Annotated in this window: 47 protein-coding genes (2 of these 47 cut by a window edge); 10 read left to right on the forward strand and 37 right to left on the reverse strand. The window is 54.5% G+C overall.

Features of this window, described 5'->3' with window-relative positions; translation table 11 throughout:
* The 3 genes from secF to NST84_RS23575 all read right to left on the reverse strand — a co-directional run.
* Positions 1-567 carry the 5' portion of a protein translocase subunit SecF gene (gene secF, locus NST84_RS23565; RefSeq protein ID WP_342562547.1) on the reverse strand. The gene continues 333 nt to the left of window position 1, outside the view, so 567 of the gene's 900 nt are visible here — the first part of the coding sequence; the start codon lies at positions 565-567; its stop codon lies beyond the left edge, outside the window.
* A complete protein-coding gene (gene secD / locus NST84_RS23570; protein ID WP_342562548.1) occupies positions 557-1,807 on the reverse strand; it encodes a protein translocase subunit SecD in 1,251 nt (416 codons plus the stop codon). Before secD ends, secF begins: the two co-directional genes overlap by 11 nt.
* 218 nt (positions 1,808-2,025) lie before the next feature.
* Positions 2,026-2,277, reverse strand: coding sequence for a post-transcriptional regulator (locus NST84_RS23575; RefSeq protein ID WP_342562549.1), 252 nt, complete (start codon positions 2,275-2,277; stop codon positions 2,026-2,028).
* Positions 2,278-2,500: 223 nt separating this feature from the next.
* On the opposite strand from NST84_RS23575, the gene spoVB reads away from it, so the two are divergent.
* Positions 2,501-4,102 carry a stage V sporulation protein B gene (gene spoVB / locus NST84_RS23580; protein WP_342562550.1) on the forward strand — a complete coding sequence of 534 codons (1,602 nt, stop codon included), beginning with the start codon at positions 2,501-2,503 and terminating at the stop codon, positions 4,100-4,102.
* Between the two features lie 3 nt (positions 4,103-4,105).
* Here spoVB and NST84_RS23585 read toward each other — a convergent pair whose 3' ends face one another.
* On the reverse strand, positions 4,106-4,930 hold the full coding sequence (locus NST84_RS23585) for a DUF421 domain-containing protein (RefSeq protein ID WP_342566506.1): 825 nt from the start codon (positions 4,928-4,930) through the stop codon (positions 4,106-4,108).
* A gap of 342 nt (positions 4,931-5,272) precedes the next feature.
* Between NST84_RS23585 and NST84_RS23590 the strand changes: the two genes are divergently transcribed.
* Both NST84_RS23590 and NST84_RS23595 read left to right on the forward strand, forming a co-directional pair.
* Positions 5,273-5,665 carry a TIGR04086 family membrane protein gene (locus NST84_RS23590; RefSeq protein ID WP_342562551.1) on the forward strand — a complete coding sequence of 131 codons (393 nt, stop codon included), beginning with the start codon at positions 5,273-5,275 and terminating at the stop codon, positions 5,663-5,665.
* Between the two features lie 86 nt (positions 5,666-5,751).
* Positions 5,752-6,597 (forward strand): phosphatase PAP2 family protein, encoded by an 846-nt coding sequence (locus NST84_RS23595; protein ID WP_342562552.1) that lies wholly within the window; start codon positions 5,752-5,754, stop codon positions 6,595-6,597.
* Between the two features lie 69 nt (positions 6,598-6,666).
* On the opposite strand, the gene yajC is transcribed toward NST84_RS23595, so the two are convergent.
* From yajC to NST84_RS23655, 12 genes are all read right to left on the reverse strand, one after another.
* Positions 6,667-6,978, reverse strand: coding sequence for a preprotein translocase subunit YajC (yajC, locus tag NST84_RS23600; RefSeq protein ID WP_342562553.1), 312 nt, complete (start codon positions 6,976-6,978; stop codon positions 6,667-6,669).
* Between the two features lie 118 nt (positions 6,979-7,096).
* The gene (gene tgt, locus NST84_RS23605; RefSeq protein ID WP_068726619.1) at positions 7,097-8,233 is read right to left on the reverse strand and encodes a tRNA guanosine(34) transglycosylase Tgt; all 1,137 of its coding nucleotides are present in this window, start codon (positions 8,231-8,233) and stop codon (positions 7,097-7,099) included.
* 21 nt (positions 8,234-8,254) lie between these two features.
* The gene (gene queA / locus NST84_RS23610) at positions 8,255-9,283 is read right to left on the reverse strand and encodes a tRNA preQ1(34) S-adenosylmethionine ribosyltransferase-isomerase QueA (RefSeq protein ID WP_342562554.1); all 1,029 of its coding nucleotides are present in this window, start codon (positions 9,281-9,283) and stop codon (positions 8,255-8,257) included.
* A 9-nt stretch (positions 9,284-9,292) separates the two neighbouring features.
* Entirely contained in the window at positions 9,293-11,368 is a 2,076-nt protein-coding gene (locus tag NST84_RS23615; protein WP_342562555.1) for a SpoIID/LytB domain-containing protein, read from the reverse strand.
* A 36-nt stretch (positions 11,369-11,404) separates the two neighbouring features.
* Positions 11,405-12,412, reverse strand: a complete 1,008-nt coding sequence (gene ruvB / locus NST84_RS23620; RefSeq protein WP_342562556.1) for a Holliday junction branch migration DNA helicase RuvB — start codon at positions 12,410-12,412, stop codon at positions 11,405-11,407.
* 50 nt (positions 12,413-12,462) lie between these two features.
* Complete coding sequence (gene ruvA, locus NST84_RS23625; RefSeq protein ID WP_342562557.1) at positions 12,463-13,086, reverse strand: Holliday junction branch migration protein RuvA; 624 nt, start codon at positions 13,084-13,086, stop codon at positions 12,463-12,465.
* Positions 13,083-13,586 carry a crossover junction endodeoxyribonuclease RuvC gene (ruvC, locus tag NST84_RS23630; protein WP_342562558.1) on the reverse strand — a complete coding sequence of 168 codons (504 nt, stop codon included), beginning with the start codon at positions 13,584-13,586 and terminating at the stop codon, positions 13,083-13,085. The genes ruvA and ruvC overlap by 4 nt, the downstream gene beginning before the upstream one ends.
* 242 nt (positions 13,587-13,828) lie before the next feature.
* Positions 13,829-14,575 carry a BofC C-terminal domain-containing protein gene (locus NST84_RS23635; protein WP_342562559.1) on the reverse strand — a complete coding sequence of 249 codons (747 nt, stop codon included), beginning with the start codon at positions 14,573-14,575 and terminating at the stop codon, positions 13,829-13,831.
* Between the two features lie 266 nt (positions 14,576-14,841).
* Positions 14,842-16,038 (reverse strand): serpin family protein, encoded by a 1,197-nt coding sequence (locus tag NST84_RS23640; RefSeq protein ID WP_342566507.1) that lies wholly within the window; start codon positions 16,036-16,038, stop codon positions 14,842-14,844.
* A complete protein-coding gene (locus NST84_RS23645; RefSeq protein ID WP_342562560.1) occupies positions 15,978-18,122 on the reverse strand; it encodes a CocE/NonD family hydrolase in 2,145 nt (714 codons plus the stop codon). Before NST84_RS23645 ends, NST84_RS23640 begins: the two co-directional genes overlap by 61 nt.
* A gap of 13 nt (positions 18,123-18,135) precedes the next feature.
* Positions 18,136-19,296, reverse strand: coding sequence for a membrane dipeptidase (locus tag NST84_RS23650; protein WP_342562561.1), 1,161 nt, complete (start codon positions 19,294-19,296; stop codon positions 18,136-18,138).
* Between the two features lie 18 nt (positions 19,297-19,314).
* Complete coding sequence (locus NST84_RS23655) at positions 19,315-20,289, reverse strand: ornithine cyclodeaminase family protein (protein ID WP_342562562.1); 975 nt, start codon at positions 20,287-20,289, stop codon at positions 19,315-19,317.
* A gap of 180 nt (positions 20,290-20,469) precedes the next feature.
* Here NST84_RS23655 and fabV point away from each other — a divergent pair, with 180 nt between their 5' ends.
* Positions 20,470-21,651 carry an enoyl-ACP reductase FabV gene (fabV, locus tag NST84_RS23660; protein WP_342562563.1) on the forward strand — a complete coding sequence of 394 codons (1,182 nt, stop codon included), beginning with the start codon at positions 20,470-20,472 and terminating at the stop codon, positions 21,649-21,651.
* 60 nt (positions 21,652-21,711) lie between these two features.
* On the opposite strand, the gene NST84_RS23665 is transcribed toward fabV, so the two are convergent.
* The 5 genes from NST84_RS23665 to NST84_RS23685 form a co-directional block, all read right to left on the reverse strand.
* Positions 21,712-23,595, reverse strand: a complete 1,884-nt coding sequence (locus tag NST84_RS23665) for an ABC transporter permease (RefSeq protein WP_342562564.1) — start codon at positions 23,593-23,595, stop codon at positions 21,712-21,714.
* Positions 23,567-24,334 carry an ABC transporter ATP-binding protein gene (locus tag NST84_RS23670; protein ID WP_342562565.1) on the reverse strand — a complete coding sequence of 256 codons (768 nt, stop codon included), beginning with the start codon at positions 24,332-24,334 and terminating at the stop codon, positions 23,567-23,569. The genes NST84_RS23665 and NST84_RS23670 overlap by 29 nt, the downstream gene beginning before the upstream one ends.
* A gap of 308 nt (positions 24,335-24,642) precedes the next feature.
* On the reverse strand, positions 24,643-25,647 hold the full coding sequence (locus tag NST84_RS23675; RefSeq protein WP_342562566.1) for a sensor histidine kinase: 1,005 nt from the start codon (positions 25,645-25,647) through the stop codon (positions 24,643-24,645).
* Positions 25,647-26,351: a response regulator transcription factor gene (locus NST84_RS23680; RefSeq protein WP_342562567.1), complete on the reverse strand. Its 705-nt coding sequence runs from the start codon at positions 26,349-26,351 to the stop codon at positions 25,647-25,649. The genes NST84_RS23675 and NST84_RS23680 overlap by 1 nt, the downstream gene beginning before the upstream one ends.
* A gap of 36 nt (positions 26,352-26,387) precedes the next feature.
* Positions 26,388-27,764, reverse strand: a complete 1,377-nt coding sequence (locus NST84_RS23685; protein ID WP_342562568.1) for a hypothetical protein — start codon at positions 27,762-27,764, stop codon at positions 26,388-26,390.
* A 248-nt stretch (positions 27,765-28,012) separates the two neighbouring features.
* On the opposite strand from NST84_RS23685, the gene NST84_RS23690 reads away from it, so the two are divergent.
* Entirely contained in the window at positions 28,013-29,149 is a 1,137-nt protein-coding gene (locus NST84_RS23690) for a glycoside hydrolase family 88 protein (RefSeq protein ID WP_342562569.1), read from the forward strand.
* Between the two features lie 864 nt (positions 29,150-30,013).
* Complete coding sequence (locus NST84_RS23695; RefSeq protein WP_342562570.1) at positions 30,014-30,874, forward strand: AraC family transcriptional regulator; 861 nt, start codon at positions 30,014-30,016, stop codon at positions 30,872-30,874.
* A 186-nt stretch (positions 30,875-31,060) separates the two neighbouring features.
* Here NST84_RS23695 and NST84_RS23700 read toward each other — a convergent pair whose 3' ends face one another.
* The 12 genes from NST84_RS23700 to NST84_RS23755 all read right to left on the reverse strand — a co-directional run bounded on the left by NST84_RS23700 (position 31,061) and on the right by NST84_RS23755 (position 49,356).
* Complete coding sequence (locus NST84_RS23700; protein WP_342562571.1) at positions 31,061-33,454, reverse strand: glycosyl hydrolase family 65 protein; 2,394 nt, start codon at positions 33,452-33,454, stop codon at positions 31,061-31,063.
* Positions 33,455-33,485: 31 nt separating this feature from the next.
* Positions 33,486-33,635, reverse strand: coding sequence for a hypothetical protein (locus NST84_RS23705; RefSeq protein ID WP_342562572.1), 150 nt, complete (start codon positions 33,633-33,635; stop codon positions 33,486-33,488).
* 134 nt (positions 33,636-33,769) lie between these two features.
* A complete protein-coding gene (locus tag NST84_RS23710) occupies positions 33,770-34,207 on the reverse strand; it encodes a hypothetical protein (protein ID WP_342562573.1) in 438 nt (145 codons plus the stop codon).
* Positions 34,159-34,560, reverse strand: a complete 402-nt coding sequence (locus NST84_RS23715; protein WP_342562574.1) for a hypothetical protein — start codon at positions 34,558-34,560, stop codon at positions 34,159-34,161. The genes NST84_RS23710 and NST84_RS23715 overlap by 49 nt, the downstream gene beginning before the upstream one ends.
* A gap of 2 nt (positions 34,561-34,562) precedes the next feature.
* Positions 34,563-37,616, reverse strand: coding sequence for a glycoside hydrolase family 2 TIM barrel-domain containing protein (locus NST84_RS23720; RefSeq protein WP_342562575.1), 3,054 nt, complete (start codon positions 37,614-37,616; stop codon positions 34,563-34,565).
* Positions 37,609-38,292, reverse strand: coding sequence for a hypothetical protein (locus NST84_RS23725; RefSeq protein WP_342562576.1), 684 nt, complete (start codon positions 38,290-38,292; stop codon positions 37,609-37,611). Before NST84_RS23725 ends, NST84_RS23720 begins: the two co-directional genes overlap by 8 nt.
* Positions 38,293-38,567: 275 nt before the next feature.
* Positions 38,568-42,347 (reverse strand): Ig-like domain-containing protein, encoded by a 3,780-nt coding sequence (locus tag NST84_RS23730; protein ID WP_342562577.1) that lies wholly within the window; start codon positions 42,345-42,347, stop codon positions 38,568-38,570.
* Positions 42,348-42,459: 112 nt separating this feature from the next.
* Positions 42,460-44,016 (reverse strand): ABC transporter substrate-binding protein, encoded by a 1,557-nt coding sequence (locus NST84_RS23735; RefSeq protein ID WP_342562578.1) that lies wholly within the window; start codon positions 44,014-44,016, stop codon positions 42,460-42,462.
* A gap of 36 nt (positions 44,017-44,052) precedes the next feature.
* Positions 44,053-44,961, reverse strand: coding sequence for a carbohydrate ABC transporter permease (locus tag NST84_RS23740; protein WP_342562579.1), 909 nt, complete (start codon positions 44,959-44,961; stop codon positions 44,053-44,055).
* Complete coding sequence (locus tag NST84_RS23745) at positions 44,955-45,941, reverse strand: ABC transporter permease subunit (protein WP_342562580.1); 987 nt, start codon at positions 45,939-45,941, stop codon at positions 44,955-44,957. Before NST84_RS23745 ends, NST84_RS23740 begins: the two co-directional genes overlap by 7 nt.
* Before the next feature lie 250 nt (positions 45,942-46,191).
* Positions 46,192-48,528 carry a helix-turn-helix domain-containing protein gene (locus tag NST84_RS23750; RefSeq protein ID WP_342562581.1) on the reverse strand — a complete coding sequence of 779 codons (2,337 nt, stop codon included), beginning with the start codon at positions 48,526-48,528 and terminating at the stop codon, positions 46,192-46,194.
* Between the two features lie 111 nt (positions 48,529-48,639).
* Entirely contained in the window at positions 48,640-49,356 is a 717-nt protein-coding gene (locus NST84_RS23755; RefSeq protein ID WP_342562582.1) for a GDSL-type esterase/lipase family protein, read from the reverse strand.
* Positions 49,357-49,486: 130 nt separating this feature from the next.
* Between NST84_RS23755 and NST84_RS23760 the strand changes: the two genes are divergently transcribed.
* A complete protein-coding gene (locus NST84_RS23760) occupies positions 49,487-50,365 on the forward strand; it encodes an AraC family transcriptional regulator (protein ID WP_342562583.1) in 879 nt (292 codons plus the stop codon).
* Here NST84_RS23760 and NST84_RS23765 read toward each other — a convergent pair whose 3' ends face one another.
* Entirely contained in the window at positions 50,366-51,274 is a 909-nt protein-coding gene (locus NST84_RS23765; protein WP_342562584.1) for an AraC family transcriptional regulator, read from the reverse strand.
* 132 nt (positions 51,275-51,406) lie between these two features.
* Here NST84_RS23765 and NST84_RS23770 point away from each other — a divergent pair, with 132 nt between their 5' ends.
* Entirely contained in the window at positions 51,407-53,392 is a 1,986-nt protein-coding gene (locus NST84_RS23770; protein ID WP_342562585.1) for an alpha-amylase family protein, read from the forward strand.
* Between the two features lie 477 nt (positions 53,393-53,869).
* Here the strand turns inward: NST84_RS23770 and NST84_RS23775 are convergent, their stop codons facing one another.
* Entirely contained in the window at positions 53,870-54,664 is a 795-nt protein-coding gene (locus tag NST84_RS23775) for an SDR family NAD(P)-dependent oxidoreductase (RefSeq protein ID WP_342562586.1), read from the reverse strand.
* Between the two features lie 110 nt (positions 54,665-54,774).
* Positions 54,775-55,806 carry a helix-turn-helix domain-containing protein gene (locus NST84_RS23780; protein ID WP_342562587.1) on the reverse strand — a complete coding sequence of 344 codons (1,032 nt, stop codon included), beginning with the start codon at positions 55,804-55,806 and terminating at the stop codon, positions 54,775-54,777.
* A gap of 222 nt (positions 55,807-56,028) precedes the next feature.
* On the opposite strand from NST84_RS23780, the gene NST84_RS23785 reads away from it, so the two are divergent.
* Entirely contained in the window at positions 56,029-56,448 is a 420-nt protein-coding gene (locus NST84_RS23785) for a MerR family transcriptional regulator (RefSeq protein ID WP_342562588.1), read from the forward strand.
* A 21-nt stretch (positions 56,449-56,469) separates the two neighbouring features.
* Positions 56,470-57,441 carry an aldo/keto reductase gene (locus NST84_RS23790; protein ID WP_342562589.1) on the forward strand — a complete coding sequence of 324 codons (972 nt, stop codon included), beginning with the start codon at positions 56,470-56,472 and terminating at the stop codon, positions 57,439-57,441.
* A gap of 107 nt (positions 57,442-57,548) precedes the next feature.
* On the opposite strand, the gene NST84_RS23795 is transcribed toward NST84_RS23790, so the two are convergent.
* Positions 57,549-57,671 carry the end of a glycoside hydrolase family 35 protein gene (locus tag NST84_RS23795; RefSeq protein ID WP_342562590.1) on the reverse strand. It continues 1,707 nt past the right edge of the window, so the window shows 123 of its 1,830 coding nt (coding positions 1,708-1,830); its start codon lies off the right edge, out of view; it ends in the stop codon at positions 57,549-57,551.

Consider the following 57,671-nt stretch of genomic DNA (forward strand, 5'->3'; position numbering starts at 1 on the left):
AATCGTAAGCACCGCGACAATGAACGTCAGATCCACTTCCAGACGGAAAATGGAGAAGATTGCCACTACCATAAATGCATCATGGAGCAGGGCAATAATGGCCGCCACGGCGAAACGCCATTCAAACCGGATACTTACATAAATGATAATCCCCAAGCTGGACAGAAGCACGGAGTAAATAGCGTTGCGCGCAAGCTCTTTGGCCATCTCCGGGTCAACCGTATTAATTTCATAGGAAGCCTGAGCATCCAGCTTGCTGATTGCCGATTTCAGCGCTTCACTCTGCGTACTATCGAGCTCTTCATCATAACGGATGTTCACACGCTGGTCACCGACCGTAATGCTCGGCTCATGTTCAATCCCCAGACCGTCTAATGCCGGCTGAAGCTCAGCCTGTGTAAGATTCTTGGACAACGATACATCCACGTTAGAACCAGCTCTGAAATCTACACTGTAGTTAAGCCCCAGGAAACCCAGGAAAACTACACCAAGTACAGTAAGTACAATAGAGAAAATAAAGAAGTATTTACTCCAATGCACGTAATCCATATCTTTATTAAAGCGCACGGATGTCACTCTCCTTTACCCCAAATTGCTTAGGTTTCTTCAGGGCGCCGGCTTTGACCAGCACCGAAATCAGCCAATGGGCAAAATAGAGGTTGGTTACGATACTGAGCACAATTTCTACAATCAGTATCAAGGCGAAGCCTTTAACCGCGCCGGTACCGAAGGCGAACATAACAGCCGCTACGATAATGGTTGTTACGTTAGCGTCCATAACGGTCCGGAAGGAGGTTTTGTTACCCGCTTTGACAGAGGACATAATACTCTTGCCGCTGCGCATCTCTTCTCTTATCCGTTCATTGGTAATGATATTGGCATCGACGGCCATCCCTATACCGAGGATAAACGCGGCAATACCCGGAAGTGTCAGGGTAAAGTCGGCAACGACAAATACCAGAATCAGCAGCCAGGTGTGAAGGATCAGCGCGAAGCTGGCCAGAACACCGGGAAGACGGTACATAGCGATCATAAAGATCAAAATAATCAGGGAACCCACAAGGCCTGCTCTGACTGTCTGGTCAAGAGACTGTTTACCAAGGGTTGCGCCAACGCTTTGCGAGTATTTCTCGGTCAGCTTCAGCGGCAGTGCGCCGAGGTTAATGGTATCGGCCAGTTCACGTGCTTCATCTAACGTATAGTTACCCGAGATTGATGCTTTCCCGTCAGTCAGTTCTGCTCTTACAAACGGAGCCGACAGCAGATTCTCATCCAGGTAGATAGCAAGCTCTTTCCCAAGCAGGCGCTTGGTAATTTCAGCGAATTTATCCTTATCTTTAATGCTGATGCTGATCTCCGGCTGGTTCAGATTACTGCGTTGAACCTCTGCCGCACCTTCAACAAAATCACTGCCCACGAGCTCGATCTTGCTGTATACGCCCGCTGCATCGCCCTCGGCGGCACTGCGGAATGTCAAAACAGCAGGTTCTTTCATCTTCTCGCGGACTTCAGCCTCGTCAGTAACGCCGGCAATCTTCAGACGAATGCGGTCTGTTCCCTCCGTGGTTACTTCAGGCTCACTTGTGCCCAGTGCGTTAGCGCGCTTCTCAAGGCTCTTCGCGGTTTGCTGCAGTGAAGCTCTGGTCAGTTCGCCGCCCGTATCCATCGGCGAAGCCTGATACAGAATCTCAAAGCCGCCTTTCAGGTCGAGACCCAGACGGACCTTGTCCAGCAGACCGGGGGTTGTAAACGCCATGACGCCGGTTAAAACGAGCACGGTAATGATAAAGCTCAACAGTCTCTTCATGCTCTTGCTAGTTCCCCTTTCATTACTCAATATTCCTATTATAGCTACGTGCGAAATCACCGTCAATTAAAGGAAAACTGACGGTGTTCTAATCACACAAAGAAACGGCCGGCGTGCACTGATCGGCAAGCCATCCGTTTGGATAGGTGGTGCTTGGTTATCCCCTCTTACTTTACTGCTTCCTCTAGCAGTTTGCAAAAGAAATTCATTCCTGAAGATCAGGTGATTCCCCTGTAAGACGCGAGCATCAGAGAATTCATATAAGTTGTAACTTTGAGTGAATAAATATCATTTACCAGCTTATATAGCGGAGGTTGGCCCTCCTTCTCGTATTTGCGGATCATACATTCCCATATATCTTTACCTGTTACATATTCATAGCCCAGGAGCCGGAATTCTTCCGCTTTACTTGCACACATAGCCTCGATCACATCACTAAGCTCCTCGTACTTCCACGGTTCCGATTCCATCGTGTTACACCTCCCAAGGTTTGCTCGCTGAAGCAGGCTACCGGATATATATTCGACGTTGCCCGCCGACTATCCTTCTTCCTGCAAAAAAGATGTCGCCATTAAAGCTTGTCATGGATTGGTCAGGGTCAAGCATATCAATATACAAGCCCCGCAGCAATCCGCGGACCGGCATGCCCACCTGCGTTTTAATTTATTTCATTTCAGGAAGAAGGAGTGTCCCTTGAATAAACAGAGGAAGCAGACCTTTATACAGGGAACGATGATTTTGCTGGCCGCAGGCATTATTAACCGGATGCTGGGGTTTATACCCAGAATCGCACTGCCGCGGATTATCGGTGCCGAGGGCGTTGGCCTGTACCAGCTCGGATATCCCTTTTTCATCGTGCTGATTACGGTCATTACAGGCGGTATACCGCTTGCCATTGCAAAGATGGTTGCCGAAGCGGAAGGGGCAAACCGTCCCGAGCAGTCACGCCGCATTCTGCGTACGGGACTTACATTAAGCTTATCGCTCGGCTTGCTGTTTACGGTGATAGCGCTGCTGAGCGCTTCATGGGTGACACGCTTTATTTTGACGGACAGCCGTGTATATTATACCTTTGTCAGCATGACGCCGATGATTTCCATCGTGGCCGTGTCCTCCATCTACCGCGGTTATTTCCAGGGCAGGCAGAATATGATCCCTTCCGCACTTTCGTCGGTGCTGGAGTCGGTGATCCGGATTTTTTTCATGCTGTGGTTCTCCTATCTGCTGCTGCCCAAGGGTATGGCCTTTGCGGCCGCGGGAGCGATGCTTGGGGTGACAGTCGGGGAGATTTTCGGGATGCTGGCGCTGCTGGTGCAATACTATTTTATAGTAAAACAAGACAAACAGGACAGCAGCGCGGCAGGTCTGCCATCTGAGCCCATCCTCGATCATCAGCTTCAGGCGGCTGAAAAGACTAACGGTCCGGTGCTCAAACGCTTACTCGGCATTGCCGTTCCTGTCACGGCGGGCAGGCTCGTCGGCTCCTTTTCTTATCTGCTGGAATCGATTATTACTGCCCGCAGCCTGGCGCTTGCCGGAATAGCTGCGGCGGCAGCCACTGCACAGTACGGCTCCCTCCAGGGGATGGTAATTCCGCTGCTGCTGCTGCCGGGGGTGCTAAGTTCTTCATTGGCGGTTTCACTCGTCCCCTCCCTGTCGGAAGCGGCGGCCCGCCGTGACCTGCCGGCAATCCACAAACGGATGCATCAGGCGCTGCGGCTCGCCATGGTTACCGGCGCTCCCTTTGCCGCCATTATGTATGTGCTTGCCGTCCCGCTATGCACAATGATGTACGGCAATGCGGACACCGCTCCGATGCTGCGGATGATGGCGCCGTTTGCGCTGTTCCTGTACGTGCAGGCACCGCTGCAAGCTGCCTTGCAGGCCATGGACCGGCCGGGCCGGGCGCTCATTAACACCCTTGCCGGCGCAGTGGTCAAAATCCTACTCATCCTCATGCTGGCCTCCAGGCCGGAATACGGAATTTACGGCGCTATTATCGCCATCATCGTCAACAGTGTTCTGGTCACACTGCTGCATTATTCAAGTGTAGTGAAGCTTATTCAGCTGTCCCTGAGGATCTCCGATCCGCTCAAAACAATTACAGCCATGATTATCATGGCTGCCGGGACCTCTTATGTGTACACTTCTGTGCCGCTCTCCGGCACCATGTGGCTGCAGTTCCTGTTCGCCGCTTCCAGCGGAATGGCACTGTATCTAGGTATCTGCCTGCTGTCCGGACTGATCTCTGTCCGGGACCTGGACCGGGTTCCCTTCTTCAGGCGGCGGCGTTAGGCATCACCGGCTGCGCAGCCGGTCTACATAAATTTTGCCTGTATGGTCAATGGAGCACAGAAATACATCGCGGAACTCGGATACGCCTTTCTGGCGGATCTGCGTCCGCAGCCAGAACCGGTTTTTGCCGATCATTTCCAGGTTATCATCCTGAACCTTCCCGTCCATGATCAGCGGCACCGGCAGACCTTCATATCTGATTTTGCTCTTAGACAGATTAACGCCTGCAGCTTTTCCGGAGTTCCCTGATTTACCGGAACCGCTAGAGCCGCCGGAGCTGTCACTGCCGCCGTCAGAACCTCCTCCAGAATCCTGCCCCTCGTTCTCGGCAGTATCACTGCTGTTGCCGGACTGGTTCGAAGACGAGACATTTTTATTCTTCTCAATCACTGTCAACTGGCCGCTTGTCTCCAGAATAGCGAATTCCACATCGGCCGGACTGACAATATTCTGCCCGCGCAGCTGAAGCAGCAGATCATCCATATTATAGCGCTGTCTGCGCATTTCACTCCGGTGCAGCTTCCCGTTTGAGATCAGCACACTTGGCCTGCCGTCAATCAGCAGCCGCAGCTTTCTGCTTTTAAGACTGAGCTGTGCGACAATAATCTGGATTACAACCAGAGTTACCATCGGGGTTATACCGTCATAGATGGGGCGTTTAATGTCATCAATGACAAAAACAGCAATCTCCGCAATCATAATGGAAATCGTCAGGTCAAACACTGACAGCTTGCCGATTTCCCGTTTCCCCATAACCCGCATGCACAGGAAAATGAAGAAATACATCAGCACGGTCAGAAAGATGTGGCTGGCAATATGCTGGAGCATATTCTCTTCGCTCCCCTTTCCGCTTCTCACCCGCAGACGCTGCTGGGTGGATGAATGTAACCCTATTCTGACCTCACTGCCAAGAGAACATTCGGAAGCCCGCTTATAAATTAATGGTAAATGAACGGCCATTGCCAATCTTGTACTATTGGGGCAAGCCCTCCCATACAATAATTAATAACTAAAACAGCTTAAAAAACTAAGGAGATGCTTCCGAAGCCAGTTTTTCCGAAGTAATTTCGGAGAAGTAACGCTAAAAAAACTAAGGAGATGCTTTCGAAGTCAGTTTTTCCGAAGTAATTTCGGAGAAGTAACGCTAAAAAACTTTTAGGGGGTTCTATCATGTATTTAATCCGGCGTCTGTTCTCGTGGAGAATATCAAGTCCTGTACTCTCGGGGTTATGCCGCTCCTTCATGTGGATGCTGCTGGGAGCCGTCGTCCTATCGCTCCTGCTGTGGAGCAGCGGAATGAAAGAGCAGGATCTCGCGATGTACACCTACATTGTCCACGGTATTGCCGCCGCATTCGGCGGTCTGACTGCCGGACGTCGAGCGGTAAGCAGGGGCTGGTATCAGGGTGCGCTGACAGGGGTATTTTATGGAGTAATTGTGCTGCTGGTCGGTTTTCTTGCCCTGGACAGCTCTCCTGCTGGCATTGACGGCTTATGGGTGCTGACAGCAGCAGCAATCGGTGCACTCGGAGGAATATTTGGTGTTAATTTACAAAAAAACTAGAAAATTTAATTTTTCAAGAACCTGAAATCTTTTATTAAAAATATGTTACACTGGGTTCATCTGATTTGTTTATCTTCAAGGAGGCTTTGAATATTTTGCTTTACCAATCGATGAATCATGTAGTGCTGTTCACAATCGTAGCCGTAGTCCTGTTAATCTGGCTCGGTTCCAGGCGCAACCCTTTGTTTGCATTTCTAGAGGTCGGGAAAGAGCTGCTCCGCTCCTATAAGTTCTTATTGATTGTTGCCGGCATGATCAGTGTCCTGACCCTTAATAAATATGAATTGCAGATTGAGAAAAAAATGCATCTCGGCTCCAACTTCACCTCATTTATTTTCGGGATCGAGGGGCATTTCGTCCAGCATATCCAGCAGCTTTTTTATGCGCCCTGGCTGACCCCGGTCATTGTGTTCTTCTATATTTTTATGCTTCAGTCCGTACTCGGCGCTTCGCTGGGTGTGTACCTGCTCGATAAAAACCGGGTTATGCTCTATGCAACATGCTACACGATCATGCTGGTCTATGCCGTTGCGATTCCCTTCTATCTCTACTTTCCGGTCAACGAGGCCTGGTCCTATGCCCCGGCAGGCGTCAGATTCGTCATGCTGGATGTTTTTCCGAGATTTGAACAGGAATACCGGCCGCTGTCCGGTCTGAACAACTGCTTCCCGAGTCTGCATACGGCCATATCTGTTTCTACTGCGATCCTGGCTTACCGCTCCGGTAACCGGCGCTGGATGGTTGTTACAACAGTCTCGGCGGCTATGATTGTGTTCGGAATTTTCTATCTCGGCATCCACTGGCTGACTGATATGATTGGCGGTACGATACTTGCCGTAGTCTCCACTTCTGTGGCTGTCCAGCTGGCGAAGCTGACTCTGCGCAGCGGACAGGAGACCCTTACCGTTCCCAGCCGGGCCACGAATTCCTGATTATTTAACCCCAGCTATGAAAAAAGCGGCGTTTCTCTTAAACAGAGAACGCCGCTTTTATGTACGTTATTATTCTTTTTCCTCCGCAACTGTAACGGCATGACTGATCGACCCGCGGTCAAAGGTCAGCTTGGTTACATCATTTACCCGCAGAACAACGATATCGTCGGACAACTCAACAATCGTTCCGTGCAGGCCGCCGATTGTAACGATCTTGTCGCCCTTCTTCAGCGCTTTCAGCATGGAATTGCGCGTCTTGGTCTTCTTTTGCTGCGGACGGATCAACAGGAAATAGAATACCACGAACATGAGCACAAACGGGCCTACCAGACCCAGAATGCTGCCGCCGCTTCCAGCTCCACCTGATGCTAATTGAAACATATTTCTCCCCCCCTTCAATATGCATAAAGCACAATCTAGTTCTCTAGTACGCTTATCCTGCAAGTTAAAACATCACTGTTCATACTGCAATAAGACCCTATGGTAAATACACAGTGTACTAGAAGCCTTTAAGATTATCATACAAACCGTACTGTGCAAAAAACTCATCACGGAAATCAAGCAGCCGGTCTTCTCTGATTGCTTCCCGGACCTTACGCATCAAATCCAGCAGGAACTGCAGATTGTGATAGGTCGTTAAGCGCAAGCCAAAGGTTTCATCGGCCTTGATCAGATGGCGCAAATAAGCACGGGAATAATTCCGGCAGGTATAGCAGTTGCACTCCGGATCAAGCGGTCCGAAATCACGGGCATACTGCGCATTGCGCACAACCAGTCTTCCCTGGCTGGTCATCGTGGTTCCGTTGCGGGCGATACGGGTAGGCAGGACGCAGTCGAACATGTCCACTCCGCGGATTGCCCCTTCAAGCAGCGCATCCGGTGAACCGACGCCCATCAAGTAACGTGGTTTGTTCTGCGGCAGGAGCGGAACGGTATAATCCAGCACATCATACATAATCTGCTTGGACTCACCGACACTAAGCCCCCCAATAGCATACCCCGGGAAATCCATGGAAGTCAAATCAGCAGCACTCTGACGGCGCAGGTCTTCATACATGCCGCCCTGCACGATTGCAAACAACCCCTGGTCCTCCGGACGGGCATGAGCCTTGAGGCATCTTTCCGCCCAGCGCGTTGTGCGCTCCAGTGATTTTTTGACATAATCATATTCTGCCGGGTAAGGCGGGCACTCATCAAAGGCCATCATTATATCGGATCCGAGTGCGTTCTGAACCTCCATTGCCACTTCAGGTGACAGGAACTTTTTGTCTCCGTTGAGGTGGGAGCGGAAATGTACGCCTTCCTCGGTGATTTTGCGCATATCACTGAGCGAAAATACCTGGAACCCGCCGCTGTCGGTCAGAATCGGACGGTCCCAGTTCATGAATTTATGCAGTCCGCCGGCTTCGCGTACAATATCATGGCCCGGACGCAGGAACAGGTGATAGGTGTTGCTCAGAATAATCTGGGCATCCATTTGCTTGAGCTCTTCAGGAGCCATTGTTTTGACGGTTGCCTGTGTGCCCACCGGCATAAAGGTAGGTGTCTCGATAATACCGTGTGGTGTGTGGACTCTGCCGAGCCGGGCTCCGGACTGCTTGCAGGTCTTAATGTGTTCATACGTAATTGCTGCCATATAGTTAACCCTTTCTCTTGCTTAATAAATAAACATTGCATCTCCAAAGCTGAAGAACCGGTATTTCTCCCTGATTGCTTCCTCATAAGCGGCGAGAATATGCTCCCGTCCTGCTAAAGCACTGACTAGCATAACTAGTGTGGATTTCGGCAGATGGAAATTCGTAATCAGCGCATTGACCACAGTAAACGGATAGCCGGGATAAATGAAAATATCCGTCCAGCCGCTGCCGGCCGTGAGCGGTCCGCCCGCTGCCTCTCTGCCGGCTGTTTCAAGCGTCCGGCAGGAGGTGGTGCCGACGGCAATAATCCGGCCGCCCCGCGCCTTCGCTTCATTGAGCAAATCCGCTGTTTCCTGGGACAGTTCATAATATTCCGCATGCATAACATGCTCTTCTACCTTCTCTACCGACATAGGCCGGAAGGTGCCTAGTCCGACGTGAAGAGTAATATAAGCGATATTTACACCCTTTGCCGCAATTTGTTCCAGCAGCTCTTTGGTAAAATGCAGACCAGCTGTCGGAGCAGCCGCCGATCCTTCATGGCGGGCGTACACCGTCTGATACCGTTCGCGGTCATCGAGTGTCTCCTTGATGTAAGGAGGCAGCGGCATCGAGCCAAGCCGGTCGAGAATTTCCTGAAAAATCCCCTTATAGATGAAGCGGAGCGTCCGTCCGCCCATATCAGCCTCTTCTTCAATAACAGCCTTAAGCTCATCGCTGAACACAATTACTGCACCGTTCTTCAGCTTCTTGCCCGGCTTCACCAGTGCTTCCCAGCGTTCTTCACCAAGATTCTTGAGAAGCAGCACTTCTGCTTTGGCACCGGTATCTTCCTTAACCCCGAACAATCTGGCCGGAATAACCCGGGTGTCATTCAGCACCAGCGTATCTCCGGGCTGGAACTGCTCCAGTATATCTGTGAAATGCCGGTGCTGTATTTGTCCGTTCTCCTTGTTCACCATCAGCAGTCGTGAAGCACTGCGGTCAAGCAGCGGAGTCTGGGCTATCAGCTCCTCCGGCAAATGAAAGTCATAATCTTCTACGTTCATACTCTGTCTTCATTCCTTAACTATAGTAACGTTATAAAAATAGTGTTGCAATATTTGCTTATAATCATACCCGTTGTCCGCCATGCCCTTAACGCCCCATTGGGACATGCCGAGGCCATGGCCGTTCCCCCAGCCGACAAAATAGAATCCGCTGGTTCCGGTTACGACACGTGCAGAAGTATCTGCACCCATGACAACTGTTCCGCTGGTATTAGCGGACACTTTGCCGGTTGCGGACAGTACGCCTGCTGTCTGTGAACCGCTGACTGTAGCCGTTTTGCCGTCAGCGCCTAATACAGTATAACTTCCGGAAGGTACAATATCAAACAGAGTACTCGGCAATCCATTAAAGGCAGACCGGAATAAATCCGGATATTTCACCTGCAGAATTTCTCCGTTTGCCTTCACCTGGGTAGCTCTGCCCGAAGGTCCGCGCTGGGTTACCTGCAGGCTGCTGATCGAGGACGGAAGAGCATTACTTGTCTTGCCGCTCAGACTTTTGAGCAGCTCAGCTGAAGTATACGGTCCCTTGATCCAGCTGTAGCTGCCGTTTTCATAGACCTGATCCAGCACTACAGCGTTGTCTCCCGGATTCAGCTTGCCTACGGGATTAGCACTGCTTTCGATAACCGGCAGAGGCCGGACATTGACATCTTTGGTTGTTGCTGTCGCAAGGCTCAGTCCGGCGGCATTCTTTTGGCCGGTCAGTTTAATATTGTCTTCACGCGCATAACCGGCCACGCCGCTTGGCAGCAGCAGATAATACCACTGCTTCGAGGATGCCACTGCCGCTTTATCCTCTGCACTAGGTACACTGACGAAAGGATCGCCGCCGTTATTCCATACCTCGGAAGGATCGGCTGTCTTGCCGCCGCTGTTGGAAGAGAAAACGGCCTCGACTACCTTGCCGCCGCTCATCAGCACCTCGCCTGCAGTATCATCGACCGCCTTAATAATTGACGGTGCTTCAGCGCCGGTTCCGTTATATACCTGGCTAAGTGTTGTATCAACTACATTGGCAACCTCGAACTTGTTGCCCTGGGCCCGCGCATAGCTGCGTGCAGCTACTGCCTGGGCCTTCAATGCTTCGGACGGCCAGCTTGAGGAAACCTCGCCGCCGACTACAGCATACAGATATTGCTCCATAGACACCACATTAATAACTGCAAGTGATCCGGCAAGTCCGCTGAGCTCCAGATCTCCGCGGTAGGTGCGTTTGGATCTTTCCGTGATCTGTATCCCGGATGCGTTGCCGGCGGCCAGAAATTTCGCTCCGCTGCCGGAGACTACATAATGATAGGCCTCACTCTGGCTGCTCCAGTCCATCCCTGCATCACTGCGGATGATCAAGCCTGGTGTACTGACAGCTGCGCTGCCCAAGGATAATTGCGGAAGTACCGCTGCTGCCTGTGCCTGCAGAGCAGTCAGCTCACTGTCGTTTACCGCTTCCCCGGCCCATACCTGAAACCGGGCGCTGCCGTCAGCGCCGGCCGCCAGTACCTTCCAGGCATCTATGCCGGCAGCCGTTATACTGCCCAGCACTGCCTCCGCTTCCTGAGAGGTAGAAAAGTCTCCGGCGAGAAGGTGCTTGGTACCCTTCACGGCCGCCGCTTGTCCGTCGGGAATCGGCAAGCCTGCTTTATTCACGCGGGCAAGCCCGTCCTTCGCAGCAGCTTCACTGGCATAAGGAGCGGTGTACAGCTGATATACATTGGCGCCGCCGCGTGTAGTTACGAACAATTGCGGCTTGTCCGAAGTGGCCGTCAGCTTCTTCGCGGCATCAGCCGCGGTCTGCCAGGAGGAGGTCTCCATCACTTTAATCTTGTACAAATCGAGGCTCACACGGATTCTGCTGTTCCCGGGTACGGGCAGCAGCGTTGTTCCGCCGGACATCAGATTGAATGCCTCTGTTGATTGTAATGTAACGTACGGGACAGTGGATTTATATTTGCTGCCGATATCGGCATAAAGCGCAACCCGGACCGGTGCGGATTCGGCATGACTGTCAGCTGCAGGAAGAAGCATGCCTCCGGCTGTCAGCGCTGCGCACAGGAGCACACGGCTCAGCCGCCTGGCAAATTTCATCATAGGATCCCCCTTGAAGTTATTATTGTTGAGTTCTTAATGCTGCTGCGGCGGAAGCGGCAGCCCCAGATGATGATAGGCGGCAGGTGTTACAATTCTGCCTCTTGGCGTCCGCTGCAAAAAACCGATCTGCAGCAGATAAGGTTCATATACATCTTCAATGGTCTGACTCTCCTCGCCTATTGTAGCGGCAATCGTATCCAGCCCGACAGGCCCGCCGCGGAAGGAGGTAATCATCGCGTTAAGCATCTTGTGGTCAATGCTGTCCAGACCGCGCGGGTCAACCTGCAGCATCTTCAGCGACTCGGCAGCGATATCCGGGGTGATAATCCCGTCGCCCCGTACCTGAGCGAAGTCACGGACCCGCTTCAGCAGGCGGTTGGCAATCCGCGGTGTCCCCCGTGAACGCAGGGCAACCGCCTCTGCCGCATCACCGATAATCTCAATGCCGAGCATTTCGGAACTGCGTGAGACTATGAAGCTAAGCTCATCAATCGTATAGTACTCCAGCCGGCTGACCACACCGAAACGGTCGCGCAGCGGCGCAGACAGCAGCCCTGCGCGGGTCGTCGCCCCGATCAGCGTAAACGGCGGCAAATCCAGCCGGACAGAACGGGCGCTCGGCCCTTTGCCGATCATAATATCAAGGGCAAAATCCTCCATCGCCGGATACATGACCTCCTCCACCGTACGGTGGAGCCGGTGAATCTCGTCGATGAACAGCACATCGCCCTCCTGCAGATTAGTCAGCAGGGCCGCCAGGTCACCGGGCCGTTCAATCGCCGGGCCGGAGGTGGTCCGCAGATTCACGCCGAGCTCATTGGCGATAATGTTCGCCAGCGTCGTTTTGCCGAGTCCCGGCGGGCCGTACAGCAGTACGTGATCCAGCGCTTCGCTGCGCATTTTGGCGGCTTCAATATATATTTTAAGGTTTTCCTTCACCTGATTCTGTCCGATATATTCGCCCAGATAACGCGGACGCAGGCTGAATTCCACCGCCTGCTCGTCCATCATCAGATTGGCTGATATAATCCGGTCGTCCATTATTTCTCACTCCGTTCTTCAACACTGTTCCCACGCTTCAAAGCAGCCGCCTATTTGGCTATATACAGCAGCCCCAGCGCCTTCTTCATCAGCACATCGACAGTCCCCGTATCCGTGCCTTCCTTCTTCATTGTCAGCCACACACGGTCAAGCTCTGCTTCTGTATAACCCAGGGCCTTCAGTGCATCCCGCGCTTCTTCCCAAGGCAGGGCGGCAGCCTTCGCATCCGCTTCAGCCGCTACAGCGAACAATCCGGTCTGGATTGGCACGGAGCTCAGTCCGTCCAGCTTGTCGCGCAGGTCGAGGACCATCCGCTGGGCGGTCTTTTTGCCGATGCCCGGCAGCTTGGTCAGGAACGTGATGTTCTCCTGGTAGATGGCCGAGATCAGCTGGTCCGGCGTTCCGCCGGTCAGAATGCCGAGCGCCACCCGCGGTCCGATGCCGGACACCTCAATCAGCTTGCGGAACAGCTTCTGCTCCTCCCGGGTCGGGAAGCCGAACAGCAGCGTGGCGTCTTCACGTGTCTGATAATGGATGTAGACCATTACAGGCCCTTCGGTCTTGGCAAAAGCATAAGGGTTCGGGCAGAACACCCGGTATCCGACTCCCTGGATATCCAGCACAATATATTCGGATTCCAGATAAACGACGGGTCCTCTTAAAAAATCTATCATTTTCGCAATACCTCATTTAATTTGGAATTAAGACTCACAGAATGGGCATGACACACGGCTACCGCCAGCGCATCCGCCACATCATCCGGCTTCGGGACTGCGGACAGCTTCAGCAGCAGCTTCACCATTTCCTGGACCTGCTTCTTCTCGGCCTTGCCGTATCCGACAACCGCCTGCTTCACCATCATCGGCGTATATTCGGAGACCGGAAGCCCCTTCTGTACAGCTGCCAGAATCAGCACGCCGCGGGCCTGTGCCACCGGGAGTGCAGTGGTTACATTACGGGCAAAAAACAGCTTTTCAATCGCAACCGCATCCGGCTTATACCGTTCAATCAGCTGAACCATCCCCTCATAAACATGCAGGAGCCGTTCTTCCTCCGGCGTATGCGCCTCCGTCTGAATGGAGCCATACTGGACCGGTGTCAGTTTATTTCCTTCCTTATCAACAAAACCGAAGCCGACAATCGCCAGCCCCGGGTCAATTCCCAAAATACGCAAATCCGCTCTCTCCTCTGCTTCAGGAAGGATTTCCCTATACTGCATCCATTGTCCGCCGTTAAAGCGAACATATGTATTCCTTCTAACCATTATAGCAAAAAACACTAGTGCCGGAGCAAAAAGTTTAACCTGTGTGCAGAAAAGAAACTTTAGTCCCACGCAGCGCCTGATTTCTTCCGCATAAACAAAAAAAAGCCGCCCCGGCCATTATTCATGGCTCAGGACAGCTTCTTACCAGCTATTTATTTTTCCCTTTGCATTACCTGTTCTGCCGAGTCCCGCGCGTAGTCGCTGAAGGTCGAAAGCACACTGTTGTACTCCTCGATATCCTGCACGCGTATCCCTTCATGCAGTTGCTTCCACACCTCTTCGGGAAGTGAGGATTTCATCGAGCCCATATCCATCTGAAAAAAGGTCTTCAGCACCTCTTCCCCTTCCGGCCGGCCTTTGAACAGGCTCAGATTGCCCTCTTCATCGACTCCGATGTAGGCATTCTGCTTGGTCAGCGGTGACAGGTCATTTACCCGCTTCTCCAGCCAGAGGTCGCCCTCACCGCTGATCCACCCGCTCCAGCCCGGGCGGTCTTTGATCAGCGCTTTCTGCCGGGCAGGGCTTTGCAGCCCCGATAATGTCTGAATCTCCTCACCGGTCACGTAAACCGTTTTGAGATGAACGGAACGGCTAATTCCCTCAGTGTTTACCGTCTCCAATAATTTAGCACGTTCCAGCGTAATACTGCCGTCTTCTCCGGTATTATGATGAACAGCTGCCAGAGCCGCTACACTGTTATCCTGGTTTCCGCCCGGCAGCGGATCATAGAATGTACCTGCCGCTTCCGGCATATTCCATTCAGCCGTGCTGAGCAGCCGGCCCAGCTGCTGCGGAACCTGCATCCCCCGCCAGGCGAGCACCGTTAATACGATACAGGCCGCTCCAACCCAAGGGGCATTTTTCCACCGTCTCCACCGCCGCCACAGTTGTTTTTTCAAGCGAAAAGCGTTCACTGTAATCCCTTCATTCTGCTGTTTTGGCTATTGTGGCCTGGAGAGGGAGGGATTATGCGCCTTTTGCGGAAAAATGTTGCTATACAGATTAAACTAATGATATTGCTGTTTTGGGATTGCATGTGACTCCAGAGAAGGTTTGGACTTCCAGCCGCTGCCCTTCTGCAGATTCTTGATCATACCCGCTGTTCGCGGTGCTATACTTAGTTGGATTTTCGCCACTTAATTCCAGTAAATTCTGGTTTTTCCAATTAGATTCCCGGCAGCGGATTGCTGATTGTCCCGAGGAACAGCCATACCCCCGTCTGCCTGTCCTCAATAATGAAGATAAACGGCCGGTCGGCAGTCAGTTCAAAGGGTAAGTCCGCAGCGGGAGCCGCTCCGGCATCCATTGCAACGAGCGTTGAGGCAGCAGCTTCCGTTCCGGTTTCATTTACCTCGATATACGTCTTATGAATAATCGAGCCGATGAAAATGGGCATATCAGTATCTGCAAGCGCCGAGAAATCGGCCTGGGCAGGGTCAAAAGGAATCTTAACACCCAGTGCCTGTACAGCCTCCTTCACATCAGCGCCATATTCGGCAGTGAACCGCGGAAGACCGACGGTTCCGAACCTCTCGGAAAACGGATCTGCCGCAGGCAACCCGTCCTGAAGCACCTGATCCACAGACGACTGTTCAGACGGCAGAATGACCAGCATATCCATCTGGCCTTCCCCGTAAGGCAGACGTACACCCTGCCAGTACTCAGTCTCTGCATAAGAAAAGTTGCCGGTTTGCTTCATCATCATCACTTCTGCAGTGGTATCATTACCCGTGTAAAATGCTGCAGGCTCAGAGCGCTCTATAGGAAACTTCTCTTGCCATGCTCCTTTAAAATACAAGGCGTTGACCAGCAGCGCCACCGTATTACCTCCGGGCGGCTGTTCAAGCATCCTGTCTATTTTGCCAGCCGTATGCTCTGCAACCCACTGGTTCACCTTGGCTACGGTCTTCTCCGCAGACAGGTCTGTTGTGCGAACCTGCGCCTCATAGCTGGTTTCGGCTGCTTTCAGATAATTCTTGCGCAGCTTTATGCCGTTCTCTACCCACACCGAATTGGCCAGCTCTAGCCGGATGCCGGGTCCGGCATCATTCAGCAGCGGCAGCAATGCCTTGTTTCCGGCATTCAGCTGCTCCAGCTCTCCAGGAGCATAGCCCAGCAGCCCGCCAAGCTCCGCTGCCGTCTCACCGCTGCTGCCATTGTAAGCAAGCGCCAGCGCAGCTGAAATACTGTAGGGCGAAATTGTCAGATTTCCTTCAGCCCTGCCCTGCTCCCTCAGCTTGCCAAGCAGCCGTAGGCCAAGCTCATTGCTCTGCCTGGCAAGCCGGGCATCCAGCTTAGCGGCTACCTCTGCCCGTTCATTGAAGCATTCGGTATCACCGGCAGCAGAACATGACTTGGATATTCCGTATCATGGCAAATCGTCTGCTTAACAATTACCGCCTCAGTATCCTCATACGGATCACTGCCGGTATTCGTATTCGGAAACGCGACGAATTTGCTGGACGAGGTAACCGTGAACCGGATGCGGTGTCCGGCAGCGAAGGTATGGGCGATATTTTGCAGGAAAATATCATACTTCTCCACCTGGCCCGGCACCAGCAGCTGCGGGTTATCCAGCCCGTGACGGTACTTGGCCCGCACAATATAGTTGGACAGCCGGATCGAATCGCCGTTCTCATGCACATCGCTGAGCGTCACAACCCAGTCGGTATCAAGGCCCGTGCTCGCCGCATACAGGACGCAGGACAGCTCCCCGGCAACCGTCAGGTTCTCCGCCAGGGGTTCGCTGGTGTATGCCACAATGTCGCTGCGAAGCTCATGCTTGCGCATATTTTCCGGCTCCCGTTCCCCGCTGTCCGCGACAGGATCTGCCGGATTATAGATAAACGTATCCGGGGCGGAGTCCGCTTGCGGTGCAGACACCAGCCTGCCGTCGCCCAGCGATGAATTCGCCCGGCCCTCCCCGGCGAGGTAGAACGGCGTAACCACCGCTTCGGCAGGCGTCCAGTCTTCAGAGGTTCTCCAGCGGTTTTCACCGACTACATAATAGGAAGCCCGCGGCTCCTCATCGATGCCGTTTGGAATCTCCTTCAGGAAACGGTCGAACCAGCGCAGCACCGAGACATCATAATCGTAGACAACCGCATCCTCGCCAAAAGCAGCCCCCTGCAGGTCCCTGGCCCGGTTCGGCCCGTGCTCCCAGGCGCCCAAGCGGATTTTGCGGTTCGGCACATCATGCTCAGTCAGCATCCGCCAGGTCTCTGATACACCGGGACTGTCGCCGTCATACCAGCCGGAAATCACATACATCGGAACCTTGACCTGATGGCCCAGCTCGGTGAAGGTGCAGTTACGCCAGAAGTCATCGTATTCCGGATGCTGGCTCCACAGCTCCCACGGTCCTGAGGTCTTCCCGATCATCTGCTGCGGAATGTCCCGGACCGGCCTTGCATCCACCGCCGCTTCCGGACTTACCGTGATCCCGCCAAAAATATCAAAATCCGTCCGCGTCCCCACCGACTGCGCCAAAGTCCACGACAGCAGCGGCCAGGAGCACAGCGTCCCGCCTTTGCGTGCGGTATCGATAAACGGTGAGCCGACATTCACTTCATCCACAACCGCCTTGAGGTTCGGATGCCCGCTGGTTGCCGCTGCCACAACGACATAACCGAGATAGGAGGCGCCCCACATGCCGACTTTGCCGTCCGACCAGTCCTGGGCAATAATCCAGTCAATCGTATCATAGCCGTCATCCCGTTCATTATAAAAGGGAATCAGCTCACCCTCCGAATCCGCCCGGCCCCGCACATCCTGGGAGACTACGGCGTAGCCTTTGTTCGCCCAGCGCATAAAAATCTCTTTTTTCCCGTTGCGGTCATAACAGGTGCGCACAAGAATCGCCGGCAGCTTCGTCCCCGGCTGAATGCCCTCCGGCAGAAACACATCGGTTGCCAGCTTGATGCCGTCACGCATAGGAATCAGGAACGTTCCGAGGTCATTAACGCCATACTCCGGCTTGGATAAAAGCGGCTCATCATAGACCGTCAGCGGAGTCAGTTTTTCATAGCCTGCCTTGACGATCAGCTCAATCCCGTAGCGGTTAGGGGTTAGAAAAGCAATGACCTTCCCGTCCAGCGTCACCACATCCAGCGCCGTATCGCCCCGCAGGGCCCAGACCTGAGAAGCCTGCAGCCTTCCGCCGATTTCCGCCTCATATTGAATATGCTTGTGGTATACCTCGCCAGTGTCCAGTACAACCTTGTCTCCTGTCCAGTCTGCGGCTTCGTAGGAAGCGAGCTGGCGGGCGATTTTGGCAAAAGGAAGCACATATTTCGCGTTCGGATCGAGCACATTATCCTGCATTTGAGTGCGGCGGCGGACGTCCACCTTGGCGTGCATGATTGCTTTTTCCGTAAAATGAATCTTGCCGCTATAAATCCCGGAGCAGTAGAAATGAAAGTCTGTTGTATGTAAATAAGTAGTCATCGGTGCATATCCCCTATCCGCAGATTTGTTCAAATACCCGGAGCCAGTTGCCGCCCATAATCTTCGCAATGTCTTCATCCGTATAGCCCCGCGCCACCAGACCTCTGGTGAAGTTGATAAAGTAGCTGTATTTCTCAAGTCCTGCCACCGTTTCGGTCGAAGGCCCGTCCCCTGGGGCAAAGCCAAGTTTGGGAGCAATATTCTCTTTAAAATAAACCAGCGACCAGTCGAGATCGCTCATCGGCCAGTCTGTACCAATGCCCACATGATCCACGCCAACCAGACGGATTACGTACTCCATATGATCCAGCACATGGTCGATCGTCGTGTGGTCAGGGTCTTCATGGACAAACCACGGCATGGCAAAAATCCCGATGACGCCGCCGGTACCGGCAATGGCGAGAATCTCCTCGTCGCTTTTACAGCGCATATGCGGGTAAATCGCTTCTACTCCGGTGTGTGAGGCGATGACCGGTGTGCTTGAGAACTTGCAGGCATCCAAGGTCGTTTGTTTGCCGCAGTGTCCGGTATCGACAATGATGCCAAGCTCGTTCATCCGCTGCACGAACCGGACCCCGAAATTCGACAGCCCGCCGCCCCCCTGCTCTGCACAGCCGGAGCCGATCAGATTCTGCTTGTTGTAGGTCAGCTGCAGAATACGCAGACCGAATTGATGCAGCACCTCCAGCAGCTCCAGATTCGTACCGAGAGCATCCGTCTCCTGCGCTGTCACAATGCCAGCCACCTTGCCCGACTGCTTCGCGCTGCGGATATCGCCGGCGGTCAGCGCCTTGGTCAGCCAGGCATTGGCATCAAACTGCAGCTGCACCTCGCCCATGCTTGTGATCAGGCTTTCCATATCGTTCAGATGCAGCTCCCGGTTACCGGCCGTAATGCCGGACTGGAACCATTCCTCTTTATACTGGGGAATGTCACCGCCGGCAGCCAGCTTGGTTACCCATTTGGCCGGCATAGAGCTGTAGAGCATCGGCTCCTCCATGTACGGCTCGCTGAGCTCTCTGATTCTCTCCGATACAGCAGCAGGGATAGCGCTTGGTGACAACGGCCCCTGGAACAGCAGATCAATATTGATATTCTGCTCATGCAGCCGCTGTGCGCGGAGCTCCTGCTCCTCCGTTAATTTAAAATCATACAATCCTGCCTGTAAGCTCATCTGTCTAACCTCCTCAGATTACATCTCAACCTCAACACCCTTATGCAAAAGCACGGCCTGATTGTAAATATAGTGCGCCGCTGCCAAATCCTCAATCGCCAGGCCCAGGCCCTTGAACAAAGTGATTTCCTTAGGGCTTGTCCTGCCTTCCATTTGCTGTAAAAGCAGCCCGCCGAGCTCCCCGGCGATATGGCCTTCGGCTATGACGCCCTCAGCCAGCGGAATGAGGTAGTCCCCTGCCTCGTGGACTGCGGATTCCAGCCGGTCCACATAGAGCCTGGACGCTGCCACCAGCGCTGAGTCCAGCTCCCGCTCATGCGGCCGGCAGGCGCCGACGGCATTGATATGGGCTCCCTCCGGGACCCATTCGCCATTCAGTACCGGCACGCCAGAGGCCGTCACGGTACAGATAATGTCGGCATCCTGAACCGCCTCGTGCACGGTAGCCGCTGCCGTAATTCCTATGCCGTATCTGACGGCCATCGTCTCGGCAAAACGCTGCGCCTTGTCCGGCGTTCTCCCCCAGACGCGGACTTCACGGATGCTGCGTACCAGCAGCATCGCCTCCAGATGGCTGGCCGCCTGCTCGCCGGTGCCGAGGATCGCCAGCACGCCAGCATCTTCCCGGGCCAGCAGCCTGGTTGCCACCGCACTGACCGCCGCTGTGCGGATGGCCGTGATCTGCCGGCCGTCCACGATGGCGTTCAGCCGGCCGGTCTCTGCATCGAACAGGGCAACTGCCCCCTGATGGGAAGGTAATCCTCTATCATGGTTATGCGGAAACACGCTGATGAGCTTGGCTCCCGCCGACGCTTCCTGCCGAAGATAAGCCGGCATCAGCCCGAACAGATTCCCGTCCGCGAGCGGCATCACCTGCCGCAGGCTCTGGACCGCATCCCCCGCCGACAGTGCTGCCAGCACATCCTGCATGACACCGATGCAGGCCTTCATCGATAGAATCTCCGCTGTTTCTCTTCCGTTAATCACCAGCATGATGTACGGCCTCCAGTCTTGTCAGCTTTATTTTTCTTCTGTTTATCATAGCGCCATCGGGGCTGTTTGCGAAATAGCTGAAGTGAAATAACCGGGGGGCTTATCTTTCTGAGCCATCATTTGCTATACTCTATAACAGCGGCTCTAAAGTTAAAATTGAAAACAAAGGGGATTTCCTATATGATCATCCAGCCTAAAACACGCGGCTTCATCTGCACCACGGCACATCCCGAAGGCTGTGCCCGGCAGGTACAGCAGCAGATCGACTATGTAAAAGCACACAAAAAACTGAGCGGCCCCGTTAATGTTCTCGTTGTCGGAGCCTCCACCGGATATGGACTGGCTTCGCGCATTACCGCTGCCTTTGGTGCCGGAGCGAATACGATCGGCGTCTTCTTCGACAAGCCCGCTGAAGGTGCACGGACTGCTTCCGCAGGCTGGTATAACTCCGCTGCGCTGGAGAAGGCTGCTGCCGAGCAGGGCCTGAAGTCATTCAGCATCGTCGGCGACGCTTTCTCTGACAGCATCAAGACCAAGACCATTGACCTGATCAAAGCCGAATTCGGCACCGTTGATCTGGTTGTCTACAGCGTGGCCTCCCCGCGCCGCACACATCCGGTTACCGGCGAGGTTTTCTCTTCCGTTATCAAGCCGGTCGGCAACGCTTATACCAACAAAACAATGAACTTCCATTCCGGCGAAGTAACGAACGTAACCATCGAGCCTGCAACGGACGATGAAGTGCGTCAGACGATTGCCGTTATGGGCGGCGAGGACTGGGGCATGTGGATCGACCAGCTTCAGGCAGCAGGCGCGCTTGCTGACGGGGCAACAACGGTAGCCTACTCCTACATCGGACCTGAGGTTACTCACCCGATTTATAAGGACGGAACAATCGGCCAGGCTAAAAATGACCTGGAGAAAACAGCAATCGCACTGAACGAGAAGCTGAGCGCTTCGAACGGACGGGCTTTTGTCTCGGTTAACAAGGCGCTTGTAACCCAATCCAGCTCGGCTATTCCGGTTGTGCCGCTGTACATTTCTGCCCTATACAGAGTCATGAAAGACAAAGAGCTGCATGAAAACTGCATCCAGCAAATGTACCGCCTATTCGCCGAGCATCTGTATAACAGCGAAGCCGGCAACAGCCACCTGATCCGCATAGACGACTGGGAAATGCGTGAGGACGTTCAGGCTGAGGTCATGAAGCGCTGGAGCGAAATTGAGACAGCCAATGTACCTGATCTGGCGGATCTTCCAGGCTACCAGGATGATTTCTTCAACCTGTTCGGCTTCCGCACAGCAGGTGTGGATTATGAAACCGACACCGATCCGGCGGTAGACATCCCGAACCTGGTGTAATATCCAAGAACAGCAAAGAGGCCGCTCCCATACCGGGATACGGCCTCTTTTTATATGAATCTACTGACTCAATGCCAGTCTTACCTGTCTTGTATAAAACAGTCTCACTATCAAGAAATAAACCAGCTGAATGATAAAGAACAGGCTCAGCACAACCGCGGATTCTTTAAGCAATGAATACTGGAACATGTGCGACAGGGTCGTAAGCGCCACAGCCCCATGCACCAGCGCAACAATAATAGGTGCAAAAAACAACAGGCTGATCTGGCGGTTCAAGATCCGGCCCAGCTCCTTTTCGCTGAGGCCCAGCTTGGATATCGCTTTGAATTTGTGCTTATCCTCATCCAGATCGCTGTACAGCCGGAAATACAGAAAGCTGCCCGCCGATACAAAGAACACAATGCCGACAAAGAAACCGACGAACATCATTGGACCGAAGTTTTTAACCGTCAAGTTCATCTGATAATCTAAGGCTTCGAACTGATAAGCTTCAGCATAAGGCAGCTTGTTCAGCAGTTGTCCCCCGGCAGCCTCTGCTCCCTTTTGACCAGCCCGTCCGTGCCAGGTGTGGCAGTGTTCCACGCTGGACGGATTGCCGAGGCTTGCTATCAGCCCGTCCGGGACAATCAAATAATGGCTGACCACACTGATTACCGGAGAAAGAATGGCCCGGTCCGCTTCTACAACGGTTCCAGTCTGCAGCTGCATAGCCTGATTCAGCATGCCTTCTCCGTTGCGGGACAGCCCGAAATCAACAGCCACCGCCTGCCCTTCCTTCAGTTCTATTGTTTCAAGCTCCATCAGCTCCGCAATATGGTTATATTGACTTTGCTTCACCAGCAGCAGCGTTTCGTCCCCTGCGGCAAGCGGGTAGTAACTAAGCGTTAGCTCAGCCGGCTCAGTCCTGAGCCCCGATTCACTGAGCTGCTGATTGATCAGCTGCAGATGTGCCTGCTCCTTACTGTCGCCTTCCTTGGCCACATAAGTGAACAAATAAGGATTATGCTTGGGGATCCCGCCGTACAGCATCGACTGGAAGCCGTACAGGGCACCAATGGCGCAGAAGGAGACGGTCGAAATAATCGCCACCAGAAAAAAAGTGCGCGCATTATCCTTCATCCGGTAAGACAGGTCGGAGAACAGCAGCATATTCGTTCTAAACCAGAAGAAACGTTCCCGGCTCTTCAGCCTCCGGATGATATAAACGCTGAGCTGGGTGAACAGCAGATAGGTTGCTACAGTAATCATAATCACCACAGGCAGGAGCAGGAATACGGCTTCCAGCCCTTCCGCCCGCAGCGACAGGAAGTAGCTGATCCCGATTAGGGCTACGACAAGCAGGGACAGCAGCAGCGAGGCCTTCGGCTCTTTTTTCGGCTGACGGTCAGATTTAATCAGAGTAATCAGCTCGCCGCTGCGCAGCACCGCCGAAATAAACAGGGAGATCAGCATGAACAGCAGCAGAAAGGAGACCAGGGTAAGCACAATCGCCTGCAGCGGAAAATAAAAATCCAGCCGCTCGTTGAGCGCAATCACATTTTCCCCTGCCAGCAAAATCCCCTTCGCGAACACCAGTCCGAGGCCGAGACCAAAGGCGGTGGCGCTGAAGCCGATCAGCATATTTTCCATAAAAATCATCTTACGCAGCTGACCGGTCGTCATGCCCTGCAGAATCATGAGGCCGAATTCCTTTTTGCGTGACTGCAGGAAGGCGCTCATTGAATACAGCACAAAGAAAAAGGAGAATACGTAGATGATCCATTTCGAGACCGTCAGCGCAACTACGGTGCTTGAGTTCAGCCTGTCGGCACTGAGCTGCGGATGTGAGGCAAAAATCGAGAACGTAAAGAACACCATAACCATAAACATGCTGCTGAGAAAATAAGCGGTGTACAGCCTTTTGTTACGGGTGACATTACGGAATGCGAATTGACGGAATGTCATTGCCGTATCCCCCCAGCAGCGAAAGTGTATCGATGATTTTCTGGAAAAAGCTCTGGCGGTTGTCGCCGCGGTGAATTTCGGTATAGAACCGGCCGTCCTTGATAAACACCACGCGATGGCAGTAGCTGGCGGCCACAGCGTCATGGGTAACGAGCAGCATCGTCGTTTTGTGCTCCTGGTTGATCGTCACCAGCATATCCATAACATCCTTGGCCGCTTTGGAATCCAGATTGCCGGTAGGCTCATCTGCCAGCAGCAGCTTGGGCGAATGAATCATCGCTCTGGCAATGGCTGTCCGCTGGGACTGGCCTCCCGAGATTTCATAAGTCCGCTTTTTTAGAATAGAGGCTATGCCCAGCTTGTCCGCGATCCGCTGCGCCTTCTCCTTCATTTCACGGACCGGGGCTCCGTCCAGCGTCAGCGGCAGCACCATGTTCTCCTCCACAGTCAGCGTGTTCAGCAGATTGAAATCCTGGAAGACGAAGCCTAGCTGACGGCGGCGGAAGACGGCCAGCTCATTTTTGCCCATAGTGCCTATGCTCCTGCCGTCGATCAGAATCTCTCCTGTAGTCGGGCTGTCGACGGTGGCGATCAGGTTCAGGAGTGTCGTTTTTCCGCTTCCCGACGGCCCCATGATCCCGATGAATTCTCCCTCTTCCACTGTCAGATCAATGTCTGTCAGCGCCCGGTAAGCGATGTTCCCTTCATATATTTTATTGACCTGTTTTACCTGCAGCATCTTTGCTCTTGTCTCCTCTCTATAGCCGGCTGGTTCTGTACCCAATATACAGGGCTGACGGAAGAGTCGCTATCGAATAAGGTTTCACTTTTCTTACAAGCATGTAAGCTATATAAATGGAACTGATGATTATTTAAATTTGGGATAGACCGTGACTCCAGGAATGTTTGGACTTCCAGCCGCTGTTATGTTTGTATTTCCTGATTATGACCGCTGGCTAGGGTAGAAATCCAAACATAAAGGCGGACGCTCCGCTCTTCCAGTTCCAAAATTCCATCCGCCACTTTTCCCTTATTTGAATGTTTAGTTCAATTTATATAAGCCTGGACAGCGAAGATAAGCCGGACCACTGTCCCCGCTCCAGCCTCTGACTCCAGTTCAATCCCATGCCCGAGCCGGTCGGCAGATTCTTTGGTCACATACAACCCCACCCCTGTGGATTCACGCAGCCCGCGTCCGTTCTCACCGGTGAAAAAGGGATCAAACACCCGCTTAAGGTCGGACGCCTGAATGCCGATCCCCTCATCCCTGACCTCTATAACAGCCTCACTGTTCCGCAAATAACAGGAAACCATGATTTTTTTCTCGCCGGAAGCTTTAACCGCAGTGTATTTGATCGCATTGTTAATAATCTGGGACAGCATGAAAAACAGCCATTTCTCGTCCGTCTGGACGGAAATGCCCGGATCAGCGGCTTCCACCGCCGGATAGATCCGGTTGCGGATAAACTGGCGTTTATGCTCATGCAGAACCTCATGGATCAGCTGCGGCAGAACCACCTGTCTGATATTAAAATCCTTCTCGAACGCCCGCAGCCTGGCCATGTACAGCACCGTATGCAGACCGCTGCGCATCCGCTCCAGCTCCTCCCGGATGCTGGCAAACTCAGGCTCGTCCATATTCTGGACCGTAAGCTCGATAACCGAAAGCGGGGTCTTCATCTGGTGCACCCACTGGTCGATGAAGCTCAGATGCTGCTCCTGCTGTTTTTTCATTGTGGTAAGCTGCTGCATGGTATGGCGGTAGTGGGAATGCAGCAGCTCTTCCAGGGCTTTGGATACGGGGGCTTCCTCTATTTTTTGAAAGGCTTCATCCAGTGAATCAAGCGGCCGGCTGAGCCGGAGATAAAAGCGGCGGCGGGTCATGTAGTGGTGAACCAGATAACAGGAGAGGAAGAACAATCCTATAAAAACAGCATACAAGGCTACCGGCAGCTGACGGTATCCGTCCAGCCAGTAGATGGAGACAATCGCCCCGAACTGGATTAGCTGCACGGCAATCAGCAGCAGGTGCTCACGCAGAAACAGCTTCATCAGACACCTTCTCCCCAAGTAACATTCAGCCGGTACCCCGTTCCCCTGACTGTCAGCACAGCCTCCTCGATTCCAAGCTCCTGCAGCTTTTTGCGGACCCGGGTAATGTTCACATTAAGCGTATTCTCATCAATAAAGGCCTGCGGCTGGTCCCACAGCTTCTCAAGCAGCGCTTCCCTGCTGGCCACCCGCGGGTAACGCTCCATCAGGCTCTCAAGAATATCCGTTTCCTTTTGGGTCAGGCTGACGATGTCTTTCCCGAGCTGCAGCTCAAGCCTTTCGGGATACAGGATAAGCCCGTCCTGTTCAATCACTGTCTCCTGGCGTACTCCGGCATATTCCCCGAAAGCCCGCCGCAGATGGCTGCGGATTTTGGCCAGCACAACCCCGGAATGAAACGGCTTGGTAATATAATCATCACCGCCGTTCTCCAGCGCCATAATCTGGTCCATTTCACCCTCACGGGCCGAAATAAACAGAATCGGACAGGTGGAGACGCGGCGGATCTGCCGGCACCAGTAGTATCCGTCGTAGCTCGGCAGGTTCACATCAAGCAGCACCAGCTCCGGCTGTGCTTGCCTGAATTCCTCCAGCACCAGCTGAAAGTCCTGCACCAGCACTGCCTCGTACCCGTATTTTTGAATGGCAGACTGCAGTAGCTCCGCAATTTTGATGTCATCCTCCACGATCAATATTTTGGACATAAGCACCGCTCTCCTAACTGTTTCAATCAGCGAAACTCAATAAATCGGATATCCCCATACGAACATCGCCAGATACAGCAGACTTCCTGCTATACATAATACCGTTATGGCACTGTCCTTAGCCTTATCCTTCGTAAGCAGTACAACCGCAAAGGCCAGCGGAAAAGCGGCAGCCAGATAACGCGGCGCGGACAGCAGCCAGGTCGGACCGGTCACGAATACAAAATACACAATCATATAGGCAGTATAGGAAGGATGGAGCTTCCTGGCGCTTTTGAACATTACATACAGTGTAGTAAAAATAGCGAGCAGATTCGGCAGCCAGAGCCCCAGAAAGCTGCGGCTGTCCCCTTCCTTGAACTTGCCGACCGCGTACTCCATCTGGTACCTCACGGTATCAAAAAACAGATACTGCCGCTGGAACCAGTGCTCCCGCTGATAAATGCTGAACTGCAGCGCATCCCCGTAGACTGCGTAGTTGATGTACAGGTAGGCCAGCAGACCAAGCGGGACGATTGCCAGGCATCCTGCAGCAGCTGCAAGCTTGCGCTTGAAGGCTTGTTTATGTGCAGATTTGTACGTTTCAGCAAGATCGCGCCACAGCTCGATCGCAATCGGCACTGCCAGCAGTACCCCCGGAGAACGCGTAAATCCGGCCAGGGCGGCGCATAGACTGGCGAACAGCCACTTTTTTTGGCGGGCCAGGTAAATGGACAGCAGTGATAACAGCAGGAATAAGGACTCGGTCATCGGCAGCAGGAAGAAGAAGGCAGCGGGGAAAATAAACATATATTTCACCACCCGGAGGGCCTCTTTCCTGTCCATATCCATTGAAGCAAGCTCATAAGCAACCAGTGCAAAGGCCGCCGTACAGAGATTGGCTACAGCATAGCCTGCGGCAAGATAATTATTCGTAAAGAAGTGAACCACCTTAATCAGAATTGGAAAAAAAGGCAGGAACACGATATGGAACCGCGGATCTCCCTCCGTCACATACCAGTTCTCGGCAATCCCCAGATAAGAGGGTGCATCGATTCCCGTAATATGCAGAGCTTCATTTAAAGGCCGGGCCAGGCCTCCGGTATATCCGTTTTTGAGGACAAGAAAAGCATAAGCAGCAGTCAGCAGCAGTACCCGGCTAACCAGCAGCCAGACCAGTATTTTCGTCCATGCCTGTCTCCGCAGACCGGCAGTGTCCTCCAGTCTGGTATACTGCGGACTCCACCCGGCTGCAAGATACCCGGTTAATGCGGGGATCGCCCGCAGGCCAATCCATATAAATAATCCGTAGCAGGCCACAGCCGCTGCCGTACCCGTAAACGTCCAGCTGTCAGCATGCACTGCCCAGTACACCCCGGCAGCTGCCATGACGGCTGCAAAAATTACAGAGATGCTTCGATTAACCTTCTCCATCTGCTCCCCCTTGTGGTTCATAACAATATGTATATTTGTTCTATCAGCCTAAGTAATTTTTACCATAAGACCGTGGGATTGTCTTTACAATCTTTAATCCGGCAATGCTCAAACCGCAATATACCTAATCAATTACACAACAAACCGATATTATATCAGATTTATAATGAGGTTAAGAACAATATAGCGACACTTTATTAGACTAGAGTGAGATTAAAACAATAGCCATATTAGGAGGTTATTTTAACATGAACCGGAAATCCGCAATTGAACAGACTCTGGCCACCACCCGCCTTAACATTGAACGTTTCGGTAACCGTTTTCCAATTGTCAGCATGGGCGACGGCAAATACTTTATGACTGACCAGACCAACTGGACGGAGGGCTTCTGGTCGGGTATTTTGTGGCTGAGCTATGAATACAGCAAAGATCCCGGGCTCTATTATGCAGCGATCCAGTCGGTGGATTCCTTCCGTAAGCGTATGGAAGCAGGCCAGGAGCTGGATCATCATGATATCGGCTTCCTCTACTCGCTGTCTGCCAAGGCGCGGTGGATCGTTGACAACGATGAAGCCTCCCGCCTGCTGGCGCTGCAGGCCGCCGATATGCTGATGAAGCGCTGGCGCTCTGCGCCGCAGGTATTCCAGGCCTGGGGGCCGGAAGGGGACCCCGACAACGGCGGGCGGATTATCATCGACTGCCTCATGAATCTCCCGCTGCTCTACTGGGCAGCTGAACAGACCGGAGACCGCAGGTACGCTGAGTGTGCAACCCTTCAAGCCGACCAAAGCCGCCGATTCCTGGTACGCGGAGACGACTCCTCCTACCATACCTTTTACTTTGACCAGGAGAACGGAAATGCCATCCGCGGCGGAACCGCGCAGGGCTTCCGGGACGGATCGACCTGGACGCGGGGCCAGGCATGGGGCGTTTACGGCTTCGCCCTGGCCTACCGCTATACGCGGGAGGAGCGTTTCCTCGAAACCTCGCAGAGACTGGCCCGCTACTTCCTTGAGCATCTCCCTGAGGACCATGTCGCCTATTGGGATTTCGATGCCCCGCAGGAGGAAGGCACAGCGCGTGACAGCTCAGCTTCAGCCATCTTTGTGTGCGGCGTACTTGAGCTGCTGGAACACCTGCCGGAAGGCGACCCGGACCGCGCTCTGCTGAGCGAAGCGGTGAACCAGTCGATGGATTCGCTGATCAGCAACTACTTCACCGCCGGCAACCCGGACGAGGAAGGCTTCCTGCGCCACGGCTCTTACTCGGTCAGAGGCAACTCCTCTCCCGACGATTTCATGATCTGGGGCGACTATTTCTTCCTGGAGGCGCTGCTGCGCCTGGAGCAGGGAATTCCGGGGTATTGGTACGGGCGGCAGGCGTAAGGGCGTGGTGAGTGGGAAAGGATGAAGAGCGGTAAGGGACAGGACTGAGAAGCGAGAAACTGATGGCCTGTTGGAAGGATTGGTGGGGGCGTTTGCTGGGGGCGTTGCTGGGGGCGTTTGCTGGGGGCGTTTGCTAGGGGCGTTTGCTGGGGTGGTTGCTGGGGGTTTGCTGGGGTGGTTGGGTGAAGACACTCGTGGACGTTCTGGCTTCGGGCAGAGCTTCTTCCGGCGATGATGAGGGCTGGGAGTAGAGATCTTTGTTGAGAGTGATACTTCCGGTATACTGTCACCTTCCTGGCGGTGAGACGTTTGCGAGTAGTATTTGGATGGATGTGTGGGCTATGGGCGACAAAGTTCAGAGTTTAGCTGAGAGGTAGGCTCGATAGTTAGTTAAGAGTAACTAGTCTTGGGGGAGCAGCATACTCCCTCGCCCGCTGGAATCAGAGGCATTTCTGCCTCTCATTTCGCTCCTTTCCTCTCATACGCTGGAATCAGAGGCATTTTTGCCTCTCATTTCGCATATTTCCCCATATCTGCCTCTCATTTCGCTCCTTTCCTCTCATCCGCTGGAATCAGAGGCATTTTTGCCTCTCATTTTGCCCATTCTACCTCATCTGTCGGATTCAGAGGCACTTTTGCCTCTCATTTCGGCCATTTTCTCACATCTGCCGGAATCAGAGGCATTTTTGCCTCTATTACCATAGCCAATGGGCCGAACCTGCCTACTTTGTGGGATTTTCCCCTCAAATTATTAACCTGGTTACTTGGAGTTGTATAGTTACTTAAGCGCGGAGAGGAAACGGTTTCTTTTTAACGGACGGCTACTTATACTAAAAGTAATATTGGTTGATGAGGGAGCGCTGCATGAACAGGGACGATTATCTGCCGCAGGGGCTGGAGCCCGGGTTGTTTATGTATAAGTACAAGTATGAGGATGCGGAAGCTCATTGGTTTCATGCGCACAGGGGCATTGAGATGTTGTACATTTATAGCGGCCGCGGTGAGATTATGGCAGAGAATCAGACGTATCCGATCCGGGATCATACGCTGGTCTGGTTCCAGCCCTATCAGCTGCACCGTGTGCTTGTTCCTGCGGCCGAGGGCCATTCGTATATCCGGACCAATCTGACGTTTGATCCCGGTTTTTTGGAGCGTTATCTTGCGGCCTTTCCTTTACTGGACAGGTTTTTTCGCAGCCTGTGGAAGGGGAGCCTGCAGCGGCCTGTTTTATATGAGATGCAAAATACGCCTGTTGCTGCTCTACTCGAGGAATTGCATTATGCTGACAACAGCTCTGGTGAGGATCGTGAAGAAAATACGGGGCTTCTGCTGCTTCAGTTAATCCGGCTGCTGCAAAAGAACATGTCCGGTGTGTTGCCCGAGGATTACATGGAACAGACACGCGGAGGATCGCATGCAGCACGAATTACCGGATGGCTGGACGAACACTATAAAGAGCCTTTTAGCCTGGAGAAACTGGCAGCCGCGATGCACCTTTCCCCATATCATATTTCCCATTTGTTTACGGAGTTTGCCGGAATCACCCTGTCTGAATATGTAATACAGCGTCGCGTGAGGGAAGCCAGTATTCTGCTTGCCAACACCCCCATGTCTGTCCAGGAGATTGCGGCGGAAGTGGGCAGCTATTCTCCATCGTATTTTAGCCAAATGTTTAAAAAGCAAAAAGGAATTTCCCCGGAGAAATACAGGAAGAGCATCCGCTGAAACGGGACAGCACAGACAGGAAATCAGAGCTCTACCTTTAGCCAGCTTCTCCACAGCAGCAACAATGTCTTTTATGCTCCAGCTGAAATCCCCGGCAAAAATTGCCCCTTTTTGAATGGAAGTGATACGCCTCCAATTCGGTAAGGAGCGATTCTTTGCCGAGTCAGCTCTTCCATTGATATTCTCCTACAAAATCACTTCAACCTTGACGGATGACCGTCCGGGATAGGCCGGGAGCACATTATCCTCTACAGGCTCACCGTCGACGGTGATGCTTTTTACGCCCTTACAGACCTTGCTAGCATTAGTAACGGTAATGTCGTAGACACAGCCGCGGAAACGCCGCTTCACCGTGAATCCTTCCCAGTCCGCAGGAATGCACGGATCGATGGACAGGCCATTCATAACCGGCTTTACTCCGAGAATATATTGGGTAACAGCAACGTACATCCAGGCGGCCGTACCGGTTAGCCATGAGACGTTAGCAAGGCCGAACTTGTCGGACTCCGGACCGAACAGGTTGGACGCATAGACGTAAGGCTCCGCTTTGTAACGCCACAAGCCCGCTTTGTCCATGGCTACATTCGGCAGCAGCTGGCGGTAATATTTATAAGCCAGATCCCCGCGGCCCAGCAGGCATTCCGCAATAATCGCCCAGGTGTTGGCATGGCAGAAGACCGCTCCGTTCTCTCCGGTTCCCTTGTTGTAATTGGTCAAAGGATCGGCAGGATCGGGGAAGGTGGTGATGGACGGGTGGATTTTTTTAATGCCGAGCTCGGTGTCCAGCATTTCCCGTACACTGTCCATCGCCTGCAGCCCCTTATCCCCGTCTGCCATACCGGAGATGGTGGCCCAGGTCTGGGCGTTGAGCCAGATTTTGGCCTCGTCGTGTTCATCGCTGCCGAGGAACCGGCCGTCATCCATAATCGCCCGGCGGAACCAGCGGCCGTCCCAGCCTATGCTGTTAACCAGCTCACGCTGGCTCTCATACATTGTCCCGTACCTGACAGCGTCCTCCGGGTATCCGGCAGCGGCAGCAAGGTCAATCATCCGCAGCAGTACGGTTCCGAGCTGCATAGACGTCCAGATGCTTTCCCCTTTTCCCTCGCGGCAGACCCGGAACAGCTGGTCATTCCAGTCCGAGCGCAGCATCAGCGGAAAGCCGCGGGAGCCGAGCTGTGAGGCCGTAAAATCGATGGCCGCCCGCAAATGCTCATACACTGTGCCCTCACCGCCGTCATAATAAGGCACACTTGCCTGCAGGAACGCGGCATCCCCCGTCTCCGCCAGCAGGTCCCAGGCCGAAAGCGCCGTCCACAGATGGTCATCCGAGTGAATGCTCGTTACCGGCTCCCAGCCCTCATTCGGGAAGAAGTAATGGTTCACATGGCCGTCCCTGTACTGCTGGCCGAGCAGCAGCTTCAGCTTGTCAAATGCAAGCTCCGTATCAAAAGGCACAACCGAGAGTATATCCTGGGCTGTATCCCGGTAGCCTACACCGCGGAACGTTCCGGTCGCGTAAAAGGAAATATTGCGTGAAAATAAAAAGTTACGGTGCGCCTGATACGGATTCCAGATATTGATCATCCGCTCGGCGTCCTGATCCGGCAGCCGGCTCTCCCAGGCGCCCAGATAGGCGGACCAGTTCTCTTTTAGCGCCTGGAAGGAGGCTTCTACAAATCCGGCTTCCCTGGAACGGGCGATTGCCCGCGACACCTCCGCTTCATCCGCCGCTGTGCCGAGAAACACATTAATCGTCCGGCTCTCTCCCGGCTTAAGGGTAACATTGAACTGCAGTGCGCCGCACGGGTCGCCGCCCAGCAGCGTTGATCCGGTACAGCTGCCGTTTTCGATGGCCGCCGGATTGGTTTCACTGCGGTAGCTGCCGATAAACTCCTCACGGTCACCGTCATAGCCGGCAAGCGGTGTATCCGCAGCCAGATAGACAAGCGGCGTCTCCTCAGGCTTCGGCTGGTTCTCCACCCCGTAACGGTAGATCAGCCCCTCAGCCTCATGATACTGCACGGACACCTGATGCTTGTTGTAGCACTGCCACTGCAGCTCACGCATAAATTCCATCATCCCGAATTCGGCGTAGGCGTAGACCTTTAGCTCTTTTGCTTCGTTCCCTTCATTGGTCAAGGTCAGATTCCAGATCAGCGAATTCTCATGCGGTCCGACAAAATAAACCGTCCGCGCGGCGATACCGCCGCGTTTTGCTTCAAAGCGGGTGTAGCCCATCCCGTGTGCGCTTTTCCATTCTTCCGGTTTATCCAGGGCAGGCTCGCTGGTCGGGCACCAGTAGCTGCCCGTCTTGGCATCCTGCACATAAATGTACGGGCCGGAGCGGTCCATCGGCAGATGGAAGAAACGGTAGCGGGTAATCCGCCAGATCTGGGGCGACTTATAAAAAGCCACACCGCCGCCGGCATGTGACAGCATCGTATGGAAGGTGCCGTTAGACAGGTAGTTCATCCACGGTGTCGGCATGTCGTGCCGCTTGAATTCCACTTCTTTTTGGTCATCCCTGAAGGCATAATAATCTTTCGGATCGCTATCTCTGGTAAGCTCCGCATTCACCGGGCTTCAGCTCCTTTGTGATGTAATCATGTTATTTCGGCTCAACCTCGTCGAGGGTCAGACGGTATTCCAGGTCTTTCATATAGCTGCCGTCCGGATTCAAAAAGGTTAAGCCGAATGACAGGTCTCCGCCCGTGCCCTGCAGGGTGGCGATCAGCCGGTTGAGCCCGCTCTGCAGCACAAGCTCCCGTTCCGGCTCAGCTACAAGCTCACCGTTCAGGTAAATTTCATAGGGTACGTCTGTGTTAATCCGCAGCCGGCCGGGGTAATGCTGAGCGGTCTCCCCTGCCTTTTCGGGAACATGTACAAAACAGCTCAGAAACCAGCGGTTCTCCCCTGCATTGCTATGCGAAGAGTGCCGTCGCCGGGGCGGCGCTCTTTTTTCTGCATCCAGCCGTACAGGCCCTCGCCCAGATTATTTAATGAAAATTCCGGGTCAATGTAGTACGCCTTCATCTCTTCATAATGAATGTGGGGCAGGCAGGGCAGGGCCATCATCGTTTCCACGGCCCATTCCCCATCCCCATTCACGCTATCCAGCAGGCCGTCATCAAAGGACGCGCCCAGATTGGCCAGCAGCCGGGTATACAGGCGGACCGCCTTGTCATTGCCGGGATCGGTCAGCAGCTGGGAGCAGATTACAGACCCTTCGCCAAGCTTGGCTTCAGCCATGAATATCCCTGCAGGGCGGGCCTTTCTGCGGTTCAGCTCCACCAGAGCCAGCCGGCTGTATTCAGCCGTGTAGCCATGCACGAAGTAGTCCTTCCAGGCTGTTCCCTCGACGCTTGTGCAGAGTGCGTCCGCACCGGCAATGTCCAGGCTATGCGCAGCCAGTACATGGTTCCTAACTCGCGCGGCGACAAAAACACCTTGTCGAAGCCGAACAGGTCGACAGGGCTGAACCCCTGCACGGCGGCGTAATCATATTCCGCCGCCAGGTGGTACGCCTCGTGCGGCTGTACGCGCACGGGCCGGTCCAGCAGGCTGCCGAGCGCCGCCTGCTGCCCTGGCTCAGCCGGCAGCAGCACCAGCTGCCCGCCGGCTTCGGCGTAGTGCCGGAGCGCCGCGGCTGTGCCCGGCGCCTCAAGCATGCAGGCTTCGGCCACGATCAGGCCGAAGTCCTGCAGGTTCTGGCGCGCCGCTGCGTCAGGCGCGCCCGGTGCCGGCGCTGGGGCATCCAGCGCCGTGTACCGCAGCCGCAGCCCCGCCAGGAAGGCTGCGGCCTCACCGCCGGCACGGACCAGCGCGGCGGCGGACCCCCTGGGGCGCGCCAGCGGCGCCCCGGGCAGGGGCTGGCCTGCGCCGGCGGGGCCCCGGCGTGGGCCAGCAGGTTCCGCAGCAGCAGGCAGGCCTGCGGGACCTGCTCCAGATTGGCCATCAGCTCCAGCTGATTGGCCAGGAGCAGGCCCGCTCCGCTGCGGTATTCCAGCAGCGGCGACCACAGATCGCCGCCGTCGCCGAAATCGCCCGAGCTGCATTCCAGCAGCAGGGTGAAATCGCCGGGCACCGGCTTCTCGAAGGCCGCGCGGATAATCGGCAGCGGCCCTTCTTCACGCAGCTCCGCGTGCCAGAACATGAGGCTGCTGTCGTCGAAACCCTCCAGCACTGGATGCCGGTAGCTGCCGGCATGGGCGCGAAGGAATGGCCGCCTTGAGAGCGGCAGCCTGCCGGGTGACAAGCTGCTCTGCTCCAGCAGCAGCACCCGGCCGCCGCGTGCGGCGAAGGCCTGCAGCCCGGCCTCAAGCGTGCCGTCCGCATCCTCCGCATAGCTGCCGATAATCAGCAGCGAACCGGCAGCAAGTCGATCCACCTCAGCGGAGTCCACCCGCTTACAGCGTGGAACAAGCCTGCGGATATAAGCAAAATCAGCGTCTGATCCGTAATAGGCTGCCTGCCGCTGCAGGTTCACCGGCTGCCTCAGCAGGCTTGCGGACACTATTGTATATTTAAGATGCAGCTCATGTACCTGCTGTCCGCCATGGAACAGCAGTGCTGTCAGCTCTGCCTGTTCCCCGTCACCGGCCGGGATAGGCATCCACTCCAGCCCGATAACCTTATGTTCAGCAGGCTGCTGAACGAACCGGAAGGTCTGCTCATGGATGCTCTTGCCGCCCTGGCGGATTACGACCTCAACCCGGACATCCTGGCTTGAATACGTATCGTTATAAACATCAAAGCTGCGGACAACCGGCTTGTCATCATAAAACCAGCTGTTGTATTCAGCTGCCATAATCGTTGCCGGCTTGAACGCTTCAGCCATAATGGCAAAAGCCGGGTTAGGGATATACAGCGGATAACCCTCAGGCAGCATGCCGTTGTTAATGGTCAGTGAATAAGCAGGAACGCGCTTAGGCTTCACTCCTGGCATGGCCGGATCGGCAAGCGGCAGTGTCAGATCGCTTTCCGGCATCGCCCGCATGAAGTAATGGGCGAAATTAAAGGTGGAGATGCCGGATACCTCCTGCCGTCTGGCATACTCCACAAACAGCCTCTCCTTCTGCGCCAGCCCCGTAGTGCTCTCATCTGTTCCCCGGTAGACCTCAAGACCGGTGTACATGCTGCTGTTCTGCGGGCAGATATACCACCATCCGCCGTGCTCCCCGAAGGTTAACGGAGCCGTCCGGTCCCACTGGCTGATGGTTCCGTCGATGTTGTAGTGACGGCTTTCCACCTCCGTATGCTCCTTGGCCAGCAGGCGGTTGTCCCCTTCGGCGATAATCAGTCTGGTCGGGTCAAGCTGGCGGATCTCCTCCATCAGGCCGGGCATATGCAGCTTGAAGCCGTCCCGCCCATCCACCCAGCGCATTTCATTCTGCAGGCTCCAGAGGATAACGGACGGATGGTTTTTGTCACGCTGAACCAGCCGCCGCACATGCTGCCGGCAGTTCTCCACATAAGCCGGATGGTCAGCGTGCATCGATTTGCCCGAGCCGTAAATCGCTGTCTCGTCAACAATCAGCATGCCTTCCTCATCGGCAATGCGCAGATAATCAGCCGGATAAGGCTCGGCATGCAGCCGGATGCTGTTGATGCCTGTGCTCCGGCAGATGCGGTACCAGTTGCGGATATAAGCCTCTGTCATCTGCAGCCCGCCCTGAAAATGCCAGGAATCGCCGCGCAGATTGACCGGTATGCCGTTCAGCATAAACTGCGGGCCTTCGCTCCAAAATTCGCGGAAGCCGAAATCCTCAGTATAACGGTCAATAACCGTTTCGCCCTCCAGCAGCTCCAGCACCGCAGTGTAGAGAAACGGCTGATCCGCACTCCACAGCCGGGCATTGTTCCAATCCAGCTGGAAGGAGGCACAGTATACGGCCCCGTCCCGTGTGTTCTCACACAGCCTGAGCTTCTCAGCAGCCGCAGTATCTGAAAGCTCAGCCAGGCATTCCGCAGACAGGACCGGAACGGCAGCGGCTGTTTCAACAAAGAATTCCGCCCCTTCTTCACCCTGCCGCAGCATACCCTTCTCCCAGACGCTCAGCCTTACCTTTAACGGACCTCGGCCAGCGGCGGCTGCTGCTGTCCCGGCTGCCAGCGCCTGAACCTCTAACCGTCCTTCCCTGACAGAGGTACGGATGGTTACATCCTCCAGCGCAAGCACAGGATAGCCTTCCAGATACACGTCCTGCCAAATGCCACGGCTGATTCTGCCGTACCAGGAGCCCATCAGCCCGGTGATCTTGGACGTTCCATTTGGCAGGAGTACCGTGTCGAAGCTGCTGCACACCACATGCAGCTGATGCTCCCGCCCCTGCTCCACCATCGAAGTGATATCGAGCCTGAGCGGCAGATAGCCGTCTTCCCATACACCTGCTTCCCGGCCGTCTATATAGATGACCGCTTTCTGCATAATACCGTCCAGCCGCAGCACAATCCGCTGTCCCGCCATACTCTCCGGAACCCGGAAGCTGCGGTGCAGTACTCCTGCCTCAGCAGCATCCCATTCCGCCGGATAACCATGCAGGTCAAAAGGTGCATAATCATACTCGGGAATCTTTCCGAAGGTTTTACCGTCCGGCTGCGGATAGGTCCGCCTCCAGCTGGAGGGTACCAGCACCTTACATTCTTCGTACACGATGTTCTCCGGCAGGCTGCGGCATTGCGGCTGATCGTACAGGGGCATGAAATCCCACTCCCCGTTCAGGCAAAACAAATTACGCATGCCGCCCCCCCTGCTTTCCGCTCAGAGAGCGCACCTCAAGCAGCAGTTCAAGCCTTTTCCACAGCTCCTGCCCCGCCGGCGCACCCTCCCATTTCACAAAATGCGGCTCCATTACTTCCGCCCAGTTATCGGGACGCAGCGAGGTTTTCAGTTTTCCTTCATACGGGGCAGGCTCCCGGGTGTCCGGCTTCTCGGCATAAAAAAACAGCACATTCTCATGCAGCCCGATCATCCCGTACTTATCCCCGTCCCCCGGCCGTTCCTCCTGATACTGATAATGGTAGTAAATGTAGCTCGCCGCAGCTTCCGGCTTCAGCAGAGCCAGGCGGCCGTAAGGCTTACCCGCAGTATTCCGCCGCTGCCAATGCTCCACTGAAACAGGCTGCTGGTAATGAAAAATATCAACTAGCGGGGCCCAGCGCCGCCCAGGCTCTCCTCCCGGCCAGACAGCAAGCTGCCGTCCAGCTTCCGGCAGCATTTGCTCCGGTGTAACCGGCTCTGCCAGGCACTCATAATACAGAAACAGCTGTTTACCGACGGCAAACAGGCTTAAATGATCCACATGCAGACGCACCATCGCTTCTTTAAATGAAGCAGTGAGTTCACCGCTCCCGAAAAAAGCAGCAGCCTCCTTCTCTTCCCCGAGCCATTCGGCCCTATACAAACAGCGCTTCATGCTGCACCTCCCAAACGTTGTCTTCTCTTTCATGTTACCGCATACAAATTCGCAATACCTTGACGATGCTGCCCTTGTTTAGCATGATAACGACATCTGCTAGCGGACTATTACCGGGGCATTTCAGCACCTGGCCACGTTGTTAATCGGACTTTATTTCCCCCGAAGCCAAAAAGCCCTCCCCGCAGGGAGGGCGCCGCCAGTCTTAGCACTCATTTACTCTTGTACTCTTTTACTCCTACACTCTTGCACTCTGCACTCTAGCTCTCAACCACTTAAGGCATAACCGAGAACACAATGTCGTCGAACAGCATATACTCAAAGCCGCTGGTGTAGAAGCCGACCTTGCCCGAAGGCCGGTGGCCCGGATCGCTGCCGGTCAGCCTTAATGCGCCGTCTACATATACGCTGATATCGCCCTCCTTGGCTGTCAGCTTCACTGTATATTCCGTATCCGGCTGCAGGTCATGCCCCGGCAGGACGGACTCGGTCAGCTTCTGCCAGGCCGTATTGTACAGAATCCAGGCCGAGGTGCCGTCTGCCCGGGTCCGGTAACCGATCCGGGTTGAGCCGGCGCTGTCCTGGCGGTCAAAGAGATAGAGAATCCCGTTATCAGGCATCACGGACGGTGTCTTCAGCTTGAACTCCAGCTGGTAGGACGTAAAGCTGCGCTCGAGCAGAGCCGTAGCCCCGTTCAGCAGCTTATAGCGCCTGTTCCCGTCAGGGTCGGCTGAGATGCTGCGGTTAGGGTCCACAGGCCAGCCGTTGCCGCCGTTCTCAAAGGTCGTCTCATGCATGATATTGGAGACAGTTACGGCAATGTCTGCCTTTATCAGCGGATTCGCCACAGATACAGCTGTAATTACCGTACTTCCTTCATACACGGCGCTGACGACTCCAGTCTGATCCACGGCAGCTACAGTCGAGTTAGCCGACTGCCAGGTAACTCCCGTGTCCGGCGTATCCGAAGGATCAAAGGACAGCTGCAGCTGCTGCTGCTCCCCGGCGGCGAGCCGCACCTGGCTTGACGCAGGAATGATTCCCGCCAGCTCCGTGGTCGGTGCTTTGAACTGAATGTCATCGAACAGCATGTGGCTGACATTATTGACATAGAAGCCGACCTTCCCGGCTGCATTATGTCCGGGGTCATTGCCCTTCAGGCGGAATTCCCCGTCCAGATAGAGGCTGATGTCTCCGCCTTTTACTAGCATTTTGACGTTATATTCCGTATTGGGCAACAGGTCATGCTCCGGCAGCTTTACCTCCTTCAGGACGGTCCAGGCCGAATTGTACAGCAGCCATGCAGAGCTGCCATCGGCCCTTGTCTTATAACCGATCCGGCTGGAGCCGCTGCCGGCCTGCCGGTCAAACACATACAGGGTTACATTGTCGCCCATCACCGCCGGCGTTTTGAGCCGGAAGCTCAGCTCATATTCGGAGAAGCTTTTGGCGCTGAGTGACGAGGCTCCGTTCAACACCTTATACCAGCGATTCCCGTCCATTTTCTCGATGCTGCGGTAGGCGTCCTGGCTCCAGCCGTTCGCCCCCGATTCAAAATCGGTGAAATCCATTACGCCGTCGCCCGCCTCCACATTCACGCTGACCTCGGCTGTAAGCAGCGGATTCTCCGCGGAAGCGACTGTAATCACCGTGCTGCCTACAACCGTCCCTCCGGTAACAACACCGGCACTGTCCACGGATGCGACAGCAGGATCGGCCGAGGTGAAGGTCAGTGCAGGATCATCCGCATTCCACGGCAGGACAGCCGTGCGCAGCTTGACTGTTTTCCAGCGGTCTACGGTAATAGCCTGGTCATAAGCCACTACCTGCTGTACCGGATAGCTGCCCGGTCCTGCCGTTGTCCCTGCTTTGCCGTTGATGCCGATGTCGGCGAACGGAATGTCCGGGAAGCCCGGAATGGCACTGAATACCTCTGCATCCGGACGCAGGGACAGGTCCCCTCCGGCCAGATTGGTGAAGCCCGGGTCTGTTGTGGTCACCCAGTTATCCGCATATTGCACGAGCCCGAATTTGTCATAAGCCCCGTACACATTGGTGGTTACACTGCGCGTTACCACCGGATTGTAAATGACATTCCCCTGGAACGTATTGGTGTCGGGATAATAACGGTTTTCCGTGAAGAAGTCCGCCAGCTCGGGATACTTCGCCATGTAAGGCGTACCCGTAAAATTGTTGTTCGCTGCAAACAGCGCCTGCCACTTCGGCATGTAATTTAACGGCACCTGGTCATCCGGCTCATCGCCGAGATACAGGTCGGCATAATCGTACGGAATTTTGCTGTCGATAAAAATATTGTTCCGGGTCTGGATGTGCGCGCCGCCGTTGTTTTTAATGGCCGAATTGCCCATTTTGTAGAAAATATTCTCGTCAATGGTCAGACCCATCGTGAAGTTGTCGGGATAGACTCCCTCTACTCCCGCCTTGCTCTCCCCAATATTATGGAAGTAGTTCCGCTTAATAACGGTGCCCCGCTCATGGGGCTGTTCGCCCGCATTCATGTAGATCGCGCCGAGGTCGGAGAAGGTGGTGCATACATCATAGATCTCGTTATAATCCACGGTATGGTCATTGCCGAAGATCAGCACGCCGGGATGGGGCGCGTCATGCAGCTCATTATGCGACATACGGTTGCCGACACCTGACAGCAGAACCCCCGGATTATAGGCTTTGTGATAATAGGCAAAATCATGGATATGCGAGTTCTCCACGGCGTTATTTCCCGGCTGCAGTGTTGTTTTGTTGCCGCCTGTCAATGTAACGGCCGTGCCGCCGATATGATGGATATGGGTGCTGAAAATGTCGTGATCTGTTCCGGGTGCGCCTTCAAAGTTGTTATAGTAGAAACGGCTTTGCGTATTGATCAGCACACCGCTGTTGGTGAAATTGCGGATCTCGCTGTTCAGGATACGCATATGGCTGCCGCCCATAAATACCGCCGCCGAATCGCGGCCGTTCTCCAGCACCAGCTCCGAGAAGTCGATGTAAGAGGCGCTCAGCGCGTTGATCATCGGTGTTTTGAGCATGGTGACTTCAATATCCGGGTCTGCTGAAGCTGTAAAGCCGGCATTGGGCAGGAAATACAGCTTGCCTGCGGTGCGGTCGATGTAATACTCGCCCGGCATATCGATTTCTTCAAGCAGATTTTGGGCAAAATGAAAATCCGGATACCAGTTCTTGAACAGCCCGCTCATCTCCCCGTAGCGGAGGGTAATCGTTTTGGCGGCTGTATCGATGGAGGCGATTTTGTTGTACGACCATTCCCAGCTGTAGCCGAAAATCCCGTCCAGCCAGATATCATCTGCCTGTGTCCAGTACTGGGGCCGGTCATACGTGTAGGTAAAGGTGCCGCCGCGCGTGTGAACCTCCCCGTTCGGATCACGCCGCGTCGGCCCGGGATCTACAATTTCATCCATCTGTACAGTCGATTCGTTAGGCCAGCGGGCCAGCGTCATCCCTTCCCCGGCCACATACAGCTCCATCGGCGGCACCTCGCTCAGATCATTTGCCAGATAATAGCCGTGGCGGCTGAGCTGGCCGTAATCGGTAATGCCGAGGGCTGCCAGATCGGCAGCCAGCACCTTGGTTCTCGCCTCCGGGCTGATAATGCGGCCGAGAATAGAGGAATCCGTGACCGGGACAAACGCTGACTTCGCCAGGTGCTTAGAGCCGGATAACGTTACGGACTCTCCAGGATAAGCGGTGTAAGTGATGGGCTTGTCCGCTTCACCTGAATCCTGCTGGCGCAGCTCAAAGCTTGCAGTCCGCTCATACCGGCCTTCACGCAGCATGACCGTAACACCGCCCTCCGGCAGCCCGTCCTCCGCTTTCAGGGCACGGATGGCATCGCGCGCTTTTTCCAGTGTCAGAAACGGGGCATTCAGCGCCCCACTATTGGAATCGCTTCCATTTGTAGCTACATAAAATATCTTACCAGGGCTTGTTCCTTCCGCTGACACCGAAGACGTAACGGCAGAAACGGGAGTCGTCATGAACAGCAGACCAGCCATAAGCGCTGCAAGCAACCTTTTTTTCACCAAAGCTCCTCTTCCTTTCGGATTAAAATAAGACGGCTCCGCCAAAAGATGTACCATGGCAAAGCCGTCAATGAGCAGCAGGTTTCTCCGGTATTGCAGTGTCTCTCTAGTCTTACTTCTTCAAGCCTTTATCCTTAAGGAACTGCTCGAATTGCTTCGTTACTTCCGCTACATATTTCTCTTCGCCTGCTTCCTTCAGCTTACCGTACAGCACAGGCCAGGTTTCTTCAAAATCCAGTGTGCCTGTAACCAGCCCGCGCTTATATTCGCCCCATACGGCGTTCAGATTGGCAATCTCTGTATTGACCGGCTCTGAATTGAACTTGAAGGCGCCGACAGGATTTACCTCGGAATCGGAATTGATCTTCTTGGTCTCTTCCCAGACATTCTCCGGCTGCCCTTCCTTCAGATAGGAATTGAAGACGCTGCCAAAAACCCAGTCCATATTCGGCATATAACGTGAATCCGGCAGTGCCTTGATGTAGTCGCCCGTTGTTTTTTCATAGTGGACTCCGGCTACTCCATTACAGAGAAGATTGTACAGTTCCTTGTCAGTATTCACCAGATTCAGGAGCATCATGGCCCGTTCAGGATTTGCAGCTGTGCGGCTGATTGAATGGTTGGTTGTTGCCGAATAGCCGTTGGAGAACCAGTCGCTCAGCGGAACCGTAATGACCTCGTTGCCGCCGTTTTTGGCTTTTACTTCGGCTTCAACACCCGGCTTGAGCGTAACGTTGAAGTCAACGGCAATCTGGCCTTTGGTGAGATAATCATTCATTTTTTCCGTAGCAGCATCCTTGTAGATATACCCTTCCTTATACCATTTGCTGGCCAGCCGGAAATTGTCGAGCTCCTCTTCAGGGTAACGGTGCAGCGTATAGGTAGGGTCATCGGTTTTGATATAGAAATGGTCATCCAGTCCCGGAACTACCCAGTACTGGTCATCATGCGACTGCGGATTGATAAAGGAGGTTCCGAATACGCCGAATGGAATAATGTCCGGTTCGTTCTGCTTGATTTGGGCCAGGAACGGCTCAATATCGGCGAGCTTTTTGATGGAAGCGGTATCAAGATTGTACTTGTCGGCAAAACGCTTCTGGATAATAAACCCGTAACGCGAGCCGTTGATCTGCTGGTTCGGAATCCCGTAGATTTCCCCGTCCACCGAGAGACCGTCCCACATCACCTGCGGCACATCGGCCTTCAGCTCAGGGGCATATTGCTCCAGCAGATCATCCATCGGCTGAATGGCGCCTTTGCGGACCAGCTCCTCCGGCTTCAGCATGTACCCGGTCCAGAGAATGTCGAACTTCTCGCCTGCGGCCAGCACCGTGTTCATCTTCTGCACATAGTCCCCTACAGCGACCGGCATCAGCTTGACTGTGGCATTGATTTTTTCCTTCACAATCTTGTTGACTTCCTCCTGCACCTTGGCCTGGTCGGCCTGCAGCTGTGACAGCGGATAATACCAGGTCAGCTCGACCGGCTTCAGCTCCTCTGTACCCGAATCCGTAGCCGGAGCCGCCGTCTGTGCGCCTTCCGTGGCAGTGCCCCCTGCACTGTTCCCGTTGTTGCCGTTGTTCCCGTTGTTGCCGTTACCGCCGCAGGCGCTAAGCACCGATGCAGCCAGCAGGACGAGCGCCAGAACTCCAAACAGCCTTTTTTTCATGTGTGTGACCTCCTGTACTTTGTACATGATTGTATGTTAACCCTTTAGGGAGCCAACCGTAAGCCCTTTGACAAAAAACCGCTGAAAAAACGGGAAGATCACCAGCATCGGACCGCCGGCCAGCACCGCAATCGCCATCCGCGCCGAGCTGTTCGGGAAGCTGGACAAATCGATGCCGAGCTGTCCGGTAAACTCCGAATTGGTTGTGAGAAACTCGATACTGTTGAGCGTCCGTACCAGCAGCAGCTGCAGCGGCACCTTATTCGGATCATCGATGTAGAGCATCGCGTTAAACCATTCATTCCAGTAGGTGAAGGAGATCAGCAGGCCCAGCGTGGCCAGCGCCGGAGTAGAGAGTGGCAGAATGATCCGGAAAAAGATGCGGAACTCCCGCGCCCCGTCGATTTTGGCCGATTCAATGATCTCCAGCGGAATCTTGGACATGAACCCTTTCATGACCATGATGTTGAACGGCGAGAGCAGGATCGGCAGAATCAGCGCCCACAGACTGTCCTTCAGATGCAGGTATTGCGTGATGAGGATGTAGGAGGGAACGAGCCCGCCGCTGAACAGCATCGTAAAGAACACGTAAAAGGTAGTCACCCGGTTATACCGGTAATCCTGCCGGGAAATGACATAAGCGGTCATCGCAGTCAGCAGCAGGCCTAACAGCGCTCCGACTACGGTTATGGTGATGGTCACCCCGTAGGCACGGAACAGGATATCCGGGGCGTCCAGCAGATAGCGGTAGGCGTCCAGACTGAATGTTTCCGGGATGAACTGGTATCCGTTAGCGGTCAGCGACTTTTCGTCCGTCAGCGACACGGCAACGACCAGCAGGAACGGCAGAATGACTACAAGTGAAAGCACCGTAAACAGCAGATTAATGAACAGCTTGGAGAATTCGAATTTTTTTCGGGCCACTGTCTGGCGCCTCCTTACCATAGAGAGTTATCGGGATCGACCTTGCGCACAATGCCGTTGGCCGTCAGCACCAGCACCAGCCCGACAACCGACTGGTAAAAGCCTGTAGCCGCAGACATGCTCACATTGCCGACTTCACGCAGCGCACGGTACACATAAGTATCAATAATATCTGTAGATCCATAGAGAAAGCCTGAATTGTTCGGGATAAAATAGTGCAGGCCAAAGTCGCCGCGGAACATGTTGCCGATGGACAGGATCAGCATGATGATGATGATTGGAGCCATGAGCGGGATGGTGATTTTGAACGCCATCTGCCGTTTGGTTGCCCCGTCAATCCGCGCCGCCTCGTAATATTCACTGTTAATGCCGATAATGCCGGCAAAATAAATCAGCGTGTTAAAGCCCACTACCTTCCATAATTGCACCAGAATGAGGATAAACGGCCATGGCGCGGCATCCTGATACCAGCTGACCGGATCAAGCCCGAACGATTCCAGCGTGCGGTTGATGAAGCCGTCGGAATGGTTCAGAAAGGCGTAAGCGACATACCCGACCAGCACCCACGACAGAAAATGGGGCAAAAACAGCGCCGTCTGGTAGAACTTGCTCACCTTGGCCTTGATTTCGTTCATCAGGATCGCCAGCAGCAGCGCCGCCGAGGTCCCCACCAGAATATAAGCGGTATTATAAAGAACGGTGTTGCGGGTAATCCGCCATGCTGTATCGGTGGTAAACAAATAACGGAAATTATCCAGCCCTACCCACTTGCTGCCGAAGATGCCCAGATCATAGCGGTAGTTTTTGAAGGCGATAATCAGGCCGATCATGGGGATATAGGCAAAAATCAATTTGTACAAAAGTCCCGGCAGGGAGAGCAGAAACAGCTCGCGGTTGTTCTTAAAATGATGCAGCTCTCTTCCGGCCCATGACTTCCTGCGTTTTCCCGGCGGCGCACCTGCATGTGCCCCCTGCCCAGTGAGTGAAATGTTCTTCTGCATAACCAAAGCCCCTTCCTTTCTTCGTTAACGGCTGCCTGTGTGTCAGGCTTTGCATGGCCTTAGAATAGCGCAGCAGCAAGGATTTGCGGTACTGTACAATCACAAGAATGCTGTAAATCCGGGCTGTACAGTTCCCTGATTTCTGTTCCTTGGCAGAGGCGTGCTGCGGCTGTGCGGCAAAAAGCCAAAAAGGCCCGCTGAATGAAAAAATCTCACTCGCGGGCCCGGCATTCTGTACATTACAGTTACGTTATTTGCTGCGGTCAATCGCTGATTTCAGGCGGTATTCCTTCGGGGTGGTCCCGTAGCGGCGTTTGAACAGCCGGTAAAAATAGCTTTCGTTGCCAAAGCCGACCTTCTCCATAATCTCTGTCACGGTCAAATCCTTCTGCTCCAGGTAGTCCCTGGCATAGGCCAGGCGCGCCGCATTGATCTGGTCAACCACCGTTATGCCCTCCTGCGCCTTGAACACCTGGCCCAGATAAACGGAGCTCATCTTCAGCATGTCGGCGATCCGCTGCACATTGAGGTCAGGGTCGGCATAATGCCGGTCGATAATCTCCTTCACGGTCTCGGCTAGCAGGCGGCTCTTGTCCTCGCGCCCGCTCCGCCGCTGCTCTGCCACCTCGCGCACGACCTCCAGCAGCACGGCTTCTACTTCATCAAGCGTCTCTTTCTCCAGAATACGCCGGTTAATCGCCTGCAGGTTGACGGATACCGGATTGACATTATGGCTGTTCATCTCACCCAGCGTGTTGCTCAGCGTAACCGCAAGATGCAGGACTGCCGAGAACATATTCTCGTAGCTGAAGCTGCCGAGCAGCTCCCGCCATCTGCGGATCAAGCGCTCCGTCTCCTGCAGATCGCCGCCCTTCAGCCCCTCTGTCAGCTGGCGCTCCAGCTCCTGCGGGATGCGCAGCGTCTCATTCTGTTCATTCTCTCGCAGCTGCTCCGGCTCAAGTACCGCCCCTTTGCCGTAAATCATCCGGTAATTGGAGTGGCGGACTGCCAGATTATAATGCCGGGTGAGGCTGCGGTAATCTGTGAACACCTCGCTGAGCGTAACCGTAAAGGTTATGCGGTAGTAGGCCTGGACGGTTTGCTGAAGCTCTCTGAATTTCCCGCTCAGCTGCTCCAGCGTCCCGGCTCCGGAAGTTCCGTCTGCCACAGCTGCTCCGCTTCCGGCGATAAAGACGAGATGCCCGCTTTTCATGTCTACCGCTTCGCATGAGCCGTCCTGGCTGAGCAGCTCCTGGCCGATATTGGCAATGGCAAAATACAGCAGGGACTCCATCGCAGCGCCCTGGCCGGCGGCAAGCCCCTGAAGATCGTCAATCTGCACCAGGGCCAGCCGCAGCGGGGCCGGATAAGCAATATCTATGCCATACTGCTCCCTGATCTGCAGGAAAGCGCGTTCGTCTACACTCCCGCTTGCCCCGACCAGGCTGCGCAGCTGATACACCTTGGCGATATTCGACTGTGAGGCCCGTTCCTGCTCCAGCCCCTTCAGCTTTCCGATCATCTCCGTTACATTAGCCGCAATCAGCGACAGCTCATCCTGGCCCTGCGGGGCGCCGCGTTCATTCTGCGGCACCAGCGTCAGCAACTGGCCCACCGGCTTATACAGCCGCAGCGAAAAGAACACGGACAGCATGACCGCAAGCAGAACGACGGACAATGTGACCGCCACCTCTGTCCACTTCATCTGCCGCACGCTGCCCAGCACCACATCATAATCCTGCAGGCTGACAATCTGCCAGTTATTCAGCGCTTTGCTTAAATAAGTGACCTTGTATTTCCGGTCTTCATGATTGTAGATAAAAGAATCCACCGGTTTATCCGACGGTGTGAGCCGCGGCAGCAGGTCCTGCTTAATGTTAAGCCCTGCTGGCAGCAGCCCGTCGGTCGAAATCAGCACCTCACCCCCGCTGTCGGTAATGAACAGCACATCATTTTGCCGCTCGGCCACCAGATTAAGCGCTTTCACGTTATCCAGCATCCAGTCCGGCTTCACCGTCAGAATCAGCACATTGTCGTTAATGGAGCCCAGTGCCTCCCCGTCATAAAGAAAAAAGGCAAACACGTCGATCCCCTCGTTTTTACCGTCCAGATCCAGGGGAATCAGCTGCAGCTTGGGCAGATCGGACCTTGAAGCCATATAGCTCTCCAAAGCTCCATACAGGGTACTGTTATTGATGTCATGGTTAAGGGACGAGAAGAACCGCTGCTGGGCACCGTTATAAAAGACTGCGGCATGCAGATACGGCGATGAGGCGACGGTATGATTCAGACGTTCAATTTTTAGAATACTCTGCTTGTAATCTGCACCTGACTTCAGCGCGAGCAGCTCTTCGTCGTTGTACAGCGATACGGCCAGATCCCTCACGATGCCGTTCATATTCTCAACGTTATAGTTGATCTGGGTCAGCAGCTTCCGGTCAGCTTCATTCTGCAGGCTGAGCACCCGGCTGCGGGCACTGGCATTCAAGAAAAGCGAGGCAACAGCAAGTGTGGCAACCACCAGCATAAAGCTGAGCAAAATCCGCTGCAGATACTTGCGTGAGCGGATCGTCTGGAGTACATTCATGGGTTCACTCCCCCTGCGCTTAGGTGACCTAACTATAATCCCGGCTGATTTTGCCTGTCAATCGGCCCTTTGGTGCACCTTCTGTTATTCCCGGTGTGCATCCGGCCATGGTCACGGCTCTGTACCAAAGAGCTCCTGTAAAAGCGTATTCGCTATAACCCCGTGGCCTGAGGCATCCGGATGAATCCCGTCACCGTAACGGTAAGCGGCGTTAAGCAACCGTTCCTGCCTGATGTGCTGCAGCAGCGGCGTGCGCAGGTCGATGACCTGATCAGCCGGACAGCCCCCGGATAACAGCCAGTCCGCGTAATGCTCCAGCACCCGGTCGTAATCCCGGTAGGGCGCAAGATAACTGAAATCGTCCGCCTCCGCCGGCAGCAGCGGACCGTTCATGGAGAGGGCATCGAACGGCGGCGGGGTCAGCAGGACCACGCTGGCTCCGGCTTCATGGATTTGTGTGCTCAGCCGCCTCATTCCGTCCTGATAGGCGGTGAATCTTTCGGCGGAGTAAGGATGATAGATTCCGTCATTCATTCCGTAGCAGGCCACGACTACATCCGGGGAGGCTTCGGCAAGCTCCCTTGTGAGCCGTTCATGGATACACGGACGCGGAAACGGATGGGCCGCCTCGCTGAGCCCCGAGGCCGTCTCACTAGGCACTCCCCGTGCCGTCAGCCGGACTCCTGAGTTCGGCCGGTGCTGCTTCAGCCATTCTCCGGCCAGCCGGATATATTGACCGTCAGCCGTAATGCTGTCTCCAAGAAACAGGATGTGCGGCTGTTCGGAATTGTGGTTCTCCGTTTTCTTAGTCGTGAATAAAGGCAGCATGCTTTTCCCTCCTGACAAGTACGCCAAGGGGTATAGCTCCCCTTAACGGCGGTATGCCCGCAATCTAATGGTAGCGCTGCCTGCCCTTTTCCGCCTTGACGATCTCGCCCTTCCTTAGCATAATATTGCCATGACAACCAAATTATTAGCGCGGGACATCGGACTTGAGCCCGGATTTACCTTCCGGATCCAGAAATGTCCGCTGACCCATGATTACTATGTACACAGCCATGATTTCTCTGAGCTGGTCGTCATTCTGTCGGGAAGCGCCGTGCATATCATCGAGGGGAGAGAGTATCCGGTTACGGCCGGCCAGGTGTTTCTGATTCACAGCGGTGTTTCCCATGGCTACAAGAATGTCGAGGATATTCAGTATGTGAACGTGATGTTTCAGCCCGAGGAGCTGCTGCAGCAGTCTGAACTCAGGCTGCTGCCCGGATTTCAGGCCTTATTCTACATCGAGCCCTTTTACCGCCAGGAAATGTATTTCAGGGGCATGCTCTCGCTGGATGCCGGGCAGCTGCTCGAGGCTATACGGCTGCTCGATCTGATTCTGATTGAGCATGAGCGCCGGGAGGACGGCTACCGGCTGATGGTCCGCACCTATTTTACCGCACTGGTAGGCATGCTCTCCCGTTATTATCAGAACAGCAGCGGCCGCGAGGACAACAAGGCGCTACGGATCGGTGAGGCGGTTACCTACATTGAGGAGCATTTCCTTCAGCCGGTTACCCTGCAATCCATGGCAGATATGGCTTATATGTCAACCCGCCAGTTTCTGAGGGTCTTTACCCGGAACTACAAAACCACGCCCATGGACTATGTCATCCGCAAGCGGCTGGACTATTCCTGCACACTGCTGCGGAATCCGGACCTTCCGGTATCCCGTGTGGCCATGGACAGCGGCTTTCATGACCAGAACTATTACGCCCGCCAGTTCCGCAAATTATATAACTGTACACCAACCGAATACCGTGAACGGATTAGCGGCTCCGGGGAGCACGGATAATCACTCCCTGCTCTCTCCTGCGGCTGCAGCTGCTTCATCCCGCTGGTGCAGCCGCCGCCGGTAAGCTACCGGGGTCATGCCGAATCTTGCACTGAACAGCCGGGTCAGATAATTGGCATCGCGGATGCCGATCCGTTCGGCAATATCGGAGACGCTGAGCACCGTGCCGCCAAGCAGCTTCTTGGCTTCTTCGAGCCGCCGCTGCAGCACGTACTGCAGCGGCGTTGTGCCGATATGCTGCTTCATACACCGCGTAATATAATCCGCCTGAAAATGCAGCTCCTCCTGCAGACCCGTCACCTGAAACGGCTCCTTCCAATGCCGGTCGAGATAAGCTGCTGCCGCCCGGGCCAGCCGGACCGCCGGCTCCGGCAGCGCTGTGCGGGCGCATTCCGCCTGCAGCGCAGCCATTAGCTCAGCCAGGAGAACGTGGAGCCGAAGGGCATTTTCGGCGTTCAGCCGGCTGTGAATCTCGTTCATCTCATCCAGAATCGGCTCCAGCGATTCTACGTCTACTGCAGCAAATTTCGGCATATACAGCCGCTGCTGCGCAGAGGGCTCCTCATCCTCGACCGTTCCTTTGGCCAGAAGCGCAGACCAGGGGATATCCTCCTGCCGGATATAGGCCGGCTCCCCTTCATGAATGAAGTGCACCCAGTAAATCTCCGTATCCTCTTCACAGACCCGGTAGCCCTCGTGCGGCAGCCCTGCCTCAAGCACCAGCAGCCTGCCCGGACCGATCGCATATTCCTTCCCATGTTCAGCCATATACAGCGTTCCCCGCTTGACCAGCAGCAGATCATATACCCCGAAGGTACGGGCAAAATGCCGGTCACCCGGCGACCAGACGGCCAGCCCCACCGTGACGAATTTCGGCAGCGGCGGGATCGTGAATTCCAGACAGAGCACCTTATCCCCTCCTGTATTGAAGTCGGTTTTGTGCTAGTTCAAGTCTATAATATCACTGGTAGCGCTTGCAGAAAAGAGGTACATTGACTGGGAATCGCTTTATATCCAAATTCTATAAGGGGCTGTTCATCCATGCGTTTCCGTCAGGTTCATCTCGACTTTCATACCTCTGAGGCCATTCCAGGTATAGGAAAAGATTTCTCCAGAGCCCAGTTCCAGTCCATGCTGCGCGCCGGCCATGTCGATTCCATTACTGTGTTCTCCAAATGCCATCACGGCTGGGCCTACCATCCCAGTGAAGCCAATGAGATCCATCCGCAGCTTGACTTCGATCTGCTTGGGGAAATGATTGAGGCTGCCCACGAAATCGGCGTCCGCACACCGGTCTATTTATCTGCCGGCCTTGACGAAAAGCTGGCCCGCCGCCATCCCGAGTGGCTGATCCGCGACGCGGAGGACCGCACGCGCTGGGTGAAGGATTTCATGACGCCGGGCTACCACGAATTCTGCCTGGGCACGCCATATCTGGATATTCTGCTGGCCCAGCTTCATGAGGTGGTCAGCCGTTATGATGCAGACGGCATCTTCCTCGACATCGTCGGTGCCCGCAAATGCCGCTGCCAGTACTGCGTAGCTGCCCTGCTTGCAGAGGGCAAGGACCCGCGTGACGAAGACGCCGTCGTCCGTCTGGGCGAGCAGACTTACCTCAACTATGCGCGCCGCGTCCGTGAGACCATCGATGCCGTGAAGCCCGGCCTGCCGGTCTATCACAACAACGGCCATCAGCAGCGGGGCCGGCGTGACCTCGTCCATGTCAACACCCACCTTGAGCTGGAATCGCTCCCGACCGGGGGCTGGGGCTACGACCATTTCCCGCTGTCCGCCCGTTATGCCCAGCCGCTCGGGCTGGAATTTCTCGGCATGACCGGCAAATTCCATACCTCCTGGGGGGAATTCGGCGGCTACAAGCATCCGAACGCGCTGCGCTATGAAGCCGCGCTCAGCCTCGCCCACGGTGCCAAATGCTCCATCGGCGACCAGCTTCACCCGTCCGGCCTGATGGATGAAGCCACTTATGCCCTGATCGGCGCCGGTTACGCCGAGGTCGAGGCGAAGGAGCCATGGTGCAGCGGCGTTACCTCCGTCGCCGACATCGCCGTCCTGTCCCTGGAGGCGGCGCGCGAAGCCTGCCCCGGGGGGCAGGCGCTGAAGGGAGCGCGCAATCTGGCCGATGCCGGAGCCGTGCGTATCCTGACCGAAGGCCACTATCTGTATGACATTGTTGATACAGATAGTGACTGGTCAGCCTACAAGGTGCTGGTGCTGCCGGATGAGGTGCCGGTGTGGCCGGAGCTGGCGTCAGCCATTGCCGCCTTTACCGCCGCAGGCGGCAAGGTGCTTGCCACCGGCAGGTCCGGCCTGAACCCGGCCGGGGATGCTTTTGCGCTGGAGCTGGGAGTGAGCTGGCTGGGAACGAACACGTACCGCCCGTCCTATTTCCATCCGCACTTCACTCCCGGTGCGCTGCAGCAAGCTTCCTTTGTCATGTACGGCGAGGGTCAGCTGGTGGAGCTGAGCGGCGGGAACGCCCTGGGCCATCTGGAGAACCCGTATTTTAACCGCGATGTTTTCACCTTTTGCTCGCATCAGCACACACCGGGAGCCCGGGAGGACAACGGGCCGGCCATGGTCGAAAGCGGCAGCGGGATCTACATCGCCTGGGACGTATTCAGCGAATATGCCGACGGCGGCCATCTCATTCTGAAGGAGATGGTGCTTCATGCGCTGTCCCGGCTGCTCCCGCAGCCTGTCCTCAGCACCAGCCTCCCGGCGCGGGGCATCACCACCCTGCAGTATCAGCAGGCTGAGCGCCGCTACGTGAACCATCTTCTCTATGCGGCTCCGGCACTGAAGGGCCGCATCGAGGTAATCGAGGACATCGTGCCGCTGCGTGATGTCTCCGTCAGCCTGCGGCTCCCGTCTGCTGCAGCCGTCAAGCGGGTCTACCTGGCTCCGGCGATGAGTGAGCTGCCGTTCACGGCAGACCAGGACGGCGGAATTACGTACACTGTCCCGCATCTTGAGAATCACCAGATGGCTGTGATTGAGCTGGCTTAGAGGCTTTTCGCAGAAGACGCGGCATAGGCTTCCCTTCATAAAAAAGCAGCAGCCCCAGACGATTGCCTTAGTCTGGGGCTGGCTACTGCTCTCACTTACTATATTTTTCTCAATTTCAACAAGGGATGAACTCCCATCCGCATTTAGTTGGATTTTCGCCACTTCATTCGGACATTCTGCAGAATTCTCGACCATTAAGTGGAAAAACGCCACCTAAATTAGGTTATTTCTCGCTTCAGAGGCATTTTCGGCGATATTAAGTGTCTTTTTTTCACCTAGTTTCCCGATAGCGGCGCTCACCGTAAAATTAGATAGCAAATTTCAACTTAGCTTGATGAGCAATATCTGTATTACCTGTAATACCCGCAGAACAACACCTGCAGCACAATACTTGCATAATCATTGCCGGGGAACCGGCCGGATGATCTGCCTTTTTTCCACACATTCACTCTATACGAACGCTCTGTCCTCATCCCCTTAATAAATCGTCGGCACCATTCCCCCGTCCATCCGGACAGCCGAACCTCTGAACGCCGCTCCATAAGGGCTGCAGATAAAAGCCGCCAGCTTCCCGATCTCAGCCGGTCTGATAAAGCGCTGAAGCTCCGATTGAGGCAGGTTCCCCGCCATAAATCTCTTTTCTTTTTCCTCGAAGGGGATATTGTCAGCGGCGTAGATTCCCTCAATGATCTGCTGCACATTTTCAGACAGTGTCGGTCCCGGCATGATCGTGTTGACGGTCACTTCAGTTCCTGCGGTTAATCTGGACAAGCTTCTGGAAAGGGAGAGCAACGCCGATTTGGTCACTGCATACTGCGGCATCTGGCCTGAAGGCATGACTGCCTCCTCACTCGCAATAAAGATTACGCGGCCATTGTTATTTTCCAGCATCCTTGGCAGATAGAATCTGCATAATGCGTTAGCGGCGAGCACATTCGTACGGAAATACTTTTCCCAGATCTCATCGGTTGCGTCGGCATAGCCCATGATTTCATAGATGCCCATATTGTTCACCAGAATGTCCACCTGCGGGTATTGTTCATACAAGGCTTCTCTCTGTGCAATATCTGTAAGGTCTCCAGCAGCAGCCTGCGGAGCAGTGGCAGGAAAGACCCGGCGGATCTCATCAACAATCCGTTCAGCTTCCTCCCGGTTTCTGCTGTTAACCAGTACATGCACTCCTTCTCCCGCCAGCTCCATGGCAATGGCTTTGCCGATCCCCTTCGTTGATCCTGTTACTAAGGCCGTTTTTCCCTGCAAACTCATATCCATAGCGCATGTCTCCCCTTGATGTCATTCAGAACCTCAAGCATAACCTTGCGTTCCGTCAGGGATTATCATACTTTACCGGGACTGCCGGGTAACTAGCCTGCCCTGCCAATTTACTTGCAGTACACGCCATCTTCCTGCTGAACTGTATGCTCCAGACGCCAGCGGGCCGGTGTAGCCCCTTCCCATACCCTGAATGCGCGGTAAAAAGAATTCTGATCCTCATAGCCGACCAGACAGGCGACTTCCTTAATTTCGAGCGAGAGATCCGCCAGAAACTCCCTGGCCTGCTCATGCCTGGCTTGCGTCAGCAGCGCCTTGAAGCTTGTCCCTTCCTCCCTCAGCCGCCGCTGCAGCGTCCGGTCACTCATGTTGAGCTCCCGGGCCACAGCCTGGATGTCATAATGTCCGCCCATGAGGCTCCGCCTGATGATCCATTTTACTGTATCTGAAACAGAAGGACTGCCTTGCTGTTCATTCAATGTCCGGTCCAGGGCAGGTGTCAGTATCTCAAGCAGCTCTTCATTATAGGTGGTGAAAGGAAGGTCCAGGTCGCTGCGCCTCAGAGTGAGCCGGTTCCTTCCTGTTCCGGTCTGAACAGGACACCCAAAATAAGCCTCCAGTGCAGTTACATCAGCAGCCGGATGTGAAAACTCTACTGCTCGGGCTTTTATAGCCTGTCCCGTCCCCCTCCGGCCCAGCTCCAGCAGATAAGCCAGTGTAACCCCGATCAGAATCTGCGGGACGGGCACCTGTGAATGCTGCCACTCCAGCCCGATAATACAGTCTGCACCTTCCTCCGCAATATGCAGCCTCTCGGGCGGGCACATTTGTTTATATCTGGCCATGCGGTGAAGCGCATCGCGGTAATCACGGGCATGATAGGTAGCCAGCACATCCGGCGGATAGTGTACCGTTTCAAAAGACGTTACAAGTCCGGTAATCCCCTCCGCAATATCCGGAGTCAGCTCTTCAAAAGCCTGCCAGACCGCAAAGTACTTTGCAGCACTAACCTTGGGCTCTTTAATTATAGTAAGCGGAAGCCGGGCTTGCCGGGCTATCTCTGCGGGGGCAATTCCTAATTGCTGTACCCCGGACCAGAAGCCAAACGGGAATTTTATATATTCTGCGGAATTTAGCATCATACGGGATTCTCCTTATACAGCATTGCTATGCGGGCTTTTACACACAAGCATACTCTTTAACCTGTTCTAAAGTCTAACTTTGCCGGACCTTTTCCATACTTGTACCGGTTTATGATATTCTCTATAAATTACTGCTTGCCTTAATGTGTACATTAACCCTTAAGCTTTATAAAGCAAGCCGCCAGGTATACCTGATGTAAGCCAGAAAGGAGGATAAGGAGCATGGCATTTTCTATAAAAGAAGCCTCTGACCGCCTGGGCTGCCCTGCCCACAAAATCCGCTATTACGAAAAAGAGGGGCTGCTTCCTTATATTCAAAGGGATCAGCACGGAAACCGGATATTTGAGCAGGAGCACCTGGACTGGATGAGGCTGATGACCTGCTTCCGGGCAACCGGGATGAAGGTGTCTACCTTGAAGCAGATGGTCCGGCTTGCACTGGACGGCGATTCAACAATTCCGCAGCGAAAAGCAATTCTGAACAAGTACAGGGAGGATTTGCAGCGGCGGCAGCAGGAGCTTGCCGAAGCCCTTGAAGCCGTGGACAACAAGCTGGTCATTTATGCGGAGATTGAACAGGGAAGGCTTCCTTCCGAGAGCAAGCTTCTGGACCAGATGGACAGCATCAGCAAACAAGTATAAAGAATGGGGAGAAATCAGCATATGAAGCACAAAAAATTGGGAAACAGCGGAATTACCGTTTCAGCAGTGGGACTTGGAGTTATGGGCATGTCACCCGGCATGTACGGGGAAACCAATGATGCGGAGTCTATTAAGACCATTCAGCATGCACTTGATATCGGGGTCACACTGTTTGACACAGCAGATGTATACGGAAACGGGCACAACGAGGAGCTGCTTGGAGCAGCAGTCAAGGACCGCCGGGATCAGGCGATTATCGCTACCAAATTCGGCTATACCCCTAACTATGAAAGTCTGAACGGTCACCCTGATTATGTGAAAAAAGCCGTTGAGGCCAGCTTGCGCCGCTTAAATACCGACTATATCGATCTCTGCTACCAGCACAGGGTAGATCCTGATGTACCCATTGAGGAGACTGTAGGAGCCATGGCTGATCTTGTAAAAGAGGGCAAAATCCGCAGCCTCGGCCTGTCAGAGGCCTCAGCCTCCACGCTCCGCCGTGCGCATGCCGTGCATCCCATCTCTGCACTGCAGAGCGAATATTCCCTGTGGAGCCGGGACATTGAGGATGAGGTTCTTCCCGCGGCCAGAGAGCTCGGCATTACCCATTTAGCCTACAGCCCGCTAAGCAGAGGCTTCATCTCCGGCGAAATCCGGCAATTTGATGACCTGGATGCCGGCGATCTGCGCAGATACATGCCCCGGTTCCAGGGGGATAATTTCATAAAGAATGTAGAGATTGTAGATAAAATCACTGAAATTGCAGCTCAGAAAAACTGTACGCCTTCACAGCTGGCCATCGCCTGGACCATTGCAAAGGGTGCGCTGCCGATCCCCGGAACGAAGCGGATCAAATATCTGGAGGAGAATGCAAAGGCCGCGGCCATTGAACTCACAGCAGATGAGCTGGCCCGCATTGAACAGGTAAGCCCCAAAGACGGGGTCCACGGAACCCGCTATATGAAAGAGCTGATGTCACAGCTGAACGGCTGAGCTGCAGCTGTCCTATAAATCAGCAATCAGGGAGGCTGTACAGCTTGTTATAGCTGCACAGCCTCCCTTTCCTCATGCGGCATCCCCCTTCAGGCAATTCTCGCTATTTACTCCTCCTGCACAAAGTTCAGTACCCGCTCGTCCACAGCCGCAGACTCCCCGAGGTCAGGCACATCTGTGAGCACAATTTCCCGGTCTCCGGGCGGACCGTGCAGCTCCAGCAGAACAAT

It is taken from the genome of Paenibacillus sp. FSL R7-0345, from assembly GCF_038595055.1.
In the GTDB taxonomy this organism is placed as follows: domain Bacteria; phylum Bacillota; class Bacilli; order Paenibacillales; family Paenibacillaceae; genus Paenibacillus_AQ.

Coding starts and splice junctions, on each gene's coding strand:
- NST84_RS23670 (WP_342562565.1), bottom strand. CDS start 24,334: ATGCTGCAGGTAAAACAGGTCAATAAAATATATGAAGGGAACATCGCT.
- NST84_RS23760 (WP_342562583.1), top strand. CDS start 49,487: ATGACAACCAAATTATTAGCGCGGGACATCGGACTTGAGCCCGGATTT.
- NST84_RS23775 (WP_342562586.1), bottom strand. CDS start 54,664: ATGGATATGAGTTTGCAGGGAAAAACGGCCTTAGTAACAGGATCAACG.
- NST84_RS23740 (WP_342562579.1), bottom strand. CDS start 44,961: ATGGTAAGGAGGCGCCAGACAGTGGCCCGAAAAAAATTCGAATTCTCC.
- NST84_RS23615 (WP_342562555.1), bottom strand. CDS start 11,368: ATGAAATTTGCCAGGCGGCTGAGCCGTGTGCTCCTGTGCGCAGCGCTG.
- NST84_RS23745 (WP_342562580.1), bottom strand. CDS start 45,941: ATGCAGAAGAACATTTCACTCACTGGGCAGGGGGCACATGCAGGTGCG.
- NST84_RS23585 (WP_342566506.1), bottom strand. CDS start 4,930: ATGCTCCAGCATATTGCCAGCCACATCTTTCTGACCGTGCTGATGTAT.
- ruvA (WP_342562557.1), bottom strand. CDS start 13,086: ATGATAGATTTTTTAAGAGGACCCGTCGTTTATCTGGAATCCGAATAT.
- NST84_RS23735 (WP_342562578.1), bottom strand. CDS start 44,016: ATGAAAAAAAGGCTGTTTGGAGTTCTGGCGCTCGTCCTGCTGGCTGCA.
- NST84_RS23785 (WP_342562588.1), top strand. CDS start 56,029: ATGGCATTTTCTATAAAAGAAGCCTCTGACCGCCTGGGCTGCCCTGCC.
- NST84_RS23650 (WP_342562561.1), bottom strand. CDS start 19,296: ATGAGCTTACAGGCAGGATTGTATGATTTTAAATTAACGGAGGAGCAG.
- NST84_RS23575 (WP_342562549.1), bottom strand. CDS start 2,277: ATGGAATCGGAACCGTGGAAGTACGAGGAGCTTAGTGATGTGATCGAG.
- NST84_RS23680 (WP_342562567.1), bottom strand. CDS start 26,351: ATGTCCAAAATATTGATCGTGGAGGATGACATCAAAATTGCGGAGCTA.
- ruvB (WP_342562556.1), bottom strand. CDS start 12,412: ATGGACGACCGGATTATATCAGCCAATCTGATGATGGACGAGCAGGCG.
- tgt (WP_068726619.1), bottom strand. CDS start 8,233: ATGGCAGCAATTACGTATGAACACATTAAGACCTGCAAGCAGTCCGGA.
- NST84_RS23755 (WP_342562582.1), bottom strand. CDS start 49,356: ATGCTGCCTTTATTCACGACTAAGAAAACGGAGAACCACAATTCCGAA.
- NST84_RS23675 (WP_342562566.1), bottom strand. CDS start 25,647: ATGAAGCTGTTTCTGCGTGAGCACCTGCTGCTGATTGCCGTGCAGCTA.
- NST84_RS23645 (WP_342562560.1), bottom strand. CDS start 18,122: ATGACTACTTATTTACATACAACAGACTTTCATTTCTACTGCTCCGGG.
- NST84_RS23790 (WP_342562589.1), top strand. CDS start 56,470: ATGAAGCACAAAAAATTGGGAAACAGCGGAATTACCGTTTCAGCAGTG.
- queA (WP_342562554.1), bottom strand. CDS start 9,283: ATGAACGTAGAAGATTATGACTTTCATTTGCCGGAGGAGCTGATAGCC.
- NST84_RS23780 (WP_342562587.1), bottom strand. CDS start 55,806: ATGATGCTAAATTCCGCAGAATATATAAAATTCCCGTTTGGCTTCTGG.
- NST84_RS23725 (WP_342562576.1), bottom strand. CDS start 38,292: ATGAAGCGCTGTTTGTATAGGGCCGAATGGCTCGGGGAAGAGAAGGAG.
- NST84_RS23590 (WP_342562551.1), top strand. CDS start 5,273: ATGTATTTAATCCGGCGTCTGTTCTCGTGGAGAATATCAAGTCCTGTA.
- NST84_RS23690 (WP_342562569.1), top strand. CDS start 28,013: ATGAACCGGAAATCCGCAATTGAACAGACTCTGGCCACCACCCGCCTT.
- fabV (WP_342562563.1), top strand. CDS start 20,470: ATGATCATCCAGCCTAAAACACGCGGCTTCATCTGCACCACGGCACAT.
- NST84_RS23655 (WP_342562562.1), bottom strand. CDS start 20,289: ATGCTGGTGATTAACGGAAGAGAAACAGCGGAGATTCTATCGATGAAG.
- NST84_RS23720 (WP_342562575.1), bottom strand. CDS start 37,616: ATGCGTAATTTGTTTTGCCTGAACGGGGAGTGGGATTTCATGCCCCTG.
- NST84_RS23750 (WP_342562581.1), bottom strand. CDS start 48,528: ATGAATGTACTCCAGACGATCCGCTCACGCAAGTATCTGCAGCGGATT.
- NST84_RS23695 (WP_342562570.1), top strand. CDS start 30,014: ATGAACAGGGACGATTATCTGCCGCAGGGGCTGGAGCCCGGGTTGTTT.
- NST84_RS23685 (WP_342562568.1), bottom strand. CDS start 27,764: ATGGAGAAGGTTAATCGAAGCATCTCTGTAATTTTTGCAGCCGTCATG.
- NST84_RS23770 (WP_342562585.1), top strand. CDS start 51,407: ATGCGTTTCCGTCAGGTTCATCTCGACTTTCATACCTCTGAGGCCATT.
- yajC (WP_342562553.1), bottom strand. CDS start 6,978: ATGTTTCAATTAGCATCAGGTGGAGCTGGAAGCGGCGGCAGCATTCTG.
- secD (WP_342562548.1), bottom strand. CDS start 1,807: ATGAAGAGACTGTTGAGCTTTATCATTACCGTGCTCGTTTTAACCGGC.
- NST84_RS23665 (WP_342562564.1), bottom strand. CDS start 23,595: ATGACATTCCGTCAATTCGCATTCCGTAATGTCACCCGTAACAAAAGG.